Origin of the sequence: Nocardioides lentus (assembly GCF_039529515.1) — a bacterium.
Lineage (GTDB): Bacteria > Actinomycetota > Actinomycetes > Propionibacteriales > Nocardioidaceae > Nocardioides > Nocardioides lentus.
Map to the genome: position 1 here is coordinate 494243 of NZ_BAAAMY010000002.1, position 56613 is coordinate 550855.

General features: G+C 76.6%; 54 protein-coding genes (2 of these 54 only partly in view). 21 read left to right on the forward strand and 33 right to left on the reverse strand.

Annotation, left to right across the window (positions count from 1 at the left end; genetic code table 11):
- From mraY to mraZ, 8 genes are all read right to left on the reverse strand, one after another.
- Positions 1 to 453, reverse strand: partial view of a phospho-N-acetylmuramoyl-pentapeptide-transferase gene (gene mraY / locus ABD158_RS05920; RefSeq protein ID WP_344005027.1) — the 5' portion only. It extends 657 nt beyond the left edge of the window; the window shows 453 of its 1110 coding nt (coding positions 1–453); the start codon lies at positions 451 to 453; its stop codon lies off the left edge, out of view.
- The gene (locus tag ABD158_RS05925) at positions 450 to 1889 is read right to left on the reverse strand and encodes a UDP-N-acetylmuramoyl-tripeptide--D-alanyl-D-alanine ligase (RefSeq protein ID WP_344005030.1); all 1440 of its coding nucleotides are present in this window, start codon (positions 1887 to 1889) and stop codon (positions 450 to 452) included. Before ABD158_RS05925 ends, mraY begins: the two co-directional genes overlap by 4 nt.
- Positions 1886 to 3511 carry a UDP-N-acetylmuramoyl-L-alanyl-D-glutamate--2,6-diaminopimelate ligase gene (locus ABD158_RS05930; protein ID WP_344005032.1) on the reverse strand — a complete coding sequence of 542 codons (1626 nt, stop codon included), beginning with the start codon at positions 3509 to 3511 and terminating at the stop codon, positions 1886 to 1888. Before ABD158_RS05930 ends, ABD158_RS05925 begins: the two co-directional genes overlap by 4 nt.
- A 64-nt stretch (positions 3512 to 3575) precedes the next feature.
- On the reverse strand, positions 3576 to 5375 hold the full coding sequence (locus ABD158_RS05935; RefSeq protein ID WP_344005035.1) for a peptidoglycan D,D-transpeptidase FtsI family protein: 1800 nt from the start codon (positions 5373 to 5375) through the stop codon (positions 3576 to 3578).
- Positions 5376 to 5432: 57 nt separating this feature from the next.
- Positions 5433 to 6026: a cell division protein FtsL gene (gene ftsL, locus ABD158_RS05940; protein WP_344005038.1), complete on the reverse strand. Its 594-nt coding sequence runs from the start codon at positions 6024 to 6026 to the stop codon at positions 5433 to 5435.
- Positions 6023 to 7093 carry a 16S rRNA (cytosine(1402)-N(4))-methyltransferase RsmH gene (gene rsmH / locus ABD158_RS05945; protein WP_344005041.1) on the reverse strand — a complete coding sequence of 357 codons (1071 nt, stop codon included), beginning with the start codon at positions 7091 to 7093 and terminating at the stop codon, positions 6023 to 6025. The genes ftsL and rsmH overlap by 4 nt, the downstream gene beginning before the upstream one ends.
- A gap of 4 nt (positions 7094 to 7097) precedes the next feature.
- Positions 7098 to 7274 (reverse strand): hypothetical protein, encoded by a 177-nt coding sequence (locus tag ABD158_RS05950; protein WP_344005044.1) that lies wholly within the window; start codon positions 7272 to 7274, stop codon positions 7098 to 7100.
- Positions 7275 to 7516: 242 nt separating this feature from the next.
- Entirely contained in the window at positions 7517 to 7945 is a 429-nt protein-coding gene (mraZ, locus tag ABD158_RS05955; protein WP_344005046.1) for a division/cell wall cluster transcriptional repressor MraZ, read from the reverse strand.
- A gap of 350 nt (positions 7946 to 8295) precedes the next feature.
- On the opposite strand from mraZ, the gene ABD158_RS05960 reads away from it, so the two are divergent.
- Genes ABD158_RS05960 through ABD158_RS05970 form a run of 3 tightly spaced genes read left to right on the forward strand, consistent with a single transcriptional unit; the run spans position 8296 to position 13019 of the window.
- Positions 8296 to 9312: an AAA family ATPase gene (locus ABD158_RS05960; protein ID WP_425573151.1), complete on the forward strand. Its 1017-nt coding sequence runs from the start codon at positions 8296 to 8298 to the stop codon at positions 9310 to 9312.
- 3 nt (positions 9313 to 9315) lie between these two features.
- On the forward strand, positions 9316 to 10620 hold the full coding sequence (locus ABD158_RS05965) for a DUF58 domain-containing protein (protein WP_344005049.1): 1305 nt from the start codon (positions 9316 to 9318) through the stop codon (positions 10618 to 10620).
- A gap of 20 nt (positions 10621 to 10640) precedes the next feature.
- A complete protein-coding gene (locus tag ABD158_RS05970) occupies positions 10641 to 13019 on the forward strand; it encodes a transglutaminase TgpA family protein (RefSeq protein ID WP_344005051.1) in 2379 nt (792 codons plus the stop codon).
- Positions 13020 to 13473: 454 nt separating this feature from the next.
- Here ABD158_RS05970 and ABD158_RS05975 read toward each other — a convergent pair whose 3' ends face one another.
- From ABD158_RS05975 to ABD158_RS05990, 4 genes are all read right to left on the reverse strand, one after another.
- A complete protein-coding gene (locus tag ABD158_RS05975; RefSeq protein ID WP_344005054.1) occupies positions 13474 to 13938 on the reverse strand; it encodes a DUF3040 domain-containing protein in 465 nt (154 codons plus the stop codon).
- A gap of 124 nt (positions 13939 to 14062) precedes the next feature.
- Positions 14063 to 14866: a methyltransferase gene (locus ABD158_RS05980; protein WP_344005057.1), complete on the reverse strand. Its 804-nt coding sequence runs from the start codon at positions 14864 to 14866 to the stop codon at positions 14063 to 14065.
- A gap of 50 nt (positions 14867 to 14916) precedes the next feature.
- Positions 14917 to 15378, reverse strand: coding sequence for an SAV_6107 family HEPN domain-containing protein (locus tag ABD158_RS05985; RefSeq protein ID WP_344005060.1), 462 nt, complete (start codon positions 15376 to 15378; stop codon positions 14917 to 14919).
- A 266-nt stretch (positions 15379 to 15644) separates the two neighbouring features.
- Positions 15645 to 16100, reverse strand: a complete 456-nt coding sequence (locus ABD158_RS05990; protein WP_344005063.1) for a hypothetical protein — start codon at positions 16098 to 16100, stop codon at positions 15645 to 15647.
- Between the two features lie 264 nt (positions 16101 to 16364).
- Here ABD158_RS05990 and ABD158_RS05995 point away from each other — a divergent pair, with 264 nt between their 5' ends.
- Complete coding sequence (locus ABD158_RS05995) at positions 16365 to 16853, forward strand: YbaK/EbsC family protein (protein ID WP_344005065.1); 489 nt, start codon at positions 16365 to 16367, stop codon at positions 16851 to 16853.
- 5 nt (positions 16854 to 16858) lie between these two features.
- Positions 16859 to 18163: a phytoene desaturase family protein gene (locus ABD158_RS06000; protein WP_344005067.1), complete on the forward strand. Its 1305-nt coding sequence runs from the start codon at positions 16859 to 16861 to the stop codon at positions 18161 to 18163.
- 48 nt (positions 18164 to 18211) lie between these two features.
- On the opposite strand, the gene ABD158_RS06005 is transcribed toward ABD158_RS06000, so the two are convergent.
- Positions 18212 to 19114 carry a methylenetetrahydrofolate reductase gene (locus tag ABD158_RS06005; RefSeq protein WP_344005070.1) on the reverse strand — a complete coding sequence of 301 codons (903 nt, stop codon included), beginning with the start codon at positions 19112 to 19114 and terminating at the stop codon, positions 18212 to 18214.
- Positions 19115 to 19187: 73 nt separating this feature from the next.
- Here ABD158_RS06005 and ABD158_RS06010 point away from each other — a divergent pair, with 73 nt between their 5' ends.
- Entirely contained in the window at positions 19188 to 20273 is a 1086-nt protein-coding gene (locus ABD158_RS06010) for a polyprenyl synthetase family protein (protein WP_344005073.1), read from the forward strand.
- A 46-nt stretch (positions 20274 to 20319) separates the two neighbouring features.
- Here ABD158_RS06010 and ABD158_RS06015 read toward each other — a convergent pair whose 3' ends face one another.
- Positions 20320 to 20715 (reverse strand): Rv2175c family DNA-binding protein, encoded by a 396-nt coding sequence (locus ABD158_RS06015; protein WP_344005076.1) that lies wholly within the window; start codon positions 20713 to 20715, stop codon positions 20320 to 20322.
- 143 nt (positions 20716 to 20858) lie between these two features.
- On the opposite strand from ABD158_RS06015, the gene pknB reads away from it, so the two are divergent.
- Positions 20859 to 22934, forward strand: a complete 2076-nt coding sequence (pknB, locus tag ABD158_RS06020; protein ID WP_344005079.1) for a Stk1 family PASTA domain-containing Ser/Thr kinase — start codon at positions 20859 to 20861, stop codon at positions 22932 to 22934.
- 173 nt (positions 22935 to 23107) lie between these two features.
- Here the strand turns inward: pknB and ABD158_RS06025 are convergent, their stop codons facing one another.
- Positions 23108 to 23692 carry a hypothetical protein gene (locus ABD158_RS06025; protein WP_344005082.1) on the reverse strand — a complete coding sequence of 195 codons (585 nt, stop codon included), beginning with the start codon at positions 23690 to 23692 and terminating at the stop codon, positions 23108 to 23110.
- Between the two features lie 42 nt (positions 23693 to 23734).
- Between ABD158_RS06025 and ABD158_RS06030 the strand changes: the two genes are divergently transcribed.
- The 4 genes from ABD158_RS06030 (at position 23735) to ABD158_RS06045 (ending at position 26738) form a co-directional block, all read left to right on the forward strand.
- Positions 23735 to 23974, forward strand: coding sequence for a hypothetical protein (locus ABD158_RS06030; RefSeq protein ID WP_344005085.1), 240 nt, complete (start codon positions 23735 to 23737; stop codon positions 23972 to 23974).
- Between the two features lie 104 nt (positions 23975 to 24078).
- Positions 24079 to 24630: a Dps family protein gene (locus ABD158_RS06035; protein WP_344005087.1), complete on the forward strand. Its 552-nt coding sequence runs from the start codon at positions 24079 to 24081 to the stop codon at positions 24628 to 24630.
- 198 nt (positions 24631 to 24828) lie between these two features.
- Positions 24829 to 25923 carry an NADase-type glycan-binding domain-containing protein gene (locus ABD158_RS06040; protein WP_344005090.1) on the forward strand — a complete coding sequence of 365 codons (1095 nt, stop codon included), beginning with the start codon at positions 24829 to 24831 and terminating at the stop codon, positions 25921 to 25923.
- A 14-nt stretch (positions 25924 to 25937) separates the two neighbouring features.
- Positions 25938 to 26738, forward strand: coding sequence for an esterase/lipase family protein (locus tag ABD158_RS06045; protein WP_344005093.1), 801 nt, complete (start codon positions 25938 to 25940; stop codon positions 26736 to 26738).
- Between the two features lie 59 nt (positions 26739 to 26797).
- Here the strand turns inward: ABD158_RS06045 and ABD158_RS06050 are convergent, their stop codons facing one another.
- Genes ABD158_RS06050 through ABD158_RS06070 form a run of 5 tightly spaced genes read right to left on the reverse strand, consistent with a single transcriptional unit; the run spans position 26798 to position 32239 of the window.
- A complete protein-coding gene (locus ABD158_RS06050; protein WP_344005096.1) occupies positions 26798 to 27613 on the reverse strand; it encodes an ABC transporter permease in 816 nt (271 codons plus the stop codon).
- Positions 27610 to 28620 carry an ABC transporter ATP-binding protein gene (locus ABD158_RS06055; protein WP_344005099.1) on the reverse strand — a complete coding sequence of 337 codons (1011 nt, stop codon included), beginning with the start codon at positions 28618 to 28620 and terminating at the stop codon, positions 27610 to 27612. The genes ABD158_RS06050 and ABD158_RS06055 overlap by 4 nt, the downstream gene beginning before the upstream one ends.
- On the reverse strand, positions 28617 to 29789 hold the full coding sequence (locus tag ABD158_RS06060) for a LolA family protein (RefSeq protein WP_344005102.1): 1173 nt from the start codon (positions 29787 to 29789) through the stop codon (positions 28617 to 28619). The genes ABD158_RS06055 and ABD158_RS06060 overlap by 4 nt, the downstream gene beginning before the upstream one ends.
- Positions 29790 to 29812: 23 nt before the next feature.
- The gene (locus tag ABD158_RS06065; protein WP_344005105.1) at positions 29813 to 30844 is read right to left on the reverse strand and encodes a threonine aldolase family protein; all 1032 of its coding nucleotides are present in this window, start codon (positions 30842 to 30844) and stop codon (positions 29813 to 29815) included.
- A 48-nt stretch (positions 30845 to 30892) separates the two neighbouring features.
- Positions 30893 to 32239: a class II 3-deoxy-7-phosphoheptulonate synthase gene (locus ABD158_RS06070; RefSeq protein WP_344005108.1), complete on the reverse strand. Its 1347-nt coding sequence runs from the start codon at positions 32237 to 32239 to the stop codon at positions 30893 to 30895.
- A gap of 101 nt (positions 32240 to 32340) precedes the next feature.
- On the opposite strand from ABD158_RS06070, the gene ABD158_RS06075 reads away from it, so the two are divergent.
- A complete protein-coding gene (locus ABD158_RS06075) occupies positions 32341 to 33108 on the forward strand; it encodes a DUF4031 domain-containing protein (protein ID WP_344005111.1) in 768 nt (255 codons plus the stop codon).
- Between the two features lie 24 nt (positions 33109 to 33132).
- Here ABD158_RS06075 and ABD158_RS06080 read toward each other — a convergent pair whose 3' ends face one another.
- Positions 33133 to 34578: an APC family permease gene (locus ABD158_RS06080; protein WP_344005114.1), complete on the reverse strand. Its 1446-nt coding sequence runs from the start codon at positions 34576 to 34578 to the stop codon at positions 33133 to 33135.
- Between the two features lie 215 nt (positions 34579 to 34793).
- On the opposite strand from ABD158_RS06080, the gene ABD158_RS06085 reads away from it, so the two are divergent.
- Positions 34794 to 38414, forward strand: a complete 3621-nt coding sequence (locus ABD158_RS06085) for an ATP-binding cassette domain-containing protein (RefSeq protein WP_344005117.1) — start codon at positions 34794 to 34796, stop codon at positions 38412 to 38414.
- A 21-nt stretch (positions 38415 to 38435) separates the two neighbouring features.
- Here the strand turns inward: ABD158_RS06085 and ABD158_RS06090 are convergent, their stop codons facing one another.
- Positions 38436 to 39461 carry a 6-phosphofructokinase gene (locus ABD158_RS06090; protein ID WP_344005120.1) on the reverse strand — a complete coding sequence of 342 codons (1026 nt, stop codon included), beginning with the start codon at positions 39459 to 39461 and terminating at the stop codon, positions 38436 to 38438.
- 121 nt (positions 39462 to 39582) lie between these two features.
- On the opposite strand from ABD158_RS06090, the gene ABD158_RS06095 reads away from it, so the two are divergent.
- The gene (locus tag ABD158_RS06095; RefSeq protein WP_344005123.1) at positions 39583 to 40410 is read left to right on the forward strand and encodes a DUF1028 domain-containing protein; all 828 of its coding nucleotides are present in this window, start codon (positions 39583 to 39585) and stop codon (positions 40408 to 40410) included.
- A gap of 35 nt (positions 40411 to 40445) precedes the next feature.
- On the opposite strand, the gene ABD158_RS06100 is transcribed toward ABD158_RS06095, so the two are convergent.
- The 6 genes from ABD158_RS06100 to ABD158_RS06125 are packed head-to-tail and all read right to left on the reverse strand — an operon-like array spanning position 40446 to position 45128.
- Positions 40446 to 41384 (reverse strand): hypothetical protein, encoded by a 939-nt coding sequence (locus ABD158_RS06100; RefSeq protein ID WP_344005126.1) that lies wholly within the window; start codon positions 41382 to 41384, stop codon positions 40446 to 40448.
- Between the two features lie 16 nt (positions 41385 to 41400).
- Positions 41401 to 41880, reverse strand: a complete 480-nt coding sequence (locus ABD158_RS06105; protein ID WP_344005129.1) for a GNAT family N-acetyltransferase — start codon at positions 41878 to 41880, stop codon at positions 41401 to 41403.
- A 37-nt stretch (positions 41881 to 41917) separates the two neighbouring features.
- Positions 41918 to 42583 (reverse strand): response regulator, encoded by a 666-nt coding sequence (locus tag ABD158_RS06110; protein ID WP_344005318.1) that lies wholly within the window; start codon positions 42581 to 42583, stop codon positions 41918 to 41920.
- A gap of 43 nt (positions 42584 to 42626) precedes the next feature.
- Positions 42627 to 43163: a flavin reductase family protein gene (locus tag ABD158_RS06115; protein WP_344005132.1), complete on the reverse strand. Its 537-nt coding sequence runs from the start codon at positions 43161 to 43163 to the stop codon at positions 42627 to 42629.
- Between the two features lie 22 nt (positions 43164 to 43185).
- Positions 43186 to 44382, reverse strand: a complete 1197-nt coding sequence (gene macS, locus ABD158_RS06120) for a MacS family sensor histidine kinase (protein ID WP_344005135.1) — start codon at positions 44380 to 44382, stop codon at positions 43186 to 43188.
- Positions 44383 to 44390: 8 nt separating this feature from the next.
- On the reverse strand, positions 44391 to 45128 hold the full coding sequence (locus ABD158_RS06125) for a lysophospholipid acyltransferase family protein (protein ID WP_344005137.1): 738 nt from the start codon (positions 45126 to 45128) through the stop codon (positions 44391 to 44393).
- Between the two features lie 102 nt (positions 45129 to 45230).
- On the opposite strand from ABD158_RS06125, the gene ABD158_RS06130 reads away from it, so the two are divergent.
- Both ABD158_RS06130 and ABD158_RS06135 read left to right on the forward strand, forming a co-directional pair.
- Positions 45231 to 46052: an alpha/beta hydrolase gene (locus tag ABD158_RS06130; protein ID WP_344005140.1), complete on the forward strand. Its 822-nt coding sequence runs from the start codon at positions 45231 to 45233 to the stop codon at positions 46050 to 46052.
- Positions 46053 to 46070: 18 nt separating this feature from the next.
- Positions 46071 to 46697 carry a hypothetical protein gene (locus tag ABD158_RS06135; RefSeq protein ID WP_344005143.1) on the forward strand — a complete coding sequence of 209 codons (627 nt, stop codon included), beginning with the start codon at positions 46071 to 46073 and terminating at the stop codon, positions 46695 to 46697.
- A gap of 87 nt (positions 46698 to 46784) precedes the next feature.
- On the opposite strand, the gene ABD158_RS06140 is transcribed toward ABD158_RS06135, so the two are convergent.
- Genes ABD158_RS06140 through ABD158_RS06160 form a run of 5 tightly spaced genes read right to left on the reverse strand, consistent with a single transcriptional unit; the run spans position 46785 to position 50753 of the window.
- Positions 46785 to 47744, reverse strand: coding sequence for an ROK family protein (locus ABD158_RS06140; protein WP_344005146.1), 960 nt, complete (start codon positions 47742 to 47744; stop codon positions 46785 to 46787).
- The gene (locus tag ABD158_RS06145; protein ID WP_344005149.1) at positions 47741 to 48694 is read right to left on the reverse strand and encodes an ROK family glucokinase; all 954 of its coding nucleotides are present in this window, start codon (positions 48692 to 48694) and stop codon (positions 47741 to 47743) included. Before ABD158_RS06145 ends, ABD158_RS06140 begins: the two co-directional genes overlap by 4 nt.
- Positions 48691 to 49092: a hypothetical protein gene (locus ABD158_RS06150; RefSeq protein WP_344005151.1), complete on the reverse strand. Its 402-nt coding sequence runs from the start codon at positions 49090 to 49092 to the stop codon at positions 48691 to 48693. Before ABD158_RS06150 ends, ABD158_RS06145 begins: the two co-directional genes overlap by 4 nt.
- Positions 49089 to 50300: an ArsA family ATPase gene (locus ABD158_RS06155; RefSeq protein ID WP_344005154.1), complete on the reverse strand. Its 1212-nt coding sequence runs from the start codon at positions 50298 to 50300 to the stop codon at positions 49089 to 49091. The genes ABD158_RS06150 and ABD158_RS06155 overlap by 4 nt, the downstream gene beginning before the upstream one ends.
- 3 nt (positions 50301 to 50303) lie before the next feature.
- Entirely contained in the window at positions 50304 to 50753 is a 450-nt protein-coding gene (locus ABD158_RS06160; RefSeq protein WP_344005157.1) for an SRPBCC family protein, read from the reverse strand.
- Positions 50754 to 50964: 211 nt separating this feature from the next.
- Between ABD158_RS06160 and ABD158_RS06165 the strand changes: the two genes are divergently transcribed.
- The 5 genes from ABD158_RS06165 to ABD158_RS06185 form a co-directional block, all read left to right on the forward strand.
- Complete coding sequence (locus tag ABD158_RS06165) at positions 50965 to 52869, forward strand: AMP-dependent synthetase/ligase (protein ID WP_344005160.1); 1905 nt, start codon at positions 50965 to 50967, stop codon at positions 52867 to 52869.
- A 284-nt stretch (positions 52870 to 53153) separates the two neighbouring features.
- Complete coding sequence (gene cpaB, locus ABD158_RS06170; RefSeq protein WP_344005163.1) at positions 53154 to 53897, forward strand: Flp pilus assembly protein CpaB; 744 nt, start codon at positions 53154 to 53156, stop codon at positions 53895 to 53897.
- Between the two features lie 3 nt (positions 53898 to 53900).
- Positions 53901 to 55070 (forward strand): CpaE/TadZ family protein, encoded by a 1170-nt coding sequence (locus ABD158_RS06175; protein ID WP_344005166.1) that lies wholly within the window; start codon positions 53901 to 53903, stop codon positions 55068 to 55070.
- Positions 55067 to 56587 (forward strand): TadA family conjugal transfer-associated ATPase, encoded by a 1521-nt coding sequence (locus tag ABD158_RS06180; protein ID WP_344005169.1) that lies wholly within the window; start codon positions 55067 to 55069, stop codon positions 56585 to 56587. Before ABD158_RS06175 ends, ABD158_RS06180 begins: the two co-directional genes overlap by 4 nt.
- Positions 56587 to 56613, forward strand: partial view of a type II secretion system F family protein gene (locus ABD158_RS06185; RefSeq protein WP_344005172.1) — the 5' portion only. Its footprint extends 963 nt past the window's final position; only the first 27 of its 990 coding nucleotides appear in the window; its start codon is at positions 56587 to 56589; its stop codon lies beyond the right edge, outside the window. The genes ABD158_RS06180 and ABD158_RS06185 overlap by 1 nt, the downstream gene beginning before the upstream one ends.

A 56613-nucleotide genomic window follows, 5' to 3' on the forward strand; every position in this document is an offset into this window, starting at 1 on the left:
GATGAACGAGATCTTCTGCGACGCCGGCGTCCGGCCGTTCTCGTCGGCCAGCCACGGCGACAGCGCGAGCACGCCGAAGGCGAGCGCGACGAACGTCTGGCCGACCATCTTGGCCTTGCTGCGCAGGCCCAGCGAACGCTGCTTGTAGATCTTGATGAAGTCGTCGAGGAAGCCCACGAGGCCCATCCCGACGAACAGGAAGATCAGCAGCAGCGCCGAGGCGGAGGGCAGCGAGCCCGTGACCAGCTTGGCCACGAAGTAGCTGAGCACCGACGCCAGGATGATGACGATCCCGCCCATGGTGGGGGTGCCGCGCTTGGTGTGGTGGCTGGTGGGCCCGTCGTCGCGGATCTCCTGGCCGTAGCCCTTCGCGGAGAGCACCGAGATGGCGACCCGCGTGCCGAGCAGGGACAGGATGAGCGACAGGCCGCCGCTGAGGAGGATCGCCCTCACCCGAGATCGCCCTCCTTGGTCGTCGGTGCCGGTGTGTCGAGCAGCGCCTGGGCGAGGTGCTCGAGGGCCACGCCGCGCGAGGCCTTGACGAGCACGACGTCGCCGGGCAGGACATTCTGGCGCACCCACGCGGTGGCCTCGTCGCGGCCCGCCGTGCGCACCACCCGGGCCCCGGCGCGCTCGGCGCCGTCCGCGAGGCCGGCGGCCGGTCCCCCGGCCTCGGCGTCGACCGCGACGACGACCGCGACGCCCCGTCGGCCGGCGTGCGCCCCGACCTCGTGGTGGGCCTGTGCCGCGCCGTCGCCGAGCTCCTTCATCTCCCCCAGGACGGCGACGCCGCGACGCCCGGAGGCGGTCATGTCGGCGAGGGTGTCGAGCGCGGCGCGGACCGAGGCGGGGTTGGCGTTGTAGGCGTCGTTGACGACGGTGACGCCGTCGGCGCGCTCGGCGACCTCCATGCGCCAGCGCGAGTCCGGGCGGGCGGCGCGCAGGCCCGCGGCGGCCTCGGCGAGGTCCGCGCCGGCGGCGAGCGCGAGGGCGACCGCCGCGGTGGCGTTGGCGACCTGGTGGCGGCCGGGCAGCGCGAGCGCGACCTCGTGGGTCGCGCCCGCGTGGGTCAGCGCGAACGTCGCGCGTCCGCGGTCGTCGGTGGTGAGCACCTCGCCCGCGACGTCGGCGCCGGGCCCGCCGAAGCTCAGCACGCGGGCCCGGGTGCGGGAGGCCATCGGGGCGACCCGCGGGTCGTCGGCCGCGAGGACCGCCGTGCCCGTCGGGGCCAGCTGCTCGACGATCTCGCCCTTGGCCTGCGCGATGGCCTCGACGGAGCCGAACTCGCCGAGGTGGGCGGAGCCGACGTTGAGCACGGCGGCGGCGTCGGGCCGGGCGACGTCGCACAGCAGCCGGATGTGGCCCACGCCGCGGGCGCCCATCTCGACCACGAGGTGGCGGGTGTCCTCGGTCGCGCGCAGCACGGTGAGGGGGACGCCCAGCTCGTTGTTGAGGTTGCCACGTGTGGCGACGGTCACGTCGGGCCCCGTGCGTCCCGCGGCGCGGGCCGCGTGGTCCAGGACCGCGGCGAGGTAGTCCTTCGTGCCGGTCTTGCCCTGGCTGCCGGTCAGCGCGAGCACGGTCGCGTCGGGCAGCCGGTCCCGGACGTGGCGGGCGAGCAGGCCGAGGGCCGCGGTGACGTCGTCGACGAGGACCGACGGGGCACCCGTCGCGCGCTCGGCCAGCACGGCGGCCGCGCCGGCCGCGTGCGCGCCGACGGCGTAGTCGTGGCCGTCGACGTGCTCGCCGGCCATCGCCACGAACAGGCCGCCGGCGGGGACCTCGCGGCTGTCGAGGGTGGCGGCGCCCGTGACGACCTCGTCGCCGGTCGCGTCAGCGAGCCGCCCGCCCACGACGCCCGCGAGCTCGCGCAGGCCCAGGGCGATCACGGGCGGCTCCCGGCCAGGGCGCCGAGCTCCTCGGCCACCACGACCCGGTCGTCGAAGGGATGGACCACCCCCGCGACCTCCTGGCCGGTCTCGTGGCCCTTGCCGGCGACGACGACCACGTCGCCGCTCCGCGCGAGCGCGAGCGCCCGGCGCACGGCCTCGCGGCGGTCGCCGACGTCGAGCAGCTCGGCGTCGCCCGCGCGGGCGCCGGCGAGCACGGCGGCACGGATCTCCGCGGGGTCCTCGCTGCGGGGGTTGTCGTCGGTGACCACCACGACGTCGGCGAGGCGGGAGGCGACCTCGCCCATCAGCTCGCGCTTGCCGGGGTCGCGGTCGCCGCCGGCGCCGAGGACGACGAGGAGCCGCCCGGCGGTGAGGGTCCGCATCGCGGCCAGGGCGGCCTCGACGGCGTCGGGCTTGTGGGCGTAGTCGACGACGACGGTGAAGTCCTGGCCGGCCTCGACGCGCTCGAAGCGTCCGGGCACGCCGCCGGCGGTGGGCAGGGCGGCGGCGGCGCCGGCGACGTCGAGCCCGGCCTCCGCGATCGCGGCGAGGGCGGTGAGGGCGTTGGCCACGTTGAAGGCGCCGGGCAGCCCGACCCCGGTGGCGAGCCGCAGGTCGTCCGGGCCCGCCAGCGTGAACGACGAGCCGGCGGCGTCGGAGCGCACGTCCGCGGCGCGCCAGTCCGCGTCGCGGCCGGCGGCGGAGAGGGTCCGCACCGGCAGCGTGGTCTCCCCCGCCAGGCGCCGGCCGTGCTCGTCGTCGACGGCGACCAGGGCGAGCCGGGCGCGCGCGGGGGTGAACAGCGAGGCCTTGGCGCGGTAGTAGTCCTCGACGGTCGGGTGGAAGTCCAGGTGGTCGCGCCCGAGGTTGGTGAAGCAGGCGACGTCGAAGACGACGCCGTCGACGCGGCCGAGCACGAGGGCGTGGCTGGAGACCTCCATGACGCAGACCGCCACCTCCTCCTCCGCCATCCGGGCCAGCAGCGCGAACAGGTCGGGCGCCTCGGGGGTGGTCAGGCTGGTGGCGAGGTCGCGGCCGGCGACGCGGGTGCCGACCGTGCCGATGGCCGCGCAGCGCACCCCGGCCGCCTCGAGCGCGGAGGTCGCGAGGCGGGTGGTGGTGGTCTTGCCCTGGGTGCCGGTGACCGCGACCAGCGTCAGCCGCCCCGCGGGGTCGCCGTACACCTGCGCGGCGACGGATCCCAGCACCCGTCGCGGGTCGGCGACCACCACGACGGGCAGGTCGTCGGCGACCCCGCCGGGGAGGGCGGCGAGCCGCGCGGCGCCGTCGGCGTCGGTCAGCACCGCCACCGCGCCGGCCGCGAGGGCCTGCGCGGCGAAGTCCGCGCCGTGGGCGCGGGTGCCGGGCAGCGCGGCGTACAGGTCGCCGGGCAGCACGCGCTGGGTGGACAGCGTGACGCCCGTGACGCTCACCCCGTCGGCCCCGTCGGACCCGTCGGACCCGTCGGCCCCGTCGGACCCGTCCGTCCCGACGGGCCCGGTCGTCTCCGGCGCCGCTCCGTCCGCGGCCAGCCGGGTCACGACGGACGCCAGCGGCACGGGGGTCACGGACCGCGGTCGGGTCGCCCGCAGGGCCTCCCGACGCTGCTCCTCGCTCACCACCCGGTGAGGTTATCCGGCCCGTCGTCGGGGCCGGCCCCTCCCACGCCCGGACCGGGCGAGGTCACCACTCGATCGGCAGCCTGGCGGGCCGGGACCCGGTCGGCGGCACGGCGTAGTGACGCAGCACGGCGCCCATGATCCGTGAGAACGCCGGGCCGCCCACGGAGCCGCCGCCGCCGCCGTTGCGGGGGTTCTGGACGGCGACGTAGACGGTGAAGCGCGGGTCGTCGGCGGGCGCGAAGCCACCGAAGGAGACGGTGAACGTGCCGTCGTAGCACTGGCACTCGGGGTTGACCCGCTGCGCGGTCCCGGTCTTGCCGGCCACCCGGTAGCCGGGGACGGCCGCACCCGGGGCCACCCCCTCGTCGGGGTCGACGACCTGCTCGAGGATGTCGGAGGTCTGGCGGGCCGCGACCTCGGAGACGACCCGCTCGGAGGTGGACTGCTCGGTGCCGACGGCCTCGCCCGCGTCGGTGGTGGCGCGGCCCTCGACGAGGCTGGGGTCGACGTGGACGCCGCCGTTGGCGATGGTGTTGACGGCCGCCGTCATCTGCAGCGCGTTGACCGAGACCGACTGGCCGAAGGCGATGCGGTCGGCCGCCATCGGGGTCCAGGTGGCCGCGTCCGGCAGGATGCCGGCGGACTCGCCGCGGACCCCGACGCCGGTGACGCTGCCCAGCCCGAAGCCGGTGAGGTAGTCGTGCAGCGCGGTGGGCGACATCCGGCGGGCCGCGAGCACCGTGCCGATGTTGGAGGACTGCGAGATCGCGCCGGCGACGGTCAGCCGCAGGGTGCCGTGGTCCCAGTAGTCGCCGATCACGCTGTCGCCGCTGTCGAGCTCGGAGGGCACGGTGATCCGGGTGGTGGGCGTGACCTCCTCGGCGTCGAGGAGACCGGCGACGGTCATCACCTTGAGCACCGAGCCCGGCTCGTAGACGTCGCTGAGGGCGCGGGAGCCGTAGTCCTCCTTGGGCGACAGCGAGGGCTGCGAGGCGTCGAACGTCGGGTGGTCGGCGAGGGCCAGCACCTCGCCGGACTGGGTGTCCATGACGACCGCGACCCCGGAGTCGCCGCGGGCGTCCTCGACGGCGTTGCGCAGCTCGCGCTGGACGGTCCACTGCACGTCGCGGTCGATCGTCAGCCGCAGGTCGCGGCCGTCGATGGGGTCGGTCGTGCTGTTCTCGCCGAGGGGGATCCGGTTGCCGGCGCCGCTGGTGTAGCGCGCCTCGCCGTCCCTGCCTCGCAGCAGTCCGTCGAAGGTGAGCTCCATGCCGAGGCGGGGCTTCTCGTCCGCGCCGAGGAAGCCGACCAGGTTGGCCGCGACGTCGCCGGCCGGGTAGTCGCGGACCGGGTCCTGCTGCAGCGTGATCCCGTCGTAGCCCGCCTCGTCGATGACGTCGAGGGTCTCCTGGGCCAGCGTGGAGGGCACGCGGCGGGCGACGTAGCGGAACCGGAACTCGGTGTCGCGCAGCTGGGCGAGGGTGTCGAAGTAGTCGACGTCGAGCCGCTCGGAGAACAGGGTCGCGAGCTCGGTCGCGTTCTCCTCGGTCAGCTGGGGGTCCGCGATGACCATCATCCCGTCGACCGAGCTGGCCAGCGCGACGCCGTTGCGGTCGAGGATCTCGCCGCGCTCGGCGGGCAGCACCATGTCGACGGTGCCCTCGGCGGCGGCCATCTCGGCGTACGAGCCGGGGTCGAGACCCTGCAGCTGCACGAGGCGGGCGGCGAGCACCGAGAGCACCATCGTGATCAGGACCAGGCCGACGCGCAGCCGGACGTGCGCGCGACCCCGGCGACTCCTGGTCGGCGGGCGCGCGGAGGACGACCGGGCCGGGCGGAGTCGCTGGCGGTCGTGCGGCACGGGGCCTCCTGGGTGGTGCGGGTCGGGTGCGGGTCGGGTGCGGGTGGTGCGGGCCGCTCAGCCGCGGTCGCTGCGTCCGTCCATCCTGGCCGCGAGCGAGCCGGGGGCGTCGGCACCGCGGGCCGTGTCGCCGGAGGAGTTGCGCCCGACCTGGTTCTGCTCGGCCGGCGGGTCGACGTAGCGGGGCTCGGGGGTCAGCACGGCGGGGCGCGGCGCGGGCTGCGGCTCGATGCGGCGCGCGTCCTCGGGGGTCGCAGCGGTGCACGGCCCCGAGGTGGAGCCGTCGGGCAGCGAGAGGAAGCAGGTCGCTCCCCCGGGCACCATCCCGGCGTCGCGGGCGGCGCGCGCGAGGCGCTGGGGGTCGCGCATCGACTCCAGCTCCATCTGCAGGCCCTGCTCGCGGGCGGCGAGGGCCGTGGCCTGCTGCTCGAGCGAGCTGGCCGCGAAGGAGGCCTGCTGCATCGAGGTGTTGAACAGCAGCAGCCCGACCACGCCGCCGAGCGCGGTCAGCGCGACCACGACGACGAACGGCACCCGCGGGGGGCGGGGGCGCACGCGCGGGGCGACGACCAGGGGACGGCGCGGTCGGCCCGGGGCGGGCGTGGTGCGCAGGCCGGGCCGGGACTCGGGCAGGGGCGCGGGGGTGCTCATCGGGGGCCTCCTGGGGCGCGGTGGTCCGGGCGTTGACGGGTGGGGCGGGCGCGGCCGGAGCCACGCTGGGGGCTGCGCTGCGGGTCGGGACCGGTGCGCTCGACGGCGCGGAGCCGGACCGAGGCCGCGCGCGGGTTGTGGGCCACCTCGTCGGCGTCGGCCTGCTCGGCGCCGCGCGTGACGGCGACCAGGCCGGGCTGCAGCTCGGACGGGACGACCGGCAGGTCGGGCGGGGCGACGGTGGTGGTGGCGTCGGTGAACGCGCGCTTGACGAGACGGTCCTCGCCGGAGTGGTAGGACTCGACGACGACGCGGCCGCCGACGCGGATCGCCGCGAGGGCCGCGGGGAGCACGCGCTCGAGGCCGCCGAGCTCGTCGTTGACCTCCATGCGCAGCGCCTGGAAGGTGCGCTTGGCGGGGTGTCCCCCGGTCCGCCGCGCCGGCGCCGGGATCGCGTCGTACAGCAGCTCGACGAGGCGCCCCGAGGTGGTGAACGGCTCGACCGCACGAGCCCGGACGACGGCGTCGGCGATGCGCCGCGCGAACTTCTCCTCGCCGTAGCGGCTGAGCACGCGGGCGAGGTCGGCGGCCGCGTAGGTGTTGAGGACGTCGGCGGCGGTGCGGCCCGCGCCGTCGGGGTCCATCCGCATGTCGAGCGGCGCGTCGGCCCGGTAGGCGAAGCCGCGGTCGAGGACGTCGAGCTGCATCGACGACACCCCGAGGTCGAGCAGCACGGCGTCGACGCCGCCCCGCGCGGGCAGGTCGAGGTCGGCGAGCACCTCCGGCAGCTCGTCGTAGGTCGCGTGGACGCCGGTGAAGCGCTCGCCGTAGGGCGCGAGACGCTCCCCGGCGCGCCGCAGCGCCGCCGGGTCGCGGTCGATGCCCACGACGCGGGCGGCGGGGAAGGCGGCGAGCGCCGCCTCGCTGTGACCGCCGAGACCGAGGGTGCCGTCGACGAGCACGGCGCCGGGTCGCTCGAGCGCGGGGGCCAGCAGCTCCAGCACGCGGGCCAGGAGGACCGGCTCGTGCCGGGGCTCGCTCCCCGCGGCGGTGGGGACCCCGGTCACGGGCCTACCGCCCGACCGAGAGGACGAGGAGCAGGCCGCCGACCAGGGCGGTCGAGGTGGCTGCCGAGAGGGCCATGACGACGACCGCGTCGCGGGCCTGCTGACGGACCCGGCGGAGACCGGGGCCGACGGTCGTCGCCGGGGCGGTCCGCGTGGGGCTGCCGCGTCGCACGGTGCTCACCCTCGACCCCCTCCCGGTGCTGCGTTCGCTGGACGTACGAGCGGGAGCGCCGGGCCAGGTCCCTTGCCCGCCCCCGGGGGCCGTCTGACACCGGGGAAGGTGCGTCAGATGGTCCGGCGGGCGGGCCAGAGGCCTCGTCCTGCGCTCCCGCTGTGCTGTTGTGGTGGTGCTGGTCGTGCCGGTGGTGCTGGTCGTGCTGGTCGTGCTGGTCGTGCTGGTCGTGCCGTGCGTGGCCCCGGCGCTCAGATGCCGGGGAAGACCTCGTCGCTCAGCTCGGCGAACTTCTGCTCCTGCTCGGCCGAGTAGCTGCTCCAGGCGTCGGGCGCCCAGATCTCGACCCGGTCCATGGCGCCGTTGACCACGACGTCGCGGTCGAGCGAGGCGTACTCGCGCAGGTGCGCCGGCACGGACACGCGGCCCTGCTTGTCGGGCACCTGGTCGTACGCCGCGGCGAACAGCACGCGGACGTAGTCGCGGGTGCTCTTGTTGGTCATGGACGCCTCGCGGAGCCGGCTGGCGACGGCCTCGAACTCCGCCATCGTCAGCAGGTTCACGCACCGCTCCTGGCCCTTGACCATCACCACTCCCTCCGAGAAGTCGTCCCTGAACTTCGCCGGGAGGATCAGCCGGCCCTTGTCGTCCAGCTTCGGTGTGAAGTTCCCGAAGAACATCGGGCTCCTCCGATCACCGTTCCTCCACTGCGCTCCACTCTAGACCACTTTCCTCCACCGTCAACCAGAACACGGCCCTCTCGCGCCTTTTTCGGGGCAGTGCGGGCTGCGCCGTCCCCGCGGGCCACCGCCCGGATCCCCCGCCGTGGCGGGCTCCACGGCCTCCCGGGGGCGTGGTGGGGGTGCGGTGGAGGGCCGTGGAGGGATTCCCGGCGCCGGTGGTGGGCCGCGGGCCCGGAACGCTGGGGACGACGTGGGGAGGCCGTCTACGGTGTGAGGCACGAGGACGCCGCCCGGGCCGTGGGGCGCCGGCCGTCCTCGTCGGCTCGACGGGGACGAGGAGACAGCGAGTGGACGGCGCGGCAGCGACGACGACGGCGACGGCGGGGACCCCCGCCGCGGTGGGCAGCGCCGACATCGCCACCCTCACGGCGGTCACGGACCGCGTGCGCGCCAACGTGGAGCGGGTCATCGAGGGCAAGTCCGAGGTGGTGACGGCGGCGCTGGTGGTCCTGCTCGCCGAGGGTCACCTGCTGCTCGAGGACGTGCCGGGAGTCGGCAAGACGATGCTGAGCAAGGCGCTGGCCCGCAGCATCGACGCGAGCGTCCGCCGCATCCAGTTCACCCCGGACCTGCTGCCCTCCGACGTCACGGGCGTCTCGGTGTTCAACCAGGAGACCCGCGCCTTCGAGTTCCGCCCCGGCGGCATCTTCGCCAACCTCGTGGTCGGCGACGAGATCAACCGCGCCTCGCCCAAGACGCAGTCGGCCCTGCTGGAGTGCATGGAGGAGCGCCAGGTCACGGTCGACGGCACGACGTACGGGCTGCAGGCGCCGTTCATGGTGATCGCGACGCAGAACCCGGTCGAGATGGAGGGCACCTACGCGCTGCCCGAGGCCCAGCGCGACCGCTTCATGGCGCAGCTCTCCGTCGGCTACCCGGTCGAGGCGGCCGAGCTGGCGATGATCGCGAGCCACGCCGCGGCCGACCCCCTCGACGACCTGGAGCCCGTCACGGACGCCGGCGAGATCCGCAAGCTGGTGGCCATCGCGGCCGCGGTGCACGTCTCCCCCGCGGTCCAGCGCTACGTCGTCGCCCTGGTCGGGGCCACCCGCGCCTCCCGTGAGCTGGCCCTCGGGGCCTCCCCGCGCGCGACGCTGCACCTGGTGCGCGCCGCCCGCGCCCGCGCGGCGGTGCACGGCCGCGCCTACGTCCTGCCCGACGACGTCCAGGCCCTCGCCGTCCCCGTGCTGGCCCACCGGCTGATCCCGGCCGTCGACGCCACCATGGCCGGACGTGGGTCGACCGACGTCGTGCGCAGCCTGCTGGCCGAGGTGCCCGTCCCGGCCCCCGAGCACGGTCGCTGAGCGGTGCGCGAGGCGCTGCGGGGGCTGACGGTCCGTGGGCGGGCGTTCGTGGCCGCCGGCGCGACCGCCGTGCTGTGCGCCGTCGTGCTCGGCCAGCCCGCCCTCACCCGGGTCGGGGTCCTCGTCGCCGTCCTGCCGCTGCTCGCCGCGCTCGTCGTGGGGCGGGGGCGCTACCGGCTGACGCTCGAGCGCACCGTCACCCCCGCGACCGTGACCGTCGGCGAGTCGGCCCGGGTGGACCTGGTGCTCACCAACGCCGGCCGCACCCCGACCGGGGTGATGCTGATGGAGGACCAGGTCCCGCACGCGCTCGGCTCGCGACCCCGGTTCCTGCTGGAGGGGATCGGGCACGGCTGGCGCCGCCACGTGACCTACCCCCTGCGGCCCGGCGTCCGCGGGCGCTACGCCGTGGGGCCGATGGACGTCCGCGTCGGCGACCCCTTCGGGCTCGTCGAGATCGGTCGCTCGTTCCGCTCCGCGGCGACCCTCACCGTCGTGCCGCCCGTCGTGCCCCTGCCCCCGGTCCCCCTCGGCGGGGCCACGTCGGGGTCCGGCGAGGACCGGCCCCGTCCCTCGGCCTCCGGCAGCGCGGAGGACGTCACCGTCCGGGACTACCGCCGCGGGGACGACCTGCGCCGCGTGCACTGGCGCAGCTCGGCGCGCACCGGCGAGCTCATGGTGCGCCGCGAGGAGCAGCCGTGGCAGCCGCGCGCCAGCGTGGTGGTGGACAACCGTCTCCGCGCGCACCGCGGCCAGGGCGCGGCGTCGTCGCTCGAGGTCGCGGTCGCCGCTGCCGCCTCCGTCGTCGCGCACCTCACCCGGCGCGGCTACACCGTGCGCCTCGTGAGCGCCGACGGGCCGCTCGGCCCGGACGCGCCCGCGTCCTCCCCCGGCCGCGACCGCGGTGCCGACCCCACCGCCGCCCTCGAGGCGCTGGCCGTGCTCGTGCCCACCCAGCGGCCCCGCCTCGACGAGTCGTGGCTGACCGACACCACCCGCGGGGGCATCGTGGTCGCGGTGCTCGCAGGCACCGAGATCACCGACGCCCCGGCCCTGCGACGCCTGCGCCACCACGCCGGCACCGCCCTGGCCCTGCCCGTGGACCTCGCCCCGTGGGGCGACGCCCCGACCCGCACCACCCCCACCCGCGCCCTGCTGGCGACCCAGGGGTGGCGGTGGGCCGAGCTGACGCCGTCCGAGCCGCTCGCGCGCACCTGGGCGCGGCTCGGCCGCCCCGGCGGCGCCCTCGCCGACCGCCCGCTCGCGGGGGCGACGGCCCCGGGGCCCGGGCCGGGGGCCGGCCGGTGAGGGGCCGGGCCCGTGGGGCCGTGAGCGCGGGCCGCGACCTGCGTCTCTCCCTGACGGCGATGCTGACGACGTGGACCGCGGTGCTCGCCTGGCGCGGCTTCACCGAGAACGCCGACCGGTTCCTGGTGCCGCTGCTCGTGGTGGGTCTGGCGGTGGCCGTCACCGGCACGCTGGGCCGGCTCGCCGCGCTGCCCTCGCCTGTCGTCGTGCTGGCGCAGCTGGTGGTCGCCGGTCTCGGCGTCCTGCGCGACCTCACCGGCGCGTGGGTGCCCGGGCCGGCCACGCTGGGCGTCGCCCGCGACGTGCTCGTGCAGGCGGCCGACAGCGCGGTCGTCTACGCCGCCCCGGTCGCGGGGGACGTGCCGCCCGTCGAGCCCCTGCTGCTCGTCGCCGCCACCGCCTGCCTGCTGCTGGTCGACGTCACGGCCTGCACCCTGCGCCGCGTGCCGCTGGCGGGCCTGCCGCTGCTGACCGTCTACACGCTGCCGGTCAGCATGCTCGGCGGCGGCGTCGCCTGGTGGGTCTTCGCCCTCCCCGCGGCCGGCTTCGTGTCGATGCTCTACCAGCACACGGAGGCCGAGCTGGACCGGTGGGACGCGCCCTCCGCCGGGGCGTCCGGCGCCCCGGGCGGGCCGGGCGCCGCGGATGCGGCCGGCTTCGGGGTGCGGACCGGCGGCGTGCGCGGCACCGCCCTCGGCATCGGGACCGCCGCCACCGCCCTCGCGGTCGGGGTGCCCCTCCTGGTGCCGACCCTCGGGCTCGCCGTGCTCGACGGGCCGGGCCCCGGCGACGGCACCGACGAGATCACGCTGGACAACCCCATGGCGGACCTGAACCGCGACCTGCGCCGGCCTCGGGACACGCCCCTGCTGCAGGTCACCACCGACGACCCGGACCCGTCGTACCTGCGGATCTCGGTGCTGAACCGGTTCAGCGACAACGCGTGGACCAGCGGCGACCGGGACCTGCCCGACTCCCAGCTGGCGCGCGGCGCGCAGCCCGAGCCGGTCGGGGTGGCCGCGGACGTGCCGCGCACCACCGAGGACTGGCGCATCGACGTCACCGACGAGTTCGCGTCGACGTGGCTGCCCGCGCCGTACCCCGCGGCGGGGGTGCGGGCGCAGGGGGCGTGGAAGTACGACGAGACCACCCGCGACTACATCGCCGCCGAGGACGACCTCACCACCGCCGGGCTGTCCTACGAGACCACCGCGCTGGACCTCGAGCTCGACCCGGAGCGGCTGGCCCTGTCCGACCCCGGGACCACCGCGGTCGGCGCGGAGTTCCGCGACCTGCCCTCCGACCTGCCGCTCGAGGTGGTGCAGCTCGCGCGGGCCGCGACCTCGGGCGCCGACGACGACTTCGGCCGGGCGGTGGCGCTGCAGCAGTGGTTCCGCCGCGACGGCGGGTTCACCTACGACCTGAGCGTCGAGCCCGGCAACGGGTCGGACGCCCTGCTGGCGTTCCTCTCCGACACCCCCGAGGGCCGGACGGGCTACTGCGAGCAGTTCGCCTCGGCGATGGCCGTGATGGCCCGGAGCCTCGGGATCCCGGCGCGGGTCGCGGTCGGGTTCCTGCAGCCCGAGCAGGTCGACGACGGCGGCGTGTGGGAGTACTCCTCCAACGACCTCCACGCGTGGCCCGAGCTGTTCTTCCCGGGCGCGGGCTGGGTCCGCTTCGAGCCGACGCCGGCCGGGCGGGCCGCCGACGTGCCGTCGTACACGCAGGGGGTGACGGGCGCCCAGGAGGTCCCCGAGGTCACCCCCGGGCAGGGCAGCGAGCAGGCACCGGACCTCGGCGAGGACCCCGGGGGCGCGGGCGCGACGTCCCGGGCGCCCACCACGGGGACCGGCAGCGCCACGCGCCGCGAGGGCGTCGACGTCGCCGCGGTGCTGTCGTGGGCCGGTGGGCTGCTCCTCGTCGCGGGCCTCGCGGCCGGTCCGCGCGGCCTGCGCACGGCCCGCAGCCGGCGCCGGTGGGCGCGGGACCCGGTGGAGGCGGCGTGGGCCGAGCTGGCCGACACCGTGGTGGACCACGGACGCACCTGGCCGTCCGACCGGTCACCGGCCGAGGTGCGCCGCGTCGTGGGTCCGCCGCTGGAGCAGGCGCCCGACACCGGCGCCGGCCGTGTCGGGGACGCGCTCGACCGCCTCGTCGGCGCGGTCGAGGTGAGCCGCTACGCGCCGTCCGCGCCCCCGCCCGACACCACCGGTCTGCGGCTGGACGTCGAGACGTTGCGCGAGGCCCTCGCCGCGACCTCGAGCCGGCCGACCCGGCTCGCGGCGCTCTGGCTTGCCCGCTCCCTGCTCCGCCGACCCGCCCCCCGCGGTCGCGGCACCACCCGTCGTCCGGTCGCGGGGTCCCCGGCCGGCGCCACCGTGGTCGACCAGCTCACCTGAGTCGGCGCGAGCGTGCGCCCCCAGGGGGCTGAGTCGGCGCGAGCGTGCGCCCCCAGGGGGCCGAGTCGGCGCCTGCGTGCACTGGCAGGCAGCCGAGTCGGCGTAAGCGTGCACCCGCAGGCAGCCGAGTCGGCGCGAGCGTGCACCCCGGGTCTGGGGGCTCGAACGCGGGACGTCACCGCGTCGTCGGCGTCAGCGACGTCGACGGCGGTCGAGGCACCCGCGGCCCCGTCCGGTCCGGCACCGGGCGACATCGACCTGCGTGCGCGTGCGGGAGTCGCACACCAGCGCCGACTCGGCTGTCCTGGGGCGCACACGACCGCCGACTCGGCTGTCCTGGGGCGCACGCAGCTGCCGACTCGGCCGTCCTAGGGCGCACGCAACTGCCGACTCGGCCGTCCTAGGGCGCACGCAACTGCCGACTCGGCAGCCCTGGCGCGGGTGTGGCGAGCGGTCAGCCGTTGTCGCGGCGACGGCGCCAGCGCTGCTCCATGCGCTCCATGAAGGAGCCGGAGCCGCCGGGGCGCCCACGCTTCTGGCGGGGCGCACGACCGCCGCGGCCGCGGGAGCGCCCGCCCTCGATGAGGGTGAAGGCGCCCGGGCCCGCCGTCGGGTCCGCACGCTGCTCGTCGGACTCGGCGGTGCCGGCCTGGCGGCTGCGCACCGCGGCCACCGCGAGCGTCGCGGAGGCGAGCATGATCACGAAGCCGACGATGCCGACCACGGTGTAGCCGCTGACCGCACCGCCCATGAGCACGGCGACACCGCCGAGGAACACGACGCCCGCACCGATGGCGCGACGACGCGCGGCCCGTCGCAGGGTCGTCCCCCGCATGGTGGACGCCAGCTTCGGGTCCTCCTCGACGAGGGCACGCTCCATCTGCTCGAGCATGCGCAGCTCCTCTTCCGAGAGCGGCACGGGTACCTCCCAGACACAGACGCACGGACCTGTTCTGGCCCGCCGAGGATGAGGCGATGATTCTAGGCAGCCAGTGACTCCGAGGGTACCCAGGACCAGAAATTGGCACGCGGCGCCGGCACCCTCACGGCGTACGACGGGCGAGCACGTGCAGCTGGGTCGCGAGCGGGAACAGCTCCTCGGTGTCGGCGACCGCCTGCTCGAGCTCGACGAGGGCCTGCCCCGCCCCCGGCTCGAGGTCCAGCAGCGCGCCCGGCACGAGGTCGGCGAAGACCCTCACTCCCTGCACCGACTCCACCGGCAGCCCGGCGTCCGCGAGCAGCTCACGGAGCTCGGCGTGGGTGTAGCGGCGGGTGCGCTGGGGTCCGGGCGGCGACGCGGCGGCCGGCTCGAGCAGGGCGCGCGCGGCCACGAGGTGGCCGGCCATCGCCCGCGCCACCACCGCCGCGTAGCGCTGCGCCACCAGCAGGCTCAGCACGCCCCCGGGACGCAGGGCCGCCGACAGCGCGGCGAGCGCCGCCCCGGGGTCCTCGACCACCTCGAGCACCCCGTGGCACAGCACGACGTCGACGCCACGGGTCTCCCCGACCGCGCCGGCGAGGTCCGACAGGTCGCCCTGGACGCCGCGGACCAGCTCGGCCACGCCGCGCTCGGCCGCACGGCGACCGAGCATCGCGAGCGCGTCGGGGCTCGGGTCGACGACCGTCACACGGTGACCCAGCTCGGCGACCCGGACCGCGAACCCGCCGGTGCCGCCGCCGACGTCGAGGACGTCGAGGGGTCCGTCCGCCGCCAGGGGCCCGCGCAGCGCCTCCCAGACGACCGCCGTGCGTGCCGCCCCGCGCCTCTCGGACGGCCTCTCGGGGCCCCGGTCCGAGGGTCGTTCGGCGGGGCGCGCGGCAGGACGCTCGGAGGGGGGCACCGACATGGCCCCACCCTAGTGACGCCGGCGACCCCGCGGGGACGCCCGGGCGGACCTCAGGCCGAGCGTCGCTCCTGGTCGGCGACGACCGGCGCACCGAGCCGGTCGAGGGCGTGGGGCACGAGCCCCAGGCAGGTCTCCACCGTCGCGAGGAAGCGGTCCGCGTCGCGCACCAGGTCGTCGGCCTCCCGCTCGGTGACGGCACGACGCGCCCCCGCCTCGGCGGCCGCGCGCTTGGCGGCACCGGCGGCGAAGAAGGTGGCCCACTCGGCCAACTCGGGCGCGACCTCGGACAGCAGCACCCACGCGTTGCGCTGGGGACGACGTCGCGGGTCCGGGTGGGCACGCGCGGCGAGGAGTGCGGCGGCGGCCTGGAGGGCGGCCACGTGGGCCGTGGCGTAGCGGCGGGGGACGTCGCTCGTGAGCAGGGCCTCGCGCAGCGAGGCGGCCGACCGGGCGAGGTAGGCGTGCGCACTCGCCGGGAGGGCGTGGGGGTGCGGGACGGACGGGCCGGGCATGGGTCTCCTCGGGTGCGCGCAGCAGCAGGACCTCGACCCGGGTGGCCGCAGCGACGACGGGGTCGAGGCGTCGTCGCTGCGGCCGGAGATCGAACGCGTGTTCGATGATTCGACGGTAGCCCGTCGGGCCACACCGGTCAACCCCCCGGGTGGACCACCGACGGGTCCCACGGCGGACCCCACGGCGGACCCAGGGCGGATCCCGCGGTCACGAGACGGTCGGGGTCCGAGCGGTCCCGGGTCCCGCCCACGACCCGGGGCGTCGCTCAGGCGCCGCCGCGCCCCGCGTCGTACGACGGGGAGCGGCCGAGCCAGCGGCTGGCCGTCGGGTGCCACAGCGCGAGGAGCAGCACCACGCAGGACAGGCCGGCGAGGGCGGCGAGGGCGCCGAACACCGCGGGCGGCCCGGCGCGGAGCGCCAGGCCGGCGAACACCATGCCGGCCATGGAGGTGACGCTCAGCCACGACCGGACCCAGGCGGCCCGGTGACGCAGCATCGCCGCCAGGACCGCACCCAGCGGCACGAGGGTCAGGAACGTGACGATGGCGACCGGCACGAAGCCGGGGACCGCCACCGGGCTATCGGCGAGCGCGTCGAGGCCGCCCTGGGCCACGACGGCGCTGGCAGCCGGGTCGCCGGCGGCCCACGTCTCGACGAGCAGCTGCTCCCAGGCGATGGTCGCCACGACGAGCGCGGCCAGGACCAGGCCCTGCGCCCCCATGGTCGCCGAGGCCACCCGCACGGCCCGGGGGGCCGCCCCGGGAGCGGCCGGGCCACCGCGGGCGGGTCGCGCCGGGCGAGCGGCACCGGCCGGCCCGGCGCCCCCGGTCGGCCCCGGGGTCGTCCGGAGGTTCTGGTGATCGTCCACTGTGATGCTCCCCGTCGTCCGTCCTCGCGGGCGTGGTCCGTGCCGCGCCGTCCCCGGAGCCTGCCCCGGCCGTGCGTCCGCCAAACCCTGCGCGCCCGACCGCCTAGGGTGCGGGCCATGTCCGAGGACCATCCTGCGGTGCGACGCTTCCGTGACGCCCATCAGCGCGCCTCCGGGCGGGGTGAGATCCGTCTCCTCCCCTCGTCGGCGCACACGGCCGCGCTGGCCGCCGAGGCGCTGGGCTGCGAGGTCGGCGCGATCGCCAACAGCCTGCTCTTCACCGGCGACGACGGCCCGGTGCTCGTGCTGACCTCCGGCGCCCACCGCGTCGACCTGCCCGCCACCGCGTCCCGGGTGGGCGTGTCCCGGCTGCGCCGGGCCTCCCCCGACGACGTGCGCCTCCACACGGGTCAGGTCATCGGCGGTGTCTCCCCGCTGGGGCACCCGTCACCGGTGCCGACCTACGTCGACACGTGGCTGCGGGCGCACCCGGTCGTCTGGGCCGCGGCGGGCCACCCGGCGGCGGTCTTCAGCACCGACGCCGACGAGCTGCTCGCGATGACGGGCGGGACCGAGATCGACGTCGAGGCCGCGCCCCTAGGCTGACGGCCATGGCGAGGGTGGCGGTGGTGGGCGCCGGGTTCGGCGGCCTCGCGACCGCCGCCCGACTGGCGAAGCTGGGCCACGAGGTGGTCCTGCTCGAGGCCTCCGGGACCCTGGGCGGCGCCTGCACGTCCCTCACCCGCGACGGCTTCACCTGGGACGCCGGCCCGGGGTGGACGCTGCTGCCCGCGGTGGTGCGCGACCTGTTCCGCAAGACCGGACGCCCGATCGAGCGCGAGCTCGACCTGCAGCCCCTCGACATCGTCCGGGAGCACCGCTTCGCGGACGGCTCCACCGTGGCGCTCCCGGCCGGGTCGCGCGCCGCGCAGCTGCGCGCGGTCGAGGGGCTCGGCCCCGGTCTCGGTGAGCAGTGGACGCGGCACGTGGCGTCGTACTCGCAGACCTGGGACCTGCTGCGCCGCGACGTCCTCGAGCGGCCCTGGTCCGACGAGGTGGGCCGCCCCGAGACCGCCCGCCTCCTGGCCTCCCGCGAGACCCTGCACCGGCGGTTGCGCCGGAACCTGCGCGACCCGCGGCTGCGGCTGCTCGCCAGCCATCCCTTCGACGTCGACGGCCACGGCCTGCGGGACGTGCCGGCCTGGGCCGGCGTGGTCGGCCACGTCGAGCAGCGCTTCGGGCTCTGGCGGCTCCCGGGCGGGATGAGCACCCTGACCGACGCCCTCGCCGCGCGCCTCGACACCCGCGGCGTCGAGGTGGTGCGGAGCACGGCGGTGCGCGACGTGGTCGTGCGCGGTGGGCGGGCGGTCGCCGTCGCCACGGAGTCCGGCACGGTCGACGCCGACGTCGTGGTCGTGGCCGTCGACCCACGCCGGCTGCCCACGCTCGCCGCCCACGTCGAGCGGGCCGTGCCGGCGATGCCGCCCGTCGTCACCCACCTCGGGCTGAGCGGCGACCTGCCGCCGATGCCGCACCACGAGACCGTGCTGCACGGCGACCCGCTGCTCGTGGTCCGCTCCGGCGGTCAGGCCCCCGACGGCGCGGAGGCGTGGACCGTCAGCGCGCGGGGGCGGGGCGCCGAGGACCCCGTGCGCTCCCTCGCCGAGCGGGGCGTCGACCTCCGCCGGCGGGTGGTCAGCCGGGTCGACCGCAGCCCCCGGGCGCTGGTCGAGGCCTGGGGCGGGTCGCCGCTGGGGGTGCAGTGGGAGGGCCGGGCGACGACCCGTCGGCGGCTCGGCCCGCGCACCCCCGTGCCCGGCGTGTACGCCGTGGGCGCCCACGCGGCACCCCTGCCCGGCCTGCCGTTCGTCGGGCTCACCGCCGCGCTGGTGGCCCAGGAGCTGGGTCCGGCCTGACCCCCCGGGCCCGCGGAGCCGGACGCGGTCGGAGGCGGTCGGAGGTGGTCAGACGGAGATCTGCAGCGCCGCGAAGATCTCGCGCGTCGCCTTGGAGCGGTTCAGCGTGTAGAAGTGCAGCCCCGGCGCCCCGGCGTCGAGCAGGTCGGTGCACAGCTGGGCGGCGAGCTCGATGCCCGCGGCCCGCAGCGCGACCGGGTCGTCGGCGTGGGCCTCGATCCGGCTGCGGACCTCGGACGGGATCTCGCGCCCCGACAGCTCGGCCATCCGCGCCACCTGACCCAGGTTCAGGATCGGCATGATGCCGGGCAGGATCGGGAAGTCGACGCCCTTCGCGGCCGACCGCTCCGCGAGGTCGGCCCAGTCCGAGGCGCGGAAGACCATGTCGGTGATCGCGAACTCGGCGCCGCTGCGCTGCTTGTGGGCCAGCACCTCGCTGTCGTGCTCGGCCGACGCGGCCCCCGGGTGCACGCCGGGGAACGCCGCCACCCCGACGGTGAAGTCGCCGCGGTCGCGGGCCAGCTCGACGAGCTCGACGGCGTGGGTGAAGCCGCCCTCGGTCGGCGTCCACGGCGCCCGGGGCCCGTCCTTCGGGTCGCCGCGCAGGGCCAGCACGTTGTGGACGCCGGCGTCGGCGTAGGCGTCGAGGATCGCCCCGAGCTCGGCGCGGGTGTGCCCGACGCAGGTCAGGTGGCCCAGCGGCACCATCGAGGTCTCCCGGGCGATGCGCCCGGTGACCCGGACCGTCGTGTCCCGCGAGGACCCGCCCGCGCCGTACGTGACGGAGACGAAGGTGGGCCGGTAGGGCTCCAGCTCGCTGATCGCCGTCCACAGCTGCGCCTCGCCCGCCTCGTCCTTCGGGGGCATGAACTCGAAGGAGTAGGAGCGCTCCCCGGCGCGGATCAGCTCGGCGATGCTGCGTCGGGAGGGAGGTCGGGGGTCGGTGGCCACGAGGGGAGAGTCTAGGTCGGACCCTCGCGACCTCCCGGCCTCGTCCGGGACCGACCGCACTAGGGTCGGGGTCGTGACCAGCTGGGACGAGGCCGCCTTCCGCGCCGGGGTCGCGACGGAGATCACCGCCTTCCTCGACGCCATGGACGCGCGACTGGCCCCGCTGGGCGCCGACGCCGGCCGACTCATGGCCGGGGCCCGCACCGCCACCGAGGGCGGCAAGCGGCTCCGGGCGGCGTTCTGCTGGTGGGGCCACCGGGCGGTGTCGCCCGGCCCGCTCGACGCCGACGACGAGCGGGGGCTGCTGCGGGCCGCCGCGTCGCTCGAGCTGCTCCACGCGAGCGCTCTCGTCCACGACGACCTGATGGACGCCTCCGAGACCCGCCGCGGCCGGCCCGCCACCCACCGGGCCCTCGCCGAGGAGCACCGCGCCGCCGGCTGGGACGGTCGCCCCGACGCGTACGGCGCGGCGGGCGCGATCCTGCTCGGCGACCTGCTCCTCAGCTGGTCCGACGAGCTGCTGCGGCGCTGCGGGCTGCCCGCCGACGCCGTCCTCGCCGCCCTGGGCGTGCTCGACGAGTGCCGCAGCGAGGTGATCGCCGGGCAGTTCCTCGACGTCTCGGTGCAGGCGCGCGGCCTCGAGGACGTCTCCGAGGCGATGACCGTGCTGCGCTACAAGTCAGCGAAGTACTCCATCGAGCGTCCCCTCCACCTCGGCGCCGCGCTCGCCGGCGGCGGCCCGGCGGACCTCGAGGCGCTGGGCGCGTTCGGGCTGCCGCTGGGCGAGGCGTTCCAGCTGCGCGACGACCTGCTGGGGGTCTTCGGCGACCCGGCGGTCACGGGCAAGCCCGCCGGCGACGACCTCGTCGAGGGCAAGCAGACCGTGCTGGTGGCCCTGGCCCTCGACGGTCTCGCGGCCCAGGGCCGCGACACCGACCGCGAGCGGCTGGCGCGCTCGCTCGGCCGGCACCTCGACGAGGCGCGCCTGGACGACCTGCGCACCCTGATCGTCGACAGCGGCGCCCAGGACCAGGTGGAGTCCGCGATCACCGGTCTCGTCGAGCACGCCGACGCCGCGCTGGACCGCGCCGGGCTGGACCCCGTCGCCACGGCCGAGCTGCGCCGCCTCGGCGCGGCCGCCACGGCCCGCACGGCCTGAGTCGCCCGAGCCGCCCGGCTTCCGGTGCGTGCCTCGCCCCAGGGGGTCAGAAGGCCATGGCCTGGGCCCGGCGACGGGCCTCGGTGCCGCGGTTCTCGCGCAGCGCGTCGATCGGGCGCCCCGGCAGGTCGAGGTCGGTGAACAGCCAGGCGATCGCCTCGCGATCGTCGTACCCGCCGTCGTGCAGGACGGTCAGCAGGCCCGGCAGGCCCTTGACGATCTCCCCGTCCTGGACGAAGAGCGCCGGCACCTGCTGGCCCGCGCCGGGTCGCGGGACCGCGCCCGCGAGCCGGTGCTCCTGGATCAGGCGGCCGACGCGGGAGGTGGGGACCCCCAGCTCCTGCGCGACGCCGGCCCAGTCGCTCCACTCCCCGACCAGGGCGTCGAGGTCGGCGGAGCCCAGCGGACCGCCGGAGGTTTCGGGACGACGTGCGCGGTTCATGCTGCCCATCGTGGCGCATCGCCCTCGTACGGCGCCACGCCGCACGGCGTCGGGCGGGCCCGGGGCCCCCGCGGCTCCGTACGATGGGCGCCACCCGGGCGCCGGCGGACCGGGACGAGGGGGGACCGCGGAGGAGGACGGCGATGGGCGACGGTGGCACCCGCACGCGCGGTCCCGTCGACGCCTCCGCCCTCGAGGGCCGCCTCGTCGACGGCCGCTACCTCGTGGGTCCGCGCATCGCCCGCGGCGGGATGGCCGTCGTCCACCGGGCCACCGACGTCCGTCTCGACCGCACCGTCGCCATCAAGGTGATGCACGCCTCGCTGGGCGACGACCCGGAGTTCGTCGCCCGCTTCGTGCGGGAGGCCCGCTCGGCCGCGCGCCTGTCGCACCCCCACGTGGTCGCGGTGCACGACCAGGGGCAGGCCGACGGCCTGGTCTACCTGGTGATGGAGCACCTCCCGGGCCGCACGCTGCGCGACGTCGTCCGCGACGAGGCGCCGCTGCCGCCCCGCCGCGCCCTCGCCCTGCTCGAGCCGGTCCTGTCCGCGCTCAGCGCGGCCCACCGCGCCGGGATCGTGCACCGCGACGTGAAGCCCGAGAACGTGCTGATCGGCGACGACGGCGCCGTCAAGGTCGCCGACTTCGGGCTGGCCAAGGCCGTCAGCACCGAGACCCAGCACACCGCCACCAGCGGGGTGCTGATCGGCACCGTGTCCTACCTGGCGCCCGAGCTGCTGACCGAGGGCACCTCCGACACCCACGCCGACGTGTACGCCGCGGGGATCGTGCTCCACGAGCTGCTCACCGGCGTGAAGCCCCACCGCGGCGACACCCCCATCCAGGTGGCGTGGCACCACGTCCACACCGACGTCCCCGCGCCGTCCGCGCTGGCGCCCGGCCTCCCGCCGTACGTCGACGCGCTGGTGGCGCGCGCGTGCGTGCGCGACGTCGGCCAGCGCCCGGCCGACGCCGGCGTGCTGCTGCGCCACGCCCACCGCGTGTCGCAGGCGCTCGCCGACGGCGACGTCGACGACCCGGAGCTCGTCGCGGACCTCCGGCCCGCCGCGTCCCCCGGCCCCGTGGGCGCCGTGCCGACCTCCGCCGGCCCGGTCACCGCCGAGAGCGACTCGGGGACCTGGCTGTTCGGCGGGCCCGCCGGGGCCGCGGGCGCCGGCGGTGCCGACGGACCCGGGGAGCCGTGGCCGCCCGACGACGCCGAGGTGGACGAGCCCCCGGTCGCGCTCCCCCGCCCGCAGGCCCACACCCAGGTCTGGGACCGGCGCGTGCCGCCCGGACCGACCTCCGACGGGCCCGCGGGACCCTCGGCGCCGCGGCGCCGGGGGCGGGGGCCGTGGGTGGTGCTCGCGGCCGTGCTGGCACTAGTGCTCCTGGCCGGGGGTGCGTACTGGTTCCTCGACGCCCGCTGGACCCCGGTCCCCGCCGTCCTCGGGGAGTCCCAGGACGCGGCCGTCTCCACGCTCGCGGACGCCGGGCTCCGGGCCGACGTCCGGCAGGACTACTCCGAGGAGGTGCCGCCCGGCGAGGTCATGGGCGTCGACCCGGCCGCCGGCGGGCGCGTCCTCGGCGACGGGCCGGTCGCGCTGACGGTCTCGAGGGGACCCGAGCGGTACGACGTGCCGCGGGTGCGCGGCGGCTCCGAGGACCGGGCCCAGGACGCCGTCCTGGCCGCCAACCTCGAGGTGGGCGAGCGGGTCGAGCGCTACGACGACGACGTCGAGGCCGGCACCGTGCTGGGCACCACGCCCCGTGCCGGCACGAGCCTGCCGCCCGGCGAGGAGGTCTCGATCATCGTCAGCCTCGGGCCCCAGCCGGTGGATGTCGACGACCTCGTCGGCACGGACGCCGAGGACGCCGAGGACCGCTACACCGACGCCGGCCTCGAGGTCGACGTGACCGAGGAGTACTCCGACGACGTCGACGCCGGCGACGTCGTCAGCCAGAGCCCGGGACCCGGCGAGCTCCTGCCCGGCGAGACGCTCTCGCTCGTCGTCAGCCTCGGCCCCGAGACCGTCGTGATCCCGGACGGCATCGTCGGCAGCGGCGTCGACGAGGCCCGCGAGCTGCTCGAGGACCTGGGTCTCGAGGTCGTCGAGGACGACGACGACTCGGTCGGCCTCGGCTTCGTCGTCGGCGTCGACCCCGGCGAGGGCGAGAGGGTCGACCGCGGCGACGAGGTCACGATCACCGTCTTCTGACCCGCCGAGCCGTCACGAGTTCCCGGCCCCCTCCCGCCGACCCGTCACCAGTTCCCGGCCCCCTCCCGCCGAGCCGTCACCAGTTCCCGGCCCACCCGCTGCTCCGGGGTGAGCTCGTGACGACTCGAGGCCCGGGTCCGGGAGCTCGCGACGACTCGACGGGCGGGGTCGGCTCAGCAGTCCGCGAGCCGCCAGCCGTCGGCGGTGAGCTCCCAGGTCTCGTCCTCCTGGACCAGGCCCCGGGCGCCGCGGAGGGTGTAGTCGACCTCCGCGCGGTCGCCGACCTCGTCGGCGTCGGCGCCCACGGCGCTGAAGGCGGCGAAGGGCAGCGGCTCGCCGTACAGCTCCCCGGCGCGGGCGACGAGGTCGCCGAACGCGGTCCGGTCGACGCGGTCGCGGCAGGCGTCGGTGTAGAGCGCGTACGCCGGTCCGGCGCGGCCGGTCAGGAGCGCGTCGGCGTAGAGCCGCACGGCGCGGCGGAGGTCGTCGGTGCCCGCGGGCACCGGCGGCGGGTCGACGGCACCCGCGTCGGGGTCCCCACCCGGGGTCGTGCCCTCGCCGGGCGCGGGCACGACGGGCTCGCCGATGCCGTCGCCGGCCCGCCCCGGGCCCTCGGCGCAGCCGGCCGCGAGCGCGGCGGTCGCCACCAGCGCCAGCCCCGCCACCAGCACGCGCGACACGACCGGCGACACGTACCGCGACACGAACCGCGAGGGGGTCCCCGGGGCCGGTCGCGGGCGGGGACGACGGGCGGTCACGGGGCCACGGTAGGGCCACGACGATGTGGGTACTGCCGCAGCATGAGCGAACCGGTCACCCCCAGCACCCCCGACGACGACCCGCGGGTCGAGGCACTCCAGGCCGCGGTCGACCGCGTCGTCTCCTACGAGGAGTCGGCCCCCGCGGAGACCGTGCGCGCCGAGCTCGACGGGGCCGTCGCGCAGGCCGGCCTCGACGTCCCCGACGACGTCCTGGCCCGTCTCACCCAGCACATCAGCGACCACGGCGAGCACGTGGACGTCCGCGACTTCCTCGGCTGAGACCGAGCCCGTCGGCAGGTCGCGGGAACAACGAGCCCTCCGGGCGGGGTTCCCGTGACCGGACCACCGAACACCACCCACCGCACCAGACGAAGGAGTCATCCGTGAGCGTGTCCTACACCGTGCCCGGTCTCGAGAAGGCCCAGGCCGAGACGATCATCGGTCTGCTGCAGACCCGTCTCAGCGCCTACAACGACCTGCACCTGACCCTCAAGCACGTGCACTGGAACGTCGTCGGGCCCCACTTCATCGCGGTGCACGAGATGATCGACCCGCAGGTCGAGCTCGTGCGCGGGTACGCCGACGAGGTCGCCGAGCGCATCGCCACCCTGGGCGGCTCGCCGAAGGGCACCCCGGGCGCCCTCATCGCCGACCGCAGCTGGGACGACTACTCGCTGGGCCGCGACACCGCGCTGGCCCACCTCGGTGCGCTCGACCTGGTCTACACCGGCCTCGTGGGCGACAACCGCGGGGTCATCGCGGAGACCGGCGACCTCGACCCGATCACCGAGGACATGGTGATCGCCCAGACCGCCGAGCTCGAGAAGTTCCAGTGGTTCGTGCGCGCCCACCTCGAGAGCATGGGCGGTCAGCTCACCACCGCCGGTGCCACCGGCGAGACCGGCGCCGCGGACGCGAGCCGCGCCGACGGCTGAGCCCCCGGCCGCGCACACCGCACCACCACGGCCCCGGCCGACCGGGCACCCACGACGGGTGCCCGGTCGGCCGGGGCCTCGCGCGTCGCGCCCGTGGCCATCGGCTTGGGCGCGGGGAACGGCCTCGCCTAGCCTGGGAGACCGATCTCACCCCACCGACCCCCGACCATGTCCCACCAGCCGACGAGGAGGCGAGAGATGGCCGAGCGCGACGCCTGGGGCGACTGGCGCACCGACACCGCCGAACGACCCCTCCCCGCCGTCCTCGCCGACGCCCACCGCTCCGGCGACGAGACCCGCACGATGGCTCCCGTGCCCGCCGTGGTCGAGCCCTCCGCGGACCTGCCGCGACCACCCCGCTTCCCCCTCTACGCCGACGACCTGCGACCCGCGCCCGTGGTCCGGAGCGCGCCGACCGCCGCCCCCGCGGCGCCGACCACAGCCCCCGGCCCCTCCCGCCGTCTGCGGCCGCTGGTCCCGTGGGTCGTGGCGGCCGCCGTGGTGGCGCTCGCCGCCGGGACGGCCGGGACCGTCGTCGCCACGCGGCCCGACCCGCTGACCGCGGTCGGGACCGGTGACGTGGGTGCGCTGCCCGCGGGTCCGTCCCGCACGGTCGTCGGCGACCGCACCGACGGGGCCGCCTCCCCGGGCGCCACCGACCCGGGCGAGCGCCGGACCGGCTCGTCGCGCGGCGGCGAGGCGCGCCCCGACGAGGAGCCCGCGGACCGCGTCTCCCGGCGCGACGCCCGGCCCGTCGCCGCCGCCGTCACCGCCCCGCGGACCGCCCCGCCCAACGTCGACCTCTCCGGCGAGCGCGTCACCTACGACGCGACCAACCTGCTCGACGGTCGCCCCGAGACCGCCTGGCGTGTCGCCGGCAACGCCCGCGACACCGTCCTCACCGTCCGGCTCGACCGCCCGACGGTGATCACCACCGTCGGCCTGCTCAACGGCTACGCCAAGGCCGGGACCGCGGGCGACCGCGCCGTCGACTGGTACGACGCCAACCGTCGCGTCCGACGGGTCGAGTGGTTCTTCGACGACGGCAGCCGCGTCGTGCAGAGCCTCCGCGAGGTCCGCGAGGTCCAGCGCACCGACATCCGCCCCACCGAGACCTCGACCGTGCGCGTCCGGATCGCGGCCGTCTCGGCGCCCGGCCGCGGGCGCGACGGACGCGACTACACGGCCGTCAGCGAGATCGCCCTCGAGGGGGTCCCCGTCGACGACGCCCCGGACGACGGCCCGGACGACGGCATGGACGACGGCGGCGCCGACCGTCGGACGACGGACTGAGGGGCGGACCGGTCGTGCTCGACGGCCTCGCCCCGGCGCGCCGTCGCACCGTCCTGCTCGCGACGACGCTGGCGCTGCTGCTGCTCGTCGTCCTCGCCGGGCTGGGGATCGCCCGGGCGCTCGACGACGGACCCGCGGTCGACCCGGTGGCGCAGGACGAGCCCGGGCCGGTGCTGCTCGTCGCCGGCTACGGCGCCTCGGGCGCGGGCCTCGAGACCCTCGCCGACCGCCTGCGGGCCGAGGGCCGCACCGTCGAGGTCGTCAGCGGCACCGACGGGGGCACGGGCGACCTCCGCGACCAGGCCGTCGCGCTCGGTGACGCGGCCGAGACCCTCGCCGAGCGCACCGGCTCCGCCTCGGTCGACGTCGTCGGCCACTCGGCCGGCGGCGTCGTGGCCCGGCTGTGGGTGGCCGAGCAGGGCGGCGGCTCGCTCGCCCGGCGGGTCGTCACCCTCGGCTCTCCCCACCACGGCACCGAGGTCGCCGACCTCGGCGCCGAGCTGACCCCCGGCTCCTGCCCGGAGGCCTGCCGCCAGCTCACCACCGACTCGCCGCTCCTCGCCGAGCTCAACGCCGACGACGAGACCCCGCCGGGCCCGGTCTGGGTGAGCCTGTGGACCGAGGGCGACCGGGTGGTCGTCCCGGCGACCTCCGGGCGCCTCGAGGGCGCCGTGGCCTACGCGGTGCAGGACGTGTGCCCCGGCCGCGCCGTCGAGCACGGCGACCTGCCGAGCGACGACGCGGTCGTCGGCATGGTCCTCGAGGCGCTCGGTGGCGCCGTCCCCGACGCCCCGCCGCCGCGCTGTCCCGCCTGATCCCGTCCCGACCCCTGATCCCGTCCCGGCCCCCCGGGACCGCGCCGGCGGCCGCGCGGCTAGCGGGTGACGTCCTTGGTCGCGAAGTTGGCCCAGGCGGCGCCGAGGAAGACCGCGACGTACAGCAGCTGCAGACCCACGCCCCGCACCAGGTCGCGCCACAGGATCGGGTCGCGGAACAGGTCGGTGAAGGCGAGCCAGTAGCGGGTCAGCAGCCACGGCTGCAACGCCTCCGCGGCGTCGAGCGTCAGCAGCAGCGTCGAGGCGATGAGGATCGCGATCGCGCCCAGGGCGGCCGCCAGGGGCGTGTCCACGACGGTCGACAGGAACAGCGCGATCGCGGCCACGCCGAGCATGCAGAGCATCGCGTAGCCCAACGACATCAGCGTCCGCAGGACGAGCTCGGGCGTGCTCAGGCTGGTGCCGGAGAAGGTGGTGGTCGTCGCGGTGACGTCCTGCTGGCCCAGCAGCGTCACCCCCACGACGTACGCCGTGACCGCGACGACGACGACCGCGACGAGCGCGAACACGATCACCGCCACCAGCTTGGCGACCAGCAGCCGGGTGCGGCCGACGGGCCGGATCAGCATGTAGCGCAGCGTCCCGGCCTGGCCCTCGCCCGCCACGGCCTCCCCCGCGGTGACCGCCACGGCGACCGGCAGGAACAGCGGCACCACCATCGCCAGCGCCGCCAGCGGGTACAGCGTGCCGTCGGTGAGCACCGCCGACAGGAACGCGGGCCCGCTGCCCGGGCGCGGGCCCACCCCGGTGACGGCCAGCAGGACCGCGACCAGCACGGGCAGGGCGTCGATCAGGGCGATCGTCACCCAGGTGCGGCGGCTGGTGAGGAGCTTGCGCAGCTCGACGGCGATCATGCGGCTCCCTCGTCGGCGCGGCGCGCCGCGAGGGCGTCCCCGCCGTCCCGCTGCGCGCCGGGCCCGCCGTCGTCGTCGGTGCGGAACCCCGGTCGGTCCCCGCTCCCGCGGGCCGCGGCCAGGACGACGTCCTCCAGCGTGCGCCGCTCGGGGGCGAGGGTGAGGACGCGGCAGCCGGCCTCGACCAGCCGGCGGTTCAGGCCCGCGGCGTCGTCGGTGCGGACCAGCAGGCGCCCCCCGCCGGGGGCGGCGGCGCGGTGCTCGACGGCGCCGCCGAGCAGCTCGGCGGCACGCGTCGGGTCGGCGGTGAGCACCTCGGTGCGTCCCGTCGGGCGCTGCAGCACGTCGAGCTGCTCCTGCAGCACCAGCCGGCCGCGGTCGAGGACCCCGACCCGGGTGCACATCTGCTCGATCTCGGCGAGCAGGTGGCTGGAGAGGAAGACGGTGACGCCGGCGCGGTTCAGCTCGAGCAGCAGCTCGCGGATCTCGTGGATCCCCTGCGGGTCGAGACCGTTGGTCGGCTCGTCGAGCACCAGCAGCCGGGGGGCGCGCAGCAGCGCCGACGCCAGCCCGAGGCGCTGGCGCATCCCGAGGGAGTAGGCCCGCACCGGTCGTCGGTCCACCCCGGCGAGGCCGACGCGCTCCAGGGCCTCCTCGACCCGCGCCCGGCGGGTACGACGCCCGCCCGCGGCCCCGCGGGGACCCATGGCGTCGAAGAGACGCAGGTTGGCGCGGCCGGAGAGCCCGTCGTACGCGCCGGGGCCCTCGACCAGCGCCCCCACCTGCGGCAGCACCTCGGCGCGGCCGCGGGGCATCGGGCGCCCGAGCACCTCGGCCGTGCCGGAGGTCGCGAGCACCAGGCCCAGCAGCATCCGGACCGTCGTGGTCTTGCCCGAGCCGTTGGCGCCGAGGAAGCCGTAGACGTCGCCCTCGCGCACGTCGAGGTCGACACCGTCCACCGCGGTGACGCGGCCGTAGCGCTTGGTGAGTCCCTCCGTGCGGATCATCGGTCGCCGGTACCCCGTCCGGCGTCGTCGCGGCCCGCCGGGGCCACCTGGACACCACGCCGGACGGCGGCGTCGAGGGTGACGGGCTCCGGGGCCAGCCGGCGGGCGGCGCGCTGCAGGGTGCGGCCGTCGACGGCGCCGGTCACCAGCCACTCGTCGCCGTCGCCGTCGTCGGTGAGCGCGACGCCGAGCGGCCCGATGGTCGCGAGGGTGCGCTGGTCGGTGACGTCGGCGCCCGGGGTGCCGGCGAGCTGCTCGCGCAGCGGACCGGCACCGCGCTCCTCCAGGGGCAGGGCGAGCATGCGCGTGACCCCGCGTCCGTAGACCCCGACGGCGCCCGAGGAGTCGTCGGTCAGCTCCAGCCCGCCCAGGCGCCGGGGCGGGCGCTGCTCGGCGTACCGGGCGACGGCGTCGACGATGTCGAGCACCTCGTCGTCGACGACCCGGACGCCGGGTGGCGGGTCGAAGGCGACGGTCGACGCGGCGGGCTCCTCGGCGGAGAAGTCGCCGAAGGCCGTGGTCAGCACCGGCGGCGCGGCCGGGTCGTCGTAGAGCTCGACGGCGAGGGGCACCCCGGTCTCGGCGTCGGCCCACACGTCGACCCGCCCGACGCTGGCCTGCGGCAGCGACGGGGTGACCCGCAGGCCGAGGGCGTCACGGCCCGCGACCCGCCGGGCGCCGATGCGGGCGACCTCGTCGGGGCGCACGTCGTCGAGCACGCGGCGGGCGAGCTCGGGCGGCAGCAGGTCGACGACCCGGGGCAGCCGCACGTCCGGGTCGACGGCCCGGTCGGCCTCCCCGTCGGCGACGCCGGACTCGTAGGACCACTCGGTGGTCCGCCGCCCCTCGTGGCGCAGGCTGACCTCGCCGGTGGCCCGCAGCCGGTCGACCCGCCACGCGTCGTCGTCGCGCCACCAGGCCCGCAGCCGCGTGCGCTCCCCCAGCAGGTCGCCCACCGAGTCGAACCGGTCCGCCTCGGGAAGCGCCAGGGTGCCCTGGGTCTCGACGTAGCCGGACCACGACGCGTCGGCGGAGGCCTGGACGCGGCGGGCGAGCGCCACCGCACCCTCGTCGGCGTCGTCGGCGGGCCGGGCCGCGACGGCGACGGCGCCGCCGGCGAGGAGCGCGAGCGCCAGGGCGAGCAGGGCCCATCGGCGCGTCGCGGTCATGCCCCGACGCTACGGGCCCGGCCCTACCGCCGCGTCTCCCGCCCGGGGGACGCGAGCAGCCGGCCGAGCACGGAGGCGGCGCGGTCGACGGCGGCCGCGTCGGCGTCGAGGTGGGTGACCAGCCGGACGGTGCGCGCACCCACGGTGCCGATCCGGACGCCCTCCAGGGCGGCCCGCTTGACGAGGTCGGGGGCGTCGTCCACGTCGAGGACGACGATGTTGGTGTCGACGCCGGCCGGGTCGACGCCGCACGCCTCGGCCAGCCGACGGGCGTGGGCGTGGTCGTCGGCGAGCCGCTCGACGTGGTGGGTCAGGGCGTGCAGCCCGGCCGCGGCCAGGACGCCGACCTGGCGCATGCCGCCGCCCATCCGCTTGCGCCACACCCGGGACTCGGCGATCGCGTCCGCGCTGCCCACCACCAGCGACCCCACCGGGGCGCCGAGGCCCTTCGACAGGCACACGGCCGCCACGTCCACGAGCCCGCCGTACGTCGCGAGCGGGACGCCGGTGGCCACGTGGGCGTTCCACACGCGCGCGCCGTCGAGGTGCAGCGCGCACCCGACCGAGTCGGCGAAGGCGCGCAGCGCCTGCAGGTCGGCGAGCGGGAGGACGGTGCCACCGGCGAAGTTGTGGGTGTTCTCGACCGCGATGGCCGCGGTGGGCACGAAGAACGGCCCGAGGTCGGGGGCGTGCAGCGCGGTGATCGCGGGCAGGTCGATCCCGCCGCGCGGGTGGGTCCAGGTGCGCATCGTCAGCCCGGTGTACGCCGCGTGGGCGCCGAGCTCGGCGCGCGCCACGTGGGCCGAGGACTCGCACAGCAGCTCCTGGCCGACCCCGACCACGGTGCGCACGGCCAGCACGTTGGCCATCGAGCCGGTCGGGGTGAACAGCGCCGCCTCGTGGCCGAGGAGCTCGGCGACCCACTCCTCGAGGGCGGCGACCGTGGGGTCCTCGCCGTAGACGTCGTCGCCGACCTCGGCGCGCGCCATCGCGGCGCGCATCGCCTCGGTCGGACGGGTGACGGTGTCGGAGCGCAGGTCGACGGGGGCATCCACGGCCCCGAGCCAACCAGACGCCGCCGTCGGCGACGGCGGCGGTGGGCCTCAGGCGCGGCGGAGCATCCCGGCGACCAGGAACGCCAGCTCGAGGGACTGCACCCGGTTCAGGCGGGGGTCGCAGACCGACTCGTAGCGGTTGTGCAGGTCGATCTCGGCGAGCTCCTCGCCGCCGCCGACGCACTCGGTGACGTCGTCGCCGGTGAGCTCGACGTGGATGCCGCCGGGCCAGGTGCCGAGCGCGCGGTGGACGTCGAAGAAGCCTTGGACCTCCTCGATGACGTCGTCGAGCCGGCGGGTCTTGTAGCCCGAGCTCGCCTCGAAGGTGTTGCCGTGCATCGGGTCGCAGACCCACGCCACCTGCACGCCCTCGGCGGTGACCTTCTCGACCAGCGCGGGCAGGCCGTCGCGGATCCGGCCGGCGCCGAAGCGGGTGATGAAGGTCAGGCGGCCCGGGACGTTGTCGGGGTTGAGCCGCTGGGCGAGCGCCAGGGCGTCGTCGGCCGACGTGGTCGGGCCGAGCTTGACCCCGATCGGGTTGCGGATGTGGCGCAGCAGCTCGACGTGGGCGCCGTCGAGCTGACGGGTGCGCTCGCCGATCCACACGAAGTGGCCGGACACGTCGTACGGGTCGGAGGTGCGCGAGTCGATGCGGGTCATCGCGTGCTCGTACTCCAGCACCAGCGCCTCGTGGCTGGAGTGGACCTGGGTCGTCTGCAGCTCGGAGGGGTCGGCGCCGATGGCCTGCATGAACGTCAGGGCGCGGTCGATCTCGCCGGCGATCTGCTCGTAGCGCTGGCCCGCCGGGGAGTCACGGACGAAGTCGGTGTTCCAGGTGTGCACCTGGCGCAGGTCGGCGTAGCCGCCGGTGACGAAGGCCCGCACGAGGTTCAGCGTGGCCGCGGAGTTGTTGTAGACGTCGACCAGGCGCTGCGGGTCGGGCTCGCGGGCCTCCGCCGTGAAGGGGAAGCCGTTGACCGCGTCCCCGCGGTAGGCCGGCAGCGTGACCTCGGCGCCGTCGACGACGCGGGTCTCGGTGTCGGAGGAGCGCGGCTTGGCGTACTGGCCGGCGATCCGGCCGACCTTGACCACCGGCACGGAGGCGGCGTAGGTCAGCACGACGGCCATCTGCAGCAGCACGCGCAGCTTGTTGCGCACGTTGTCGGCCGTGACGCCGTCGAAGGTCTCGGCGCAGTCGCCGCCCTGGAGCAGGAACGCCTCGCCGCGGGTGACCGCGGCCAGCTGGTCGGTCAGGGCGTCGCACTCGCCCGCGAACACCAGCGGCGGGGAGGTGCGCAGACGGGCCACGGCGGCGTCGAGCGCGTCACGGTCGGCGTAGGACGGCTGCTGGGCCGCGCCGCGTGCGTGCAGGCTCGCGAGGTCTGGGATCGTCACCGGCCCAGGGTACGGCGGGTGGCGGTCCGCCCCGAAACGGCGACGCGGACGCGGACGGCTCGTCGCGACGCCCCCGTGCCGGGACCGCCTAGGGTCGCGACGTGGCGATCCTCGTGGACCCGCCGGCGTGGCCGGCGTACGGACGGCTGTGGTCGCACCTGGTCTCGGACACCTCGCTGGCCGAGCTGCACGCCTTCGCGGCCGCCCACGGCGTGAGCCGACGGCTCTTCGAGGGCGACCACTACGACGTCCCCGAGGAGGCGTACGACGCGCTGGTCGCGGCGGGCGCGGCGCCGGTCACCTCCCGGGAGGTGGTCCGTGCGCTCCACGCCGCGGGGCTGCGCCTGCGCAAGCGCAAGGGCGAGCGGCCCGTCGAGCGCGTGGTGGGCCTCGACCTCGGCGACGGCGTCCCGCGCGACGTCGACCTGCTGCTCTCGGACTGGGAGCCGCCCGCGGAGCGGACCTACGCCGCCAGCGTCCTGCTGCGCGACGCCGCGGGCCGGTGCGCCGTCGTCTGGAGCACCCGCCGCCGGGTGTGGGGCCCGCCCGCGGGCCGGACCGAGCCCGGGGAGGACGCCGTGGCGACCGCCGTGCGGGAGGTCGCCGAGGAGACCGGCGTGCGGCTGGCCCGCGCCGACCTGCACCTGCTCGGCCACGAGGTCTTCCGCCCCGCCCCGGCGCCCGGTCGCGACCTGCTGGCCTTCCTCACCGCGACGGTGCCCGGCAGCCCGGCCCTGTCCGGCTCCGACGACGAGACCTCCGACCACGCGTGGGTCACCCCCGCCGAGCTGGAGCGGCGCTGCGCCGGGGAGTTCTGGTGGCCCCTGGTCGGCCACGTGCTGGCGCTGGGGCCCTGGGCGCGGCCCTGAGGTCGTCCCCCGGGCCGCGGTGGGTCACTCCTCGAGGTGCTCGATGTCGCGGAAGCCGGTGCGCTTGGCGCGCACCCCGCGGTTGGTGGCCCAGGTCAGCGCCCACAGCACGACGCCGAGGACGAGCAGGCCCCCGGCGATCTGGTACTGGATCCAGTCCTCGGAGTCCCGGGCCCACGGGCCCACGAGGAACGCGCTGGCGACCGCCCCGAGCCACGGGATGGGGGTGGGCGCACGGAAGGCGCCCTGGGGCGTCGGGTCGCGCCGCAGGACGAGGCAGGCGACGTTGACGATCGTGAACACCACCAGCAGCAGCAGGCCGGTGGTGCCGGCGAGGGCGGCGACCACGCTGGTCTCCCCCAGCGTGGCGACCACCGTGATCAGCACGAGCGCGAGCACCGTCGTGAACAGGATCGCGGTCCACGGGGACTGTCGCCCGGGCAGGACCTTGGACAGGCTGCGCGGCAGGACGTCCTGCTTGGCCATGCCGTAGATCAGCCGGGACGCCATCAGCATGTTGATCAGCGCGGTGTTGGCGACCGCGAAGACCGTCAGGAAGGGGAACAGCTTGTCGACCGGGAGGTCGGGCGCGCCGAGCCGGACCACGTCGAGCAGGATCCCGGCGTCGGGGTTGACCGGGTCGGAGATGCGGCCCACCGGGATCACGGTGACGACCATGACGGCCACCAGCACGTAGATCAGCACCGCGATGCCGAGGCCGGTCAGCATCGTGCGGGGGAAGATCCGCTGCGGGTCCTTCGTCTCCTCGACCATGTTGACCGAGTCCTCGAAGCCGACCATCGAGAAGAACGCGATGGCGGTCGCGACGGTCACGGCGGCGAACATCCCGCGCTCGGAGCCGGACTCGAAGACCACGACCCGACCGAGGTCACCGTCCCCGCGGCCGATCACCCAGAAGCCGACGCCGATCACGATCGCGAGGGCGGTGACCTCGATGATCGTGAGCACGACGTTGAACTTCACCGACTCACCGACGCCGCGCAGGTTGATCGCGGCGAGCACGAGCATGAACAGCAGCGCGACCGGCAGGGAGGCACCGGTCCCGGTGGGGATGCCGACCAGGCCCAGGCCGGCGTCGCCGAGGGTCTCGTCGAGGCCGATCAGCAGGTTGGACGCCAGCAGGTTCGACGACGTCGACGCGCTGGTGACCCCGGAGCTGACCACGGCGAACGCCACCAGGAACGTGACGAAGTGCAGCCCGAACGCCTTGTGCGTGTAGAGCGCCGCGCCGGCGGCCTGGGGGTACTTCGTCACGAGCTCCAGGTAGGAGAAGGCCGTCAGGGTCGCGATCGCGAACGCCACCACGAACGGCAGCCAGGCCATGCCCCCGACCTCGCCGGCCACGTCGCCGGTGATCGCGTAGACCCCGGCGCCGAGGATGTCGCCGACGATGAACAGCAGGAGGAGCTTGGGTCCGAGCACCCGCTTCAGCGGCGGCTCGGTGCTCACGCGCCCTCCGGTGTCCTGCCCGGCCAGGTCCGACATCGGTGCTCCCCCTCCGGCTCCCGGGTCTCGGTCGCCTGCACGCCCACTGTGGCCCGCCCACCGGACGATGTCCACGACATCCGCCCGTCGTACGGCGGGCGTCCGGTGAGGTCTGCCCCGTCGCCGGACGACGAAAACCAGGTGAGGGGTGTCGGCGCCACGACGTACGGTGACTCCTCGTGTCGACCTCCACCCGGACCCCGTCCGTGAGCCCGTCCCGGGCGCCCGCCGGGCCCGGCGCGGGCGTGCCCGACGTCCCCGAGCGCCGTCTCGACCACACCCGGCTCACCGGGCCGGTCACGGCCGTCGCCGTCACCGCGGCCGCGGTCGGGGCCTTCGGCCAGGCGCTGGGGTCGGTCGCCGCGGGGTCGCTGGCGGAGGGACCGACCGCCCTGGTCGTGTGGCTCCTCGCCGCCGCCGTCGTGGGGGGCGCGGTGCTCGACACCGTCGGGCGCACGGTGTGGGCCGGCGTCGTCGACCGCGCCGAGGGGCGCCTGCGCGCCGACCTCGTGACCGCCGCGCTGGACCAGCCGCTGGCGGCGCTGTCGGAGCAGGCCGTCGGCGAGATCCTCGACCGCGTCGACGACGACACCCACGAGATCGGCACGCTGCTGCGCAACGCGGCCTGGGAGGCGCTGCGCACCGCGCTGGTCGCCCTCCCCCTGTGGGTCGTCGCCGGCGTGACCTGGTGGCCGATGTGGGTGCTGTTCCCGGTGACCGCGGCCGCGGTGGTCCTCGCCGTGCGCCCGATGATGGGCGAGATCAAGCGCCGCCGGATCGTCGAGGAGATGGCCTGGACCGACCACGCCGCCGCCATGGAGGAGGGCGTCGCGGGCCGCGACGACCTCCGCACCAGCCTCGGCCGCCCCCACCTGCTGCGCCGCACCAGCGAGCTGGCCGCGGTCGTCCACGCCCGCTTCGACGACGTGCTGCGCCTCGAGGTCAGGGTCACCCGGCGCTCGGGCCTGATCCTGCACGCCCTGCTGGCCGGCATCGCCGTGGTCGGCGTGACCCTGGTCGTCGACGACCGGCTCGGCGTGGGGGCCCTCGTCACCCTGTTCCTCGTCACCTCCACCTTCGTCGGCCAGGTGTCCCGACTGGCCGAGCAGCTGCCCGACCTGCAGGCGGGGCTGGGCGCCGTCGTCCGGCTGCGCCAGCTGCTCGAGGCGCCGCCGGAGCCCGCCGGCGGCCGGCCGCTCCCCCCGGGGTCGCTGGACCTGGAGGTCCGCGACCTGCGCTTCGCCTACCCGACGGAGGCCACCGACGGCCGGCCCGACGGCGCCTTCGCGCTCGACGGGGTCTCGCTGCGGCTGGGTGCCGGGCGCACCCTCGCGCTGGTCGGCCGCACCGGGTCCGGCAAGTCCACCCTGGTCTCGCTGCTCTCCCGTGCGGTCGAGCCCCCCGCCGGCACGGTGCTGCTCGGCGGGCGCGACGTGACCGAGGTCGACCTCGACGAGCTGCGCCGCGGCGTCGGGGTGGTCAGCCAGCGCACCGAGATCGTCGCCGGCACGCTCGCCGAGAACGTCGCGCTGTTCGGCGACGTCCCGCGCGCCTCGGTCGAGGCCGCCGTGGCCGAGCTCGGCCTGCAGGCGTGGGTCGCCGGGCTGCCGCTCGGGCTCGACACGCCCCTCGGCCCGGGCGGGGTGACGCTGTCGGCCGGCGAGGAGCAGCTCGTGGCCTTCGCGCGCCTCCTGGTGCGCGACGTCCGGGTCGTCGTGCTCGACGAGGCGACCGCGCGGATGGACCCCCACACCGAGGCCCAGGTGGTGCGCGCCGCCGACCGGCTGCTGTCGGGCCGGACCGGCCTCGTGGTCGCCCACCGCCTCGCCACCATCGCGCGGGCCGACGACGTCGTGGTCCTGGAGTCCGGGCGCGTGGTCCAGCACGGTCCGCGCACGGCGCTCGCCACCCGCCCGGGGCCGCTGCGCGACCTGCTGCGGGCCGCCGGGATCGACCCCGAGGACGACCACGACGGGCGTGACGCCACGCGGCCCGCCCGTGCCGCCGACCCCGCCGACCCCGCCGACCCCGCCGACCCCGCCGACCACAGCCACGACACCGCGGTCGGCGGTCGCCGCCGTGTCGGCACGCCACCGGAACGCCCCGAGGTCGGCACCGGGCCGTCGCTGGCCCGGCTCACCCGCCGGGTCCTGTCGATCCACCCCCGCTGGGGCCTGTGGTGCGCGTTCCTGTTCCTGGTCATGTCGCTGCTCGGCGCCTTCGGCGCCCTCACGGGTCTCGCGTGGGGCCTCGCCGTCGAGGACCTGCGCGACGGGGGCCGACCCTGGGTGCTCGTCGGCGCGGTCGTGCTGTCGCTGGTGGCGTCCCCGCTGGTGCTCGCCCAGGCCATCCGCGGCTACCCGCGCTGGTGGATCGCGGTCATGCTGCGCGTGCGCACCTCGGTGCTGGCCGGCCAGACCGACCAGCGCCGGCTCCCGCGCACCCCGCCCGGCGAGGTCGTCGCGCGGGCCATGGACTCGGACCGGCTGGCGCGCTACGCCGACCGGTGGGTCGACGTCACCAACGGCCTGCTCGTCGCGCTGCTCACCGCCGCGTTCGCGCTCAACGCGTACGCCGGGCTGGTGCTGCTGCTGGTCATGGGCGTCTCGGTCGTCGCGTCGCTGGTCGGCGCGCCGTACGCCGGTCGCACAGCGGCGGTGGCCTCGGCCACGCGGGCCGGGTTCGGCCGCTCGCTGGTGTCGTCGCTCGACTCCGCGCGCACCATCAAGCTCGCCGCCGCGACCCGTGACGCCCGCGCCCACCTCGCCGACGTCGACGGCGGGCGCGTCGAGGCCGCGGTCAAGGAGCACCGCATCCTGGCGCTGCTCGCGGGCGTGCCGGTCGTGATGGTCCAGGTCGGTGTCGTGCTGGCCTGGGCGGTGCACCTCGCGGGCGGCTGGGACCTCGCGACCGCGCTGCTGGTGTCGGGGGCGGTGCTCGGGTTCGGCTGGTTCGGGCAGGTCGCGGCCATGGTGATCACCGAGGCCCCGGGCGTCCGCGCCTGGTCGCAGGTGACCGCGGGGCTGGCCGGCGGCGTGGACCTGATGGCGCTGCCGGGCGACGTGGACCTCGTGACCGGCCGCGCCCCCGCGCCCGCTCCCGCGCCGCGGGAGCCCCTGCGCACCCTCGAGCTCACGGGCCTCGGGGCGGTGCACGACGACGGCACCCTCGGGGTCAGCGACGTCGACCTCGCCGTCGGCGCCGGTGACCTCGTGCTCCTGGTCGGCCAGGTCGGCTCCGGCAAGTCGAGCCTGCTGGGCGCCCTGGCCGGTCTCGTCGACCACACCGGGTCGCTGCGCTGGAACGGCGGCGAGGTCACCGACGCCGAGACCTTCCTGCGGCCGGGGCGGGTGGCCCACGTCGCGCAGGTCCCGCGGGTGCTGTCGGGCACCTTCGCCGACAACGTCCGCCTCGACCACGCCGACCGCTCGCTGCACCCCGCTGTCGACGACGCGCGACTGGGCCGCGACCTCGCCGAGGCCGGGGGCCCGGACGCCCTCGTCGGGCACCGCGGCGTCCGGCTCTCGGGCGGGCAGGTCCAGCGCCTCGCCCTCGCCCGCGCGCTGGCCACCGAGACCGACCTGCTGCTCGCCGACGACGTGTCCTCGGCGCTCGACGCGACCACGGAGATCGAGCTCTGGACGGCGCTGCGCGCGCGGGGCACGACCGTGCTCGGGTCCACCTCGAAGGCCGCCGCCCTCGCCCTGGCCGACACCGTCGTGGTGCTGGTCGACGGCCGGGTCGCCGCCCGCGGGCGCTGGTCCGACCTCGCCGGCTCCTGGGGCCACCTGGCGGGCTGAGTCGCGGCGCGGCCCGCCGCGTCAGCCGAAGAAGACCTGCGCCTCGGCGTACTCCTCCGCGCTGACGACCTTGAGCTCGCCGGTGGCCTCGCTCAGCGGCAGCCGGACGATCCGGGTGCCCTGCAGCGCGGTCATGACGCCGAACTCGCCGTCGGCGACGGCGTCGATGGCGTGCAGGCCCAGGCGGGTGGCGAGCCAGCGGTCGAACGCCGTGGGCGTGCCGCCGCGCTGGATGTGGCCCAGCACGACCGAGCGCGCCTCCTTGCCGGTGCGGTCCTCGATCGCCTTCGCCAGCTGGTCGCCGATGCCGCCCAGACGCACGTGGCCGAAGGCGTCGGTGTCGCCGCCCGTCAGCGTCATCGCGCCGTCCTTCGGCGTCGCCCCCTCGGAGACCACGACGATCGGGGCGTACTGGCTGCGGAAGCGGGACTCGACCTGCGCGCAGACCTCGTCGAGGTCGAAGGGGACCTCGGGGATGAGCACGATGTTGGCCCCACCGGCGAGACCGGAGTGCAGGGCGATCCAGCCGGCGTGGCGGCCCATGACCTCGACGACGAGGACCCGGTGGTGGGACTCGGCGGTGGTGTGGAGGCGGTCGATCGCCTCGGTGGCGATGTTGACCGCGGTGTCGAAGCCGAAGGTGAAGTCGGTGCCCGACAGGTCGTTGTCGATCGTCTTCGGCACGCCGACCACGTCGACCCCGAGCTCGGCCAGCCGGGTCGCGACGCCCAGCGTGTCCTCGCCGCCGATGGCGACGAGGGCTTCGACGCCGTCCGCGGCGAGGGTGGCGCGGATCCGCTCCACGCCGCCGTCGACCGCGAACGGGTTGGTGCGCGAGGAGCCGAGGATGGTGCCGCCGCGGGGCAGGATGCCGCGGCACTGCTCGACGCCCAGCGGCATCGTCAGCCCCTCGAGCGGGCCCTTCCAGCCGTCCCGGTAGCCGACGAACTCGAACCCGTGCGCCACGACGCCCTTGCGCACGACGGCGCGGATCACCGCGTTGAGGCCCGGGCAGTCCCCGCCTCCGGTCAGCACTCCGACCCGCATGGGCCCTCCCCTCGTCCCGTCCGACCGGGACGTGTCGGATCGATCACACCGGCGGCCAGCCTAGGGCCCGCCGACGGCCACGCACGAGGGTGACCGGGCCCGGCGGCCCTAGGGTGTGGTCGTGACCTTCTCCATCGTGGCCCGCTCCGAGGACGGCGAGTCCTGGGGCGTCGCGGTCGCCTCCAAGTTCCTCGCCGTGGGCGCCGCCGTGCCCGCCGCCGTCGCGGGCGTGGGCGCCATCGCCACCCAGGCGGACGCCAACGTCGCCTACAAGGGCCTGGCGCTGTCCCACCTCGACGAGGGCGCCACCGCGCCGGTCGCCCTGCAGCGGCTGCTGGAGGAGGACGACGGCCGCGACCACCGCCAGGTCGGCATCGTCGACCTCGACGGCACGGCCGCGTCCCACACCGGCGCCGAGTGCTTCGACTGGGCCGGCGGGCGCACCGACGACGGCGTCGCCATCCAGGGCAACATCCTCGCCGGGCCGGAGGTCGTCGACGAGATGTACGGCGCGTGGTCGCGCTCGGCGGGCGAGCCCGACCTGGCCCGGCGCCTGCTCGCGGCGCTGGCCGCCGGCGACGCGGCGGGAGGCGACAAGCGGGGTCGCCAGTCCGCGGCGCTGCTCGTCGTCCGGGACGAGGCGGGCTACGGCGGCCACGACGACATCGCCGTCGACCTCCGCGTCGACGACCACGCCGACCCCGTCGCCGAGCTGGCGCGGCTGCTCGACCTCAACGACCTCTACCTGACCGCGTCCACCGAGGACGAGAAGGTGTCCGTCGACGCCGACCTCGCGGCCGAGCTGCAGGCGGCGGTCGAGCACCTCGGCCACCCCGACCTGGCGTCCTGGGTCGGCACCGAGAACTTCGAGATGCGCGTCGCCGGCGACGGGTCCTGGATCGACCAGGAGGTCCTGGCCCGCCTGCGGGCCGCCCGGGCCGAGGCCTGACCCCACCGGGTCCCCACCCCGCGCCGACCCGGCGGTCAGGACAGGGCGTCGAGGGCGGCCGCGGCGGCGTCGCGGTCGCGGCGGGCCGCGGCGAGGGCCTCGTGGGCCTCGCCCTGGGACTCCTCGGCCTGCTCGAGCGCCTCGTCGGTCTCCTCGGCCTGCTCCTCCAGCTCGGCCAGGCGGCGCCGCAGCTCGTCCATCTCCGAGGACAGCTGCAGCCCGCGGGCCTCGAGGTCGGCGACGGCCTCGTCGGTCCCCCCGGCGGCCTGCTCGGCCTCCGCGAGGACCTCGTCCGCCTCGTCCAGGGCCTCCTGGGCGGCGGCGCGGGCCTTCGCCTCGGCGTCGGGGTCCGGCACGACGCGCAGGTCGGGCCCACCACCGCGGGTCCCGTCGCCGTCGGCACCGTCGTCGGGCGCGGGCGGGCCCTCGACGGCACGCGGGACGAACCCCGCGGCGGCCGGCACGGCCGCGGCGTCGACCGGGTCGGCCGGGTCGGTCAGGCCGGGGGCGGTCGCGCTGACCGCGGCCACCAGCAGGCCGCTGCGGACCACCGCCGCGCAGGCCTCGTCGACCATCGCGGCGGTCAGGGAGGCCTCCACCTGCTCGGCGACCGCATCGGTGACCCTGTGCCCGGACTCGCGCGCGAGCCGGCGGGCGCGGGTCGTGACGGCGGCGGTCAGCTGGCGACGCTGCGCGGTGAGCTGGCGCAGCGCGGCCCCGTCGAGCCCCTCCTGGGCCTCGCGGAGGGCCCGGCCGACCGCCAGGACCTCGTCGACCTGGCCGGACTCCCGGCGGACGAGCAGGTTGAGCACCCACGCCGCCGACGACGGGCGCTTCAGCCTGCGCACCCGCGCGGCGAGGTCGGCGTCGTCGGCCTTGAGCTCCTTCGCCCGGGCGTCCCGGGCGGCGGTGAACTCGCCGGGCAGCAGGCCGTAGAGCTCCTCCGCGGCGGCGAGGAGGGGGTCGGCGGGCACGCCGCGATCGTAGGCCTCAGCCGTCGGCGCCGATCCCCAGCTCGAGCTCGACCGGGTGCGGCGGCGGTGCCTGCCACGGCGTACGTCGGGTGCGCCCGGTCGGTGCCCACCCGTGGCGGGCGTAGAACGCCAGGGCCCGGTGGTTGCGCTCCAGGCACCACAGGCGGGCCCGGCCCGGCACCCGCGCACGGAAGCGCGCCAGGGCGGCGGCGCCGATGCCGAGCCCCCAGGCGGCGGGATCGACGGCGAGCTGGCGCAGCCGCTCGCCCTGCACCGCGAGCAGCGCGGTCAGGCCGTGCTCACCGTCCAGCACCTCCACGTCGACCGCCGGGTCGGCGAGCAGCGCGCGCCAGGAGGCCAGCACCGCGTCGTCGGGGAACGGCAGCGAGCCGAAGACGTGCCCGAGACCGGCGAGGTTGGCCCGCCGCTCGAGGTCGCGCAGCGCCGTCGCGTCCGCAGGCCCGGCCGGGCGCCACGGCAGCGGCTCGACCCCCATCAGCCACCCACCCCCGGGCCGCCCACCACGCGTCGCACTACCCGCCGACCGCGGGGCCCGGCGTGCCGTCCGGCTCGTCCAGGCCGCGGTCGATCGCCCAGCGGGTGAGCTCGACGCGGTTGTGCAGCTGGAGCTTGCGGAGCGTGTTCTGCACGTGGTTCTGCACCGTGCGGTGCGACAGCACCAGCATCTCCGCGATCTGCTTGTAGGACAGGCCGGTGGCCACGAGCCGCAGGATCTCGACCTCGCGGTCGGTCAGCTCGGGCGCCGGGTGCTCGGGCTCGGCGGGGCCGGAGGCCATCCGGCGGAACTCCCCCAGCACCAGCCCCGCGAGGCCGGGGGTGAAGACGGTGTCGCCGGCCGCCACGCGCCGGACGGCGTCGATCAGCTCGGCGGCGGACGCGGACTTCACCAGGTAGCCGGTCGCGCCGGCCTTCACCGCGGCGAGCACGTCGGCCTGCTCGCCCGAGGCGGACAGCACGAGGACCCGGGCGGAGGGGTCGGCGGCGAGGACCTCGCGCGTGACCTCGACCCCGGTGGGCGGCGGGATCTGCAGGTCGAGCACCACCACGCGGGGCCGGGTCGCGGCGGAGCGGGTGACCGCCTCGGTGCCGGTCGCGGCGACCGCGACGACGTCCATCCCCGCGGCGGCGAGGTCGCGCTCGACGGCGTCGCGCCACATCGGGTGGTCGTCGACGACCATCACCCGCAGCGGCGGGTCGGCGGGCTCGCTCACGCGCCGGACCCTAGCGCCCCTCGGGCCCCCCGGGGCGGCGGTAGCGGCCACGGCGGTGCTCCAGCGGCGCGCCGGTCGGGTCCTCGTCGCCCAGCTCGAGGTGCTCGACCACGAGCACCACCTGCTGCGACCAGCCCAGCGACGTCGCCGACTCGAGCCGGCCGCCCGCCCAGGTGGCCGACGAGGCCAGCCGCGGGCCCCAGGCGGTGTCGACGAACGTCGCCTGGGCGAACAGGCCGCCGGGGGCCGGGGCCGCCCCCGCGAAGGCCTCGGCGAGGTCGCGGTCGGGCCAGGTCAGCAGCTGCACGACGGCGCGGCCGGTGTCCTCGATCGCGTCGGCCAGGTCGGAGTCGGGGTCGAGCAGACCGAGGAGCCGGGTCCGCTCCCCGGCCACGACCAGCCAGGAGCTGACGGTCAGCCCGGCCCGGCCGCCGCCCTCGCCCGCGGTCCACAGCGACACCGTGCCCGTCACCCGGCCCCGCAGCCGCCGGCCCGGCTCCCGCGTCTCGGGGGGCTCCGCGAACGGGTGGGTGTCGTGGATGGTCACGCCCCGACCCTAGGCCGACCCCTCAGCGCCGCGGCCAGGTCAGCTGCCACACGGTGCCGCCCGGCCCGGTGGTGAGCTCGGCGGAGCCGCCGAGGTCGGCGAGGCGGCCGCGCACCGAGCCGCTGACCCCGAGGCGGCCCTGGGTGGCGGCCTCGTCGAGCCGCCCGGGCGCGATGCCGGGCCCGGCGTCGCGGACCGTCACGACCACGGCCGCCCCGGTGTCCTCGAGCAGGACCCACGCCGCGGCGTCCTCCCCGACGTGGCGCGCCACGTTGTCGAGGCACGCGCCGACGGCGGCCACCAGCTCGTCGGCCACCCCGACCGGGACCTCGACCGCGCCGCCGGTCCCCACGAGCGACGCGACCGGCGGGCGGGTGTCGACCCGGGCTCCCAGCGGCACGGTCAGGTCCACGGTCGCGGCGTCGAGCGGTGCCGCCCCGAGCGGTGCGGCGCCCGTCCGGCGGGGCGGCACGAGGGCGTCCTGCCGCGCGATGAGGGCCCGCAGCGAGCCCTCCTGCTCCCCGGCCAGCCGGCCGAGCTCGACGCCGTCCCCGCCCAGCTCCGGCCCCCGTCGCTGCACCAGGGCCAGGACCTGCAGCACCCCGTCGTGCACGGCGCGCGCCAGGCGCGCACGCTCCTCCGCGGCCGCGGCGGCGCGCTCGGCCGCGTCGCGGCGGGCGGCCATCTGCTGCAGCGAGCCGCACAGGTAGCCGACGATCGGCCCCCCGATCAGGAGCAGGAAGACGTTGCCGACGTTGGTCTGCGTGATCTCCGGGCGCACGGCGAGGTCGCAGGCGGCGAGCACGACGCCGGCGAGCAGGCCACCGCTCCAGCGCAGGCACACCGCCCACGCGAGCAGCGGCGTCATCACCCAGTAGCCGGGCAGCGACAGCGCGAAGTCGGGGCCCTTGACCACCGGGGTCAGCAGCAGGGCCGCCGCGCCGAGCGCCAGGTCGAGGCCGAGCACGGGCGCCGTACGACGGCGCGCCCGGCGCATCACGAGGCTGCCGACCACGGTCCAGCCGGCGAGCACGGCGAGGACGGCGACGCCGAGCGCGGGCCGGACGAGCTCGTCGTGGCGGACCGCGAAGACGACGACCGTGTTGGCCAGCACCACGAAGCGCAGCACCGCCAGTGCCCGGAACATCCGGTCCTGCACGGCGACCGCAGCCGGCCCGCGCCAGGGCGCGCCCGCGCGGGAGGGCTGCCAGGTCGCCACCGGCGGGCCTAGGAGGCCTTCCGGTCGGGGGCCGCTCCGGGGTCGGGAGGTCCGGGCCGCTTGTCGGCCTCGGACTCGGCGGCCTTGACCTTCGCCGCGTACTCGTCGACGTACTCCTGGCCGGACAGCTTCATGATCTCGTACATGATCTGGTCGGTGACCGAGCGCAGGATGTAGCGGTCGCCGCCCATCCCCTCGTAGCGGGAGAAGTCGAGCGGCTCGCCGAAGCGCACGACCGGCCGCGTGACGCGGCCGAACTTCTTGCCCGGAGGGGCGACCTGGTCGGTGCCGACCACGGCCACGGGGATGACGGGAACTCCGGTCTCCAGCGCGAGACGTGCGACGCCGATCTTGCCGCGGTAGAGCCGGCCGTCGTGGCTGCGGGTGCCCTCGGGGTAGATGCCGAACAGCTCCCCGCGGGCCAGCACCGACTTCGCCGACCGCAGCGCACCCTCGGCGGCGTCGACGCCGGAGCGGTCGATGGGGATCTGGCCCGCGCCGGAGAAGAAGGACTTCTGCAGCCAGCCCTTGAGGCCGGGCCCGGTGAAGTACTCGGCCTTCGCGACGAAGCTGACCCGGCGCGGCACGGCGGCCGGCATGAAGAGCCAGTCGGCGTAGGACAGGTGGTTGCTCGCCAGCACGGCGGGCCCCTGGGTGGGCACGTGCTCGAGGCCCTCGGTGCGGGGCCGGAAGACGAGCCGCAGCAGCGGTCCGATCGCCACCAGCTTGAGGAACCAGTAGAACAACGCACGACCCCCTCGGCGGCTCCGGCACCGGCGCGTCGCCGGTGGCTCGGGAGAACAGTAGACCCCGCGAGGACCCCGGCGCGCCTGCGGCATGATCGGCCCGTGACCACCCGACCGGACACCCGCGTGCGCGACCCGAGGGCCGAGGCCTTCGTGCTCCCCGCCCGCCCCGAGCTGACCGGCGGGCGCCGCGTGGGGGTGCTCATGAGCCACGGCTTCACGGGCTCCCCCGCCTCGATGCGTCCCTGGGCCGAGGCGCTCGCGGCGCAGGGGTACGGCGTCCGCGCACCGCGCCTGCCGGGCCACGGCACGACGTGGCAGGACATGGCCCGCACCGGCTGGGCCGACTGGCGGGGCGAGCTGGAGGGGGCCCTCGACGTCCTGCTCGCCGAGCACGACGTGGTCGCCGTCGCCGGGCTGTCGATGGGCGGCGCGCTGGCGCTCCGCCTCGCGGCCGACCGCCCCGACGACGTCGCCGCCCTCGTGCTGGTCAACCCCGCCGTCACCAGCCGCGACCGACGGCTGGTGGCCGTCCCGCTCCTGCGTCGGGTGATCGCGTCCATGCCCGGCATCGGCAACGACATCCGCGCCCGCGTCGAGGACGGCGCGGAGGTGGACGAGCTCGGCTACGACCGCGTCCCGCTGGCGGCGCTCCACGAGATGATCGCCGGCTGGCGGTCGCTGCGGGGCGACCTCGGGCGGGTGGTCGCGCCGCTGCTGATGTTCCGCTCGGTGACCGACCACGTGGTGGACCCCTCCTCCGGTGCGGCGATCACCGCGGGGGTCGGCTCGGCGCAGGTCACCGAGCGCCTGCTGGAGCACAGCTGGCACGTCGCGACCCTCGACCACGACCTGCCCGTGATCGTGGAGGAGTCGGCGGCGTTCCTCGCCGCGGCCTGCGGCGTCGACCCGACCGACGGCTGAGCCCGTATCGTGGGTGGCGTGGACCGGTCGCGCGAGGACGCCCTGTGGCGCTCCATCGTCGAGAACTACGGCGAGCGGGCGCGGCTCGACGCTCCCGGCGAGCAGCGCACCGGCGAGCCCCCGGCCGACGCCGACCCCCCCGACCCCGCCGCGGACCCCCTGGCCGGCCTCGGGCCCGGTGACACCCTCGACGTCGGCCCGCCGCACCCCGGCACCCCCGAGGACCCCGGCCCCGGCGACCTCGTCGACCCGACCGGCCCCGCCGCCGACCGGGCCGCCGACCGGGCGGCCGACCAGGCCTCCGACGGGACCCGCGACCGCGTCGACGGGGACGACCACGCCGCCGCCCGCGAGCGCGAGGCCGCCGCACGGGCGCGCGAGTTCGAGGAGCGTCACGAGGTCCCGGACCGGTTCGTGCCGCCGGAGCCGCCTCCGCTGCCGTACGTCGCCCCGCGGCGCCTGCTCGCCTGGCTCGCGCTCGTCGGCGGCCCGCTGCTGCTGGTCCTGAGCCTCGCGGTGGGCCTGCCGCTGTCGCCGTTCTGGAGGCTCCTCGCGGCCCTGGCCTTCGTCGGCGGGTTCGTCTACCTCGTCGTGAGCATGCCCCGCGAGCCACGCGACCCCACCGACGACGGCGCCCGGGTCTGACGCCCGGTCTGACGCCCGGTCCGGCTCCGGCGCCGGGTCGGGGCGGCCGCCTCGTCGCGCCGCCCGGTCGGCCCGCCGGCGCGGCCGTCAGCCGCGCGTGAGCAGCGCCGCGCCGACGACGCCGGCCTCGGGGCCGAACGCGGCCGGCGTGAGGTCCGGGACCTCGCGGTGCGCGGCCGCCACCAGGGCCCGCCGCAGCGCGGCGCGGCCGGGGGCCAGCAGCAGCTCGCCCGCGGCGACGAGCCCGCCACCGACCACGACGACGTCGGGGTCGAGGGTGGCCACCAGGTTGGCCACCCCCACGCCGAGCCAGCCCCCGACGACCTCGAACGCGTGCAGCGCCACCTCGTCGCCCTCGGCCGCGGCCTCGGTCACCATCACCCCGGTCAGCGCGGCGGGGTCGCCGTCGCAGCGGGCCGCGAGCGGTCCCGCCGACGTGCCGACCCCCGCGCGGGCCTCGCGCAGCAGCGCGTTGCCGCTGCAGTACTGCTCCCAGCAGCCCCGGCGCCCGCACTCGCACGGGCGGCCGTCGGGCACGAGCTGGCCGTGACCGAACTCCCCCGCCATCCCCCCGCGGCCGCGGTGCAGCCGGCCGCCGACGACCAGCCCGCCGCCGATGCCCGTGCCGAGGGTGACGACCACCGCGGTGTCGGCGCCGCGGGCCGCACCCAGGGTGTACTCCGCCCAGGCCGCGGCGTTCGCGTCGTTGTCGAGGGTGACGGGGGCCCGCCACCGCTCGGCGAGGCGGTCGCGGACCGGCTCGCCCCGCCACGGCAGGTGGGGGGCGAACGCGACCCGCTCGCCGGCGGCGTCGACGAAGCCGGCGGCCGCGACGCCGACCGCGAGCAGCGGCGCACCGTCCGCGGCGTCGAGCACGGCCTCGACGAGCGCGTCCTCGGTGGCCTCCGGCGTCGCCAGGCGACCCGGCGTGGAGCGTCGCGCCGTCCGCAGCACCCGGCCCTCGTCGTCGACGACGCCGGCCAGCACCTTCGTGCCGCCGACGTCGACCCCGACGCGGACCGCGGCGGGGCCGGGCCCGGCGCTCACAGGCGACGTCGGGCGAGGTCGGCGGCGCCGATCATCCCCGCCTCGCCACCGAGCACCGCCGTGCGCAGCTCCAGCTGCGGGCGGTAGCCGCGGCCCGTGAGCTGGGCGGCCAGGACCTCCCGCGCGGGGGTGAGCACCAGCTCGCCGGCGGCGGCCACGCCCCCGCCGACCACGACGACGGCCGGGTCGAGGACCGCGGCGACGACGGCCACGCCCTCACCCAGCCAGCGACCCATGTCCGCGAGGCGCTCGACGGCGAACGGGTCGCCGGCCTGCGCGGCCTCGGTGACCATCGGCCCGGTGATCAGCATCGGGTCGCCGCCGGCCGCGGACACGAGGGCCTCGCTGCCCGGCGCGCCCTCCGCCGCGGCGGCGCGGGTGCCCCGGACCAGCGCGGTGCCGCTGGCGTACTGCTCGAGGCAGCCGAGGTTGCCGCACCCGCAGGGCCGGCCCCCGCGCTCGATGCGCAGGTGGCCGAGCTCGGCCGCGACGCCGAACCCGCCGCGGTAGAGCTCGCCGTCCAGCACGATCCCACCGCCGACGCCGGTGCCGAGCGTGAGCATCACGAGGTCGTCGGTGTCGCTCGCCGCGCCGAACGTGAACTCGCCCCAGGCGGCGGCGTTCGCGTCGTTCTCGATCACGACGGGCAGCCCGGTCAGCTGCTCCAGGTCGCGACGCATCGGCTCGTCGCGCCAGGCGAGGTTGGGCGCGAACATCACCTCGTCGCCGGCCTTGTCCACGAAGCCGGCCGCCCCGACCCCGACCGCGCACACGTCGTGGCCGGCGGCCAGCTCGGCGACGAGGTCGGCGACGGTCCGCTCGATGGCGACCGTGTCGGTGGCCGGGGAGGTCCGCCGCTCCTGCCGCAGGAGGGTGCCGTCGGCGGCGACGAGCCCGCCGGCGATCTTCGTCCCGCCGATGTCGATGCCGCAGGCCGCTCGTGTCGTCACCGCTCCCCCTCGGGGTCGTCCAGGTCGATGTGCTCCAGCCCGTCCTCGTCCACCGCGCCGGCCGGGTCCTCCCCGGGCCGGCGGGACCGGTCGGGCGCCTCGGGAGGCTCCGCCGCCGAGGCCAGCAGGCCCGAGGCCGCCTGGAGCAGGCTGCCCGCGGCCGCGGCCAGGTGCTCGCGCACCTCGGGCCGGGTCGTGCGCACGGCGTGGACCACCCGGCACACGGGGCACCACTGGCACTCCGGCGCCCCGGTGGCGACGTGCTCGTCCACGGCCCTCGTCCAGCCCGCCAGCACCGCGAGCAGCTTGGCCGCCTCCTCGCCGAGGTCGCCCACGGGCTCCCCCGACGGGTCGGGCGGCTCCGGGGCGTCCGCGGGCCCGTCGTCGGGGCCCCTCACGCGCCGGTCCCCGCGAAGCGCACGGCGAGCTCGCCGGCCTCGAGCCCGGCGCCGGCGACCCGGTGCCCGGCGAGCGCCGCCGGCAGGGCGAGCAGCCGGCGGTAGGACCCCACGGTGACCACGAGCTCGTCGCCGCGGCGGGCGAGGTCGACGTCGCCGCGCTCGGCGCCGGGGAGCGGGAGCCGCAGCACGGGGCCGTCACCAGGACGCGCACCCTCCTCCACCGCGTACGGCGCGGGCGCGGCGGCGCGGGCCAGCGGGTCGTCGCCGTCGTACAGGGCGGCGGCGAGGGCCGCGAGCTCGACGACGCCGACGGGCTCGGAGGCCCGGTACGCCGAGCTCCACAGCGGCAGCCCCCAGAACGACTCCGCCGCCTCCCGCATCACCCGCGACTGGGCCGCGACCCAGCCGTCACGCCAGGCGTCGCCCGACCCGTCGGTGGTCGCGGGGAAGACCCGGTTCGCGACGACCCCGTCGACGGTGTGGCCGAACAGCGACAGCGTGGTCCACGCCCGCCGCGCCTCGGCGAGCACCACGCTCTCGGGCGTCATGACGACGCGCACCGACGCGTCGGGCCCGGTCAGCAGCCGCCGCACGTCGTCGAGGTCGTCGTGCAGGCGCGCGAGGGCGTCGACGACGTCGTCGTCGGGCAGCGGCACCCCCGACACGCGCTGGACGACGGGGCGCAGGGCCTTCACCAGGCCCCGGTCGGCGGCGCGCAGCCGCGCGACGTAGGAGCCCAGGGCCTCGGGCAGCGCCAGCAGCCGCAGCGTCTCGGCGGTGGGCGCGCAGTCGACGACGACGACGTCCCACCCGGGCCCGTCCGGCCCGTCCGGCCCGCCGGAGCGGACCTGGCGTCGCAGCTCGAGCAGCGCGAGGACCTCCTCGGCGCCCGGCAGCACGGTGAGCTCGCCGGCCTCCAGCGTGCCGACACCGGCGGCGCCGAGCACGCCGAGCAGGTAGCGGCGCACCTCGCCCCACGACTCCTCGAAGCGGCGCTGCGCGTCGACCTGCTGGGCCCACAGCCCGGGCGCCACCGGGGTCGGCTCGGGGCCGACCTCGGCTCCCAGGGCGTCGCCCAGGGAGTGCGCGGCGTCGGTCGACAGCACCAGCACGCGGTGCCCGGCGGCCGCGGCCAGGGCCGCGGTCCCCGCCGCGACGGTCGACTTGCCGACGCCGCCCTTGCCGGTGAACAGCAGGATCCGCACCGGCTAGCCGCGCGACTCGACGCGCTTCTTGAGCCCCTTCAGCGCGGTGTCGATCAGGATCTTCTCGCCCTTGCGCTTGAGCATGCCGATCAGCGGGATGCTGACGTCGAGCGCGAGGCGGTAGGTCACTTCGGTGCCGCCGTCGACCTCACGCAGCGTGTAGGCGCCGTCGAGCGCCTTCAGCATCGAGCCCTCCACGAGGGTCCAGGTGACCTCGCGGTCACCGTCCCAGTCGTAGGCGAGCGTGTACTGGTCCTTGATCGGCGCCACGTCGAGCTCGAAGTAGACCTGCTCCGCGCGCGCCTGGCGACCGGTCCCCGCACCGGGGCGGACGACCTCGACCCGCTTCATCCCCTTGGCCCACTGCGGGTAGGCCTCGAAGTCGGCGATCACGTCCATGACCTCGGCCGGCGGGGCGTCCACGACGAGGGAGGACGTCGTCTGCTCGGCCATCGCGGTTGCTCCTGTGCAGTGGTGGCGGCGGGTCACCGGGGCGGTGACGAGGAGGGTGGGCCGGCCGGGTCGCGGGTCCTCGCGGCGGGGCACGGACGTCTGCGGAGCGTACCGGACCCGCGGCGCGCTTCCGCACCTCGGTAACGTGCCACGGAGCCGTGACGCAGCCTCGTCCCGGCGGGTGTCGACGGCTCACGGGCGGAGGTGGCAGGTGCGGGAGTTCTCGACCCCCCTGACGGTCGATCTCGCGGGTGCGGGCGCGGGGCCGGGGGGCGGCAACCTCACCGACGACGTCGTCCGTCACGCCCAGGAGCACCCCGACCTCCCCCTGCTGGCCCGGCCCGACGCCGACGGCGGCTGGCGCGACGTCACCGCCGCCGAGTTCCTCGCCGAGGTGCGCGGCGTCGCGAAGGGGCTCGTCGCCGCGGGGATCCGACCCGGTGACCGGGTGGCCCTGATGTCGCGGACCCGCTACGAGTGGACGCTGCTGGACTACGCGACCTGGTTCGCGGGCGCGGTGACCGTGCCGGTCTACGAGACGTCGTCGGCGGAGCAGGTCGCCTGGGTCCTGCGCGACTCCGGCGCCCGGGCCGCGGTGGTGGAGACGCGCGAGCACCTCGCCCGCGTCTCCTCGGTCCGGGGCGAGACGACGGCGCTCGAGCACGTGTGGTCCTTCGCGGACCGCGCCGTGCACGTGCTGACCCGCCTCGGCGGCGACATCCCCGACGCCGTCCTCGACGAGCGGCGCACCAGCGCGGGCCCGCACGACGTCGCGACCCTGATCTACACCTCCGGCACGACCGGCCGGCCGAAGGGCTGCGCGCTGACCCACGGCCACTTCGACGTCGAGCTGTCCGTCGCCGTCGCCGAGCTCGCGGCCCTCTTCGAGCCGGTCGAGGACCACGACGACGCGGCCGGCGGCACCGGGCGGGACACGTCGCGTCGTACGAGGGACGGCCAGGCCTCGACGCTGGTGTTCCTGCCGCTGGCCCACGTGTTCGCGCGGGTGGTCCAGGTCGGGTCCGTGCGCGCTGGGGTCCGGCTGGGCCACTGCCCCGACGTCTCGCAGCTCACCGCCGACCTGGCGTCGTTCTCCCCCACGTTCGTCCTCGCCGTGCCGCGTGTGTTCGAGAAGCTGTTCAACGCCGCGTCCCAGAGCGCCGTCGCCGACGGGCGCGGGCGGGTGTTCGACGCCGCCGTGCGGGTGGCCATCGCCCACTCCCGCGCCCAGGACGCCGGTCGGGTGCCGCTGGCCCTGCGCGCCCGCCACCGTGTGTTCTCCCGGCTCGTGTACGCCCGGCTGCGCGAGGTCCTCGGCGGCCGGTGCCGGTACGCCGTGTCGGGCGGCGCGCCGCTCGGCGAGCGGCTGGGCCACTTCTACCGGGGCATCGGGCTGCCGGTGCTGGAGGGCTACGGGCTGACGGAGTCGACCGCCGCGCTGACGGTCAACACCCCGGACGCCCAGAAGGTCGGCACGGTCGGGCGCCCCCTGCCCGGCGTCACGGTGCGGGTCGCCGACGACGGCGAGCTGTGGTTCCGCGGCGGGCAGGTCTTCGGCGGCTACTGGCCCGGGGCCGAGCCCGACGCCGCGGACCGCGAGCGGACCGCCGCCGCCACCGCGGAGGTGCTCGACCCCGACGGGTGGCTGCGCACCGGCGACGTCGGCGAGGTCGACGACGAGGGCTTCGTGCGGGTCACCGGGCGCAAGAAGGAGATCATCGTGACCGCCGGCGGCAAGAACGTCGCCCCGGCCGTCCTCGAGGACCGTCTGCGGGCCCACCACCTCGTCTCGCAGTGCCTGGTGGTCGGCGACGGCCAGCCCTTCGTCGCCGCGCTGGTCACGATCGACCCCGACGCCTTCCCGGCCTGGGCCGAGGCCCACGGCAAGCGCGGCGACGTGGCCGACCTCGTCGACGACCCCGACCTGCGGTCCGCGGTCGCGGCCGCCGTCGACGACGCCAACGCGGCCGTCTCGCGGGCCGAGGCGATCCGCAAGTTCACGATCCTCGGCGAGGACTGGACCGAGGAGGCCGGCCAGCTCACCCCCAGCCTCAAGCTCCGCCGCTCGGTGGTCCTGCGCCGGCACCGCCGCGAGATCGCCGACCTCTACCGCTGATGCCGGACGCCGCGGTGCGCGGGCGGCGGTGGCCGTCCCCCGGTGGTCGGGCCGTGGCCCCCGACCCGGCCGACCGTCCCGATCGGCGTACGACCACCTGAGGGACGGGCGCCGGGAGATCGTCCGTTCGGGCGGGATCGGGGTCGCGGCCTAGTCCGAACGGACCATCTGTCGCCAAAAGCGCTCGCGGTCGGCGCGCGCGGACTTTACTTCCGGTGGGACGGCTTCGTGGGGCGCCGGCGTCCCCTCCCCCGATCCGCGCCCGCCGAGAGGCCACTTCCCCGATGAACCAACGCAGGCTGTTGCTGGTCGCCGCCGTGGTGGTCGCCGTGATCGGCGCCGCGCTCGTGCTCGTCTACGCGCGCGGCGCGGACTCCCGCGCCGCCGAGGGCCTCGAGAGCGTCGACGTGCTCACGGTGACGCAGACCGTCGAGGTCGGCGAGTCGGTGGCCGACGCCCGGAGCGCCGGCAAGTTCGCCACGACCACCGTGCCGCTCGACGCCATGCTCCCGGGCGCCCAGACCGACCTCGCCGCCCTCGAGGGCCTCTTCGCGACCACCCGCCTGCTGCCCGGCGAGCAGGTCGTCGTGGAGAAGTTCGGCGGCGAGTCGGAGCAGACGACCTCCCTGGCGATCCCCCGCGACAAGATGGCCGCCTCGGTCGAGCTCACCGACCCCCAGCGCGTCGCCGGCTTCATCAGCCCCGGCTCGTACGTGTCGGTCGTCTACACCGGCCCGGGCGCGGGGACCGAGAGCGGCACCATCAGCCGCGTGCTGCTCCGCCGCGTCCAGGTCCTCGGCGTGGGCTCGACGACCCCGACCACGACGACCACGACCACCGAGGAGGGCGCGCAGACCACCGAGCAGCTCCCGACGACCATCCTGACCCTCGCCCTCGACGAGGACGAGGTCACGAAGGTCAACTACGGGGTCGTCACCGCGACCCAGCTCTCCGTGGCGCTGCTGACCGACGACAGCACGGTGGACGGCCTCGAGGCCACCACCGCCGACAACCTCTTCGAGGACTGAGCGATGCCCGTCGTCGTCGAGCCCGACCCCGCCGTCGTGGAGAAGCTGCACGCCGCGCTGCCCCCCGGCGGGCACGCCGTGCAGTCGACCGACCGCCTCGTCGCGTGGCTGGCCGTCCGCCCCGAGGAGTACGTCGTGGTGCTCGGCCCCTCGCTCGACCTCGAGGACGCGCTCGGGGTCTGCCAGCACCTGCGCACGGCCCGCCCGACGGTCTCGGTGCTGCTGGTGCGCGCGCTGGTCGACACCGCCGTCCTCGGTCGCGCCATGCAGGCCGGGGCCCGCGAGGTGCTGCCCGCCGAGGACACCGTCGCCCTCGGCGCCGCGCTCGGCCGGGCCTACGAGCTGTGGTCTGCCCTGCGCGGCCCCGGCGGGGCGGCCCGTCACGGCCGCGTGGTCACGGTCTTCTCGCCCAAGGGCGGGGTCGGCAAGACCACGATCGCGGTGAACCTCGCCCTGGTCCTGGCCGACCGCGGCTCCCGGCAGGTCTGCGTCGTCGACCTCGACCTGGCCTTCGGGGACGTGGCGATCACGCTCCAGCTGTTCCCGACCCACTCCATCGAGCACGCCGCGGGCGGCGAGCACGACCTGGACTTCTCGCTCCTCGAGCCGCTGCTGACCCGCCACCCCGACGGGATCGCGGTGCTGGCGGCGCCGAGCCTGCCCGACGCGCTCGACCGGATCTCGCCGTCGCTGGTGACCCAGGTGCTGCGGACCCTGGCCTCGCAGTTCGACTACGTCGTGGTCGACACCGCCCCGGCCTTCGACGAGCACACCCTGGCCGCCCTCGACGCCACCGACGACCTCGTGCTCGTCGCGACGCTCGACGTCCCCACCCTCAAGAACGTCAAGGTGGCCGCGGCGACCCTCGACACCCTCCGGGTCGCCGAGGGCCGCCGCCACCTGGTCCTCAACCGCGCCGACGACGCCGTCGGCATCGACCCCGGCCAGGTGCCGGGCATCCTCGGCATGCCGGTCGCGGCCCGCCTGCCCTCCGCCGTCGCGGTGGCGGCGGCGACCAACGCCGGCCGGCCCCTGGTCCTCGACAGCGCCGCCCACCCGGTCAGCGAGGCGGTGCGCGGCCTGGTCCGCGCCGTCGCCGGCGAGCCCGCCGTGCCCCCGGGTCGCCCCACCCCCGCGCCCGCCCGGCGCCGTCTGCTGCGGAGGGGGTCGTGAGCCTCACCGACCGCCTCGCCGCCGCGCGCGGCGCGCGGCCCGCCGAGCCCGCCGGGACCGGCGGGCCCGCCGCCGGCCGACCCCCGGCCGCGGAGGACGCCGCGACCGCCGACCTCGCGGCCCTCATCAGCCCCGGCACCACTGCCGCCCCGGTGCCGGTCACCGACCCCGCCGCGCCCGCCGGGGAGGACCCCGGCGCCGAGCCGGGCGGCCCGCTCTCGCGGCGCCGCGGCATGGCCCAGCCCGACCGGGTCGAGGAGCTCAAGCGCACGGTCCACACCCAGCTGCTGGCCCAGCTCGGCCCGCAGCTCTACGACACCGAGATGGACCAGGCCGAGCTCGACACCCGCGTCCGCTCCGTGCTGCTCGACGTGCTCGGCGCGCAGGACCGGCCGATCTCGGCCGCGGAGCGCAGCCGCATCACCCAGGAGATCTCCGACGACATCCTCGGGCACGGCCCGATCGAGGAGTTCCTGCGCGACCCCGAGGTCTCCGAGGTGATGGTCAACGGACCCGCCTCGGTGTGGTTGGAGCGCAACGGTCGGCTGGTGCCCACCGACGCCCGCTTCGACGACGAGGACCACCTGCGCCGCACCATCGACAAGATCGTCTCCCGCATCGGGCGCCGCGTCGACGAGTCCAGCCCGCTCGTCGACGCCCGGCTCGCCGACGGATCCCGGGTCAACGCCGTCATCCCGCCGCTCGCGATCGACGGCTCGGCGCTGACCATCCGCAAGTTCTCGGCCGACCCGCTGCGGGTCGCCGACCTCGTCCGCTTCGGGTCCCTCACCCCCCGCACCGCCGAGTTCCTCGACGCCTGCGTGCGCGGCCGGCTCAACATCGTCGTCTCGGGCAGCACGGGCGCCGGCAAGACCACGACGCTCAACGTGCTCTCCGACTTCATCCCCACCGACGAGCGCATCGTGACGATCGAGGACGCCGCGGAGCTGCAGCTGCAGCAGGACCACGTCGTGCGGCTGGAGTCGCGACCGGCCAACATCGAGGGCAAGGGCGCGATCCACATCCGCGACCTGGTGCGCAACAGCCTGCGGATGCGGCCCGACCGGATCATCGTCGGCGAGGTCCGCGACGCCTCGGCGCTCGACATGCTCCAGGCGATGAACACCGGCCACGACGGCTCCATCTGCACCCTGCACTCCAACGGCCCGCGCGACACGCTCTCCCGCCTCGAGACCATGGTGCTGATGGCCGGGATGGACCTGCCGGTGCGGGCCATCCGCGAGCAGATCGCCTCGGCGGTCGACCTGGTGGTCCACCAGGCGCGGTTCAAGGACGGCACCCGCACGATCACCCACATCACGGAGGTCGAGCGGATGGAGGGTGACGTGATCACCCTCCAGGACGTGTTCGTCTACGACCACTCCGCGGGCTTCGACGCCCACGGCCGGGCCCAGGGGCGGCTGCGCGCGACCGGGCTGCGGCCCAAGTTCCTCGAGAAGATGGCCCACGCCAACGTCACCGTGGACCCGGTGCTCTTCGCCACGGACGGCCGCTGATGGGCGCGCTCGGTCCCGACCTCCTG

What these genes read in the sequence shown, in the direction of transcription:
- ftsL (WP_344005038.1), bottom strand. Translation starts at nt 6,026, where the DNA reads ATGAGCACCCCCGCGCCCCTGCCCGAGTCCCGGCCCGGCCTGCGCACC.
- mraZ (WP_344005046.1), bottom strand. Translation starts at nt 7,945, where the DNA reads ATGTTCTTCGGGAACTTCACACCGAAGCTGGACGACAAGGGCCGGCTG.
- ABD158_RS05980 (WP_344005057.1), bottom strand. Translation starts at nt 14,866, where the DNA reads ATGTCGGTGCCCCCCTCCGAGCGTCCTGCCGCGCGCCCCGCCGAACGA.
- ABD158_RS05985 (WP_344005060.1), bottom strand. Translation starts at nt 15,378, where the DNA reads ATGCCCGGCCCGTCCGTCCCGCACCCCCACGCCCTCCCGGCGAGTGCG.
- ABD158_RS05990 (WP_344005063.1), bottom strand. Translation starts at nt 16,100, where the DNA reads ATGGGGGCGCAGGGCCTGGTCCTGGCCGCGCTCGTCGTGGCGACCATC.
- ABD158_RS05995 (WP_344005065.1), top strand. Translation starts at nt 16,365, where the DNA reads ATGTCCGAGGACCATCCTGCGGTGCGACGCTTCCGTGACGCCCATCAG.
- ABD158_RS06000 (WP_344005067.1), top strand. Translation starts at nt 16,859, where the DNA reads ATGGCGAGGGTGGCGGTGGTGGGCGCCGGGTTCGGCGGCCTCGCGACC.
- ABD158_RS06015 (WP_344005076.1), bottom strand. Translation starts at nt 20,715, where the DNA reads ATGAACCGCGCACGTCGTCCCGAAACCTCCGGCGGTCCGCTGGGCTCC.
- pknB (WP_344005079.1), top strand. Translation starts at nt 20,859, where the DNA reads ATGGGCGACGGTGGCACCCGCACGCGCGGTCCCGTCGACGCCTCCGCC.
- ABD158_RS06030 (WP_344005085.1), top strand. Translation starts at nt 23,735, where the DNA reads ATGAGCGAACCGGTCACCCCCAGCACCCCCGACGACGACCCGCGGGTC.
- ABD158_RS06040 (WP_344005090.1), top strand. Translation starts at nt 24,829, where the DNA reads ATGGCCGAGCGCGACGCCTGGGGCGACTGGCGCACCGACACCGCCGAA.
- ABD158_RS06050 (WP_344005096.1), bottom strand. Translation starts at nt 27,613, where the DNA reads ATGATCGCCGTCGAGCTGCGCAAGCTCCTCACCAGCCGCCGCACCTGG.
- ABD158_RS06055 (WP_344005099.1), bottom strand. Translation starts at nt 28,620, where the DNA reads ATGATCCGCACGGAGGGACTCACCAAGCGCTACGGCCGCGTCACCGCG.
- ABD158_RS06060 (WP_344005102.1), bottom strand. Translation starts at nt 29,789, where the DNA reads ATGACCGCGACGCGCCGATGGGCCCTGCTCGCCCTGGCGCTCGCGCTC.
- ABD158_RS06090 (WP_344005120.1), bottom strand. Translation starts at nt 39,461, where the DNA reads ATGCGGGTCGGAGTGCTGACCGGAGGCGGGGACTGCCCGGGCCTCAAC.
- ABD158_RS06105 (WP_344005129.1), bottom strand. Translation starts at nt 41,880, where the DNA reads ATGGGGGTCGAGCCGCTGCCGTGGCGCCCGGCCGGGCCTGCGGACGCG.
- ABD158_RS06110 (WP_344005318.1), bottom strand. Translation starts at nt 42,583, where the DNA reads ATGGTCGTCGACGACCACCCGATGTGGCGCGACGCCGTCGAGCGCGAC.
- ABD158_RS06160 (WP_344005157.1), bottom strand. Translation starts at nt 50,753, where the DNA reads ATGGCCGAGCAGACGACGTCCTCCCTCGTCGTGGACGCCCCGCCGGCC.
- cpaB (WP_344005163.1), top strand. Translation starts at nt 53,154, where the DNA reads ATGAACCAACGCAGGCTGTTGCTGGTCGCCGCCGTGGTGGTCGCCGTG.
- ABD158_RS06175 (WP_344005166.1), top strand. Translation starts at nt 53,901, where the DNA reads ATGCCCGTCGTCGTCGAGCCCGACCCCGCCGTCGTGGAGAAGCTGCAC.